Consider the following 48,638-nt stretch of genomic DNA (forward strand, 5'->3'; position numbering starts at 1 on the left):
ATCCCATTGGCACGAATTTCAATTCCGGGAACACATGATAGTGGTACGTTCAAATTACAAAATCCAATTAAGCAAGTATGGGGAATGACGCAAGAATATGATTTTCGTTACCAAATGGATCATGGAGCTCGTATCTTTGATATAAGAGGACGTTTAACAGATGATAATACGATAGTACTTCATCATGGACCTTTATATCTTTATGTAACACTGCATGAATTCATAAACGAAGCGAAACAATTTTTACAAGATAACCCAAGTGAAACGATTATTATGTCTTTAAAAAAAGAGTATGAGGATATGAAAGGAGCAGAAGGTTCCTTTAGTAATACGTTTGAAAAAAATTATTTTGTTGATCCTATCTTTTTAAAAACAGAAGGAAATATAAAACTTGGAGATGCTCGTGGGAAAATTGTGTTGTTAAAAAGGTATAGTAGTAATGAAACAGGAGGATATAATAATTTTTATTGGCCAGATAATGAGACATTTACGACAACTGTAAATCAAAATGTAAATGTAACAGTGCAAGATAAATATAAAGTGAGTTATGATGAGAAAGTAAAATCTATTAAAGATACGATCAATGAAACGATGAACAATAGTGAGGATTTAAATCATCTATATATTAATTTTACAAGCTTGTCTTCTGGTGGTACAGCATGGAATAGTCCATATTACTACGCTTCTTATATAAATCCTGAAATTGCAAACTATATAAAACAAAAGAATCCTGCAAGAGTAGGCTGGATAATGCAAGACTACATAAATGAAAAGTGGTCACCATTATTGTATCAAGAAGTTATAAGAGCGAATAAGTCATTAATAAAAGAATAAAGATGATGAGAGTAAGAAGCGATAACATACGTCGATTCTTATTGAAAATACAGTATATCTTGTAAACGGAACAATTATCGAGTTATTTCAATAGATGTTTCATTATGAAAAGATTAAACTGTTAAGTTGGATTAATTTCAAGTGAAAAATGCGTATAATTAACAATAAAAAAGCAACTGATCCTAAGTGATTAGTTGCTTTTTTATTGTTAAAGTGGATGACCAAAAAAATACAAAAGTGGTTGGTCCGTTTTTTATAAACATCTATTAAGATAAGAGAAGAAAGGTAGTATGTTATCAACATTTTAAAGGGGAAGTTCATTATTAAAATAGATTGTCTGTAGAGAGGTGAAAATACAATGATTTTTGCAATTTCACTAGTCGTTATTATTGTAATTGGATCGCTGTTTGGGACCGTGCTAGTTGCACGAAATGTGGAGGAGAATTACGGCAAGTCTACAAAGAGAAATGTGAAAAATTTATCAACTATTTATATTCTTCTTCTTTTCGTACTACTAGTTGGGGTAACGTGGTATGCGGTAGTGATTTAATCGTTTTGAAAGAAAAAGGTTAATATTGTATATGATGGAGGAGTATGATTTTGATAAAAAATGAACGCCACGTTTTAATTGTTTTTCCACATCCAGATGATGAGTCATATTGCGTGGCAGGTACGATTTTAGCTTATGCACAGCGAAATGTTCCGCTTACTTATGTTTGCTTAACATTAGGTGAAATGGGAAGAGCGATGGGAAATCCTCCTTTTGCAACACGTAAATCATTATATGCGATAAGAGAGAAGGAACTAAAGAAGGCTACAAATATTTTAGGGATTAAAGATGTACGTATGATGGGATACCGTGATAAAACTCTTGAATTTGAAACTCCTGAAGAGTTAAGACGTGTCATACAAAACTGTGTGGAAGAATTGAATCCTTCATTGGTCATTTCTTTTTATCCGGGATATGCAGTTCATCCAGATCATGATGCAACAGGAGAAGCGGTAGCCGAGGCGTTAGCTAATATTACAGAAAATAAAAGACCAACATTTTATGCGGTAGCTTTTTCAAATAATCATGAAGCAGAAATAGGCCCCCCGCATTTTAAAAATGAAGTAAAAGAATATGTTCCAAAAAAGCTCGAGGCATTGCGAGCGCATGCATCACAGTTTGCGACGAAAGTAACTGAACTAAAAAGTGAGTATGAAGATGGTGTACCAGAAACAGTTAAATGGTTAGAAGAAGAACCGTTTTGGATATATCCATTTCAGGATAAGAAAATGTGACTGATTTATACTATTATTAATTAACTAAGGGATAGTTCGTTTTAAGAGGGGGACAACAGGATGGAATGGAAACCAAATCGTGCAGATAAGACGCCTGTATATAAACAAATAGCGGATTATATTGAAAGGGGGATTTCTTCAGGTGAGTTTCCTTCTGACAGTAAGTTACCTTCTGAGCGTATGTTAGCGAAAGAATTACAGGTAAACCGAAGTACAATAGTAGCTGCATATGAAGAATTAAAATCACTTGGAGTAGTAGAACGGCAAAAAGGAAGCGGGACACGGGTGAATACAGACATATGGGGTGTTTCACATAAACGAATACCAAACTGGGGTAGGTACGTTGAGGATGGATCGTTTTTACCTAATGTACCACTCGTTCAACAAATTAGAACGGAAACACAAAAAGACGACTTAATTAATTTAGCGAGCGGTGAATTGTCACCAGAATTGATTCCGAGCGATAGATTCCGAACGATTTTGTCGGAGAAAACATTTATGGAAAACCTCGGTTATGACCATCCACTTGGGAATGAAATGTTGAGAAAAACAATTGCAGCACATGTTCAGCAATATAAACAAATTGAAGCAGATTCGAATTCTATCCTTATTACATCTGGCGCACAGCAGGCGCTTAACCTTATCGTGCAATGCTTATTAAAACCAGGAGACGCGATTGCAATTGAAGATCCGTCGTATTGCTTTTCATTGCCGATGTTTAAATCTGCTGGCTTAAAAATATTCCATCTACCTGTTGATCAGCATGGCATGAATCCAGATGACTTAATTGATTTGCATAAAAAGCATCGTATTCGCATGGTATTTTTGAATCCAGATTATCAAAATCCAACGGGAACTGTGCTGTCATTAGCAAGACGTAAAAAGATATTGGAACTGTCTTCTGAATTTGGGATACCGATTGTAGAAGATGACCCATATAGTTTAACGTCATTTAATGGAGAAGTGAATCCTACATTAAAATCAATGGATCAAAACGGGAATGTTCTTTATATAAGTTCATTATCAAAAATTGTTGCATCAGGATTACGTATTGGCTGGATAATTGGCCCTACGCGTGTAATAGAACGTTTAGCGGATGCAAAACAGCAAGTTGATTTTGGCCATAGTGTATTTACGCAGTGGGTGGCAAATCAATTTTTAGAATCAGAAGATTTTCATGCACATATTACAATGCTCCGTAGACAATTGAAAGAAAGAAGAGATGTGTTAATTAGAAAGCTTGAAGAAATATTAGGGGACCAGGTTGAATTTTTTGTTCCAGAGGGTGGAATACATTTATGGTGCAAAGTGCAAGGAACGTTTGATGAATATCATTTATTAGGTGAATCTATACGAAATGGTGTAGCGTTTGTCCCGGGAAGTGTTTTAGGTACTAAAAATGAATATATTCGTTTTACTTTCGGTAGAGTAGATGTCGAACAAATTCAACTGGGAATTACGAGGTTTGCGGAAACGTTACATGAGATCTCATAATAGTGGTGCTTAATATTGAAATGGGGGAAAGAAATGAAGTGCGTGGCGCTTTTACTGCAAGTAGGCGTGCTATATGTATTTAGCTTAGTTGGTACGTGGATTCAGGGGGTATTCCATCTATGACTTCTAGTTTTGTAGTTGTTGCAGGAATAACAGGTGCTATGATCGGACCGGCAGTACTTAAATTTTTCCGAATAACAAGTACGATTGGAAAAGGAGTAGGGATGGGCTGCGCATCACATATTATCGGTGTGAGTCGTCTCGTGAAGGAAGGCGAGAAAGAAGCGACAATCGGTTCGGTGACGATGATTGTAACTGGAATACTTATTAGTATATTCATACCGTATGGAACGAAATTTATATTTTAAATTATAATGGAGATGATGAAAATGACAACATGGTTTATAGTTACATTATTTATTTTTGGAGCTATTAAAGTAATTGTTTCTAGTATGCCAACTTCTGTTGTAGAATCAATTATTAGTAGATTTGAATTACATCAAAAACTTGAGGAAGAGAATACCTCTATATCGATAGATGGAAAGAATATAGAGGGAGAAATGAAACGACAAGTTATTCATGAATTTAATGAAGCTTTATTTTTAGATAAACATTATTTCCCACCACATGGTGAAGGAACACCACTTGTTATTGATACGAAGAAAGGGAATAAAGAGATTAGATTTTCTCTATATAGTCATGAGGAACATGTTGATGTAATCAAGCAATATAAGAAGAAAATCGTTGCTTATCGTTTACGTTCAAAAAGGCTTCAAAATCCTACATCATTAGCAATAACTGAAGATTATGCTTAGGAAGAGATCTATAATGGTCTCTTTATTTTTGTATGAAATGATATACTTTCCAAATAAAAGAAAAGAAAATCATATAGCCGAATAAAGAATATGTATGATTCCAATCTATACTATGAATAAAGAAACCGAAACTTTCAGCAACCTGTTCAAAAATGCTAGCACAAATACCTATTGAAATAATATGTAGACTTCTAGAAATTGTAGATAATGTTTTGGAAATTTGTATAAAAACAGTTGTTAAAATCGGTAGTACAAACAAAGTAAAGCCAATGTTAACTGAAAAAATGGATGAGAATGGTCTAACGGGAAAGGAATAGATTTGGTTCGCAACAAAGAAAGCATCTAAGCAAGTTCCGATAATAGAAGAGAGTAGGATTGTAACTGCTAATGCTAGAAAATCATTCTTCTTCTCGAAGGAGGACGTTTTTCTTTGCAAGAATGGCAAGTTCAATTTTTTCGAGTGTTTTACAGTAGTCTTCTGTAATTTGTCCATTTATATTTTCCTCCCTATCTACTAAGTAATTTACAACTTGCCAGTCCGTAAACCAATCTTCATTGTCAACTTCTTCATGCTTCATATCTCGCCATGCATAGATGAGTGCAGGACTGTATATACGATAAGCACCACTACGCAACTGGCATTTCTTTATTCGACGCTTATAAAACTCACGGGAAAAAGATTCATTGACACTTGAAAATAAATGAGGCCAGTAATCTTTCCTTGATCCTGTATGCGGATGGTGCTGGGCCCAGCTTATTATTTGAGATAAAACATGTGTGTCTCGAAATAATAATGAATACAACCTTTTTCCAATTAAGATTCGTTCGTGTAAGGAAGTGAAATGTTTCATTGTATCACCCAATAGTAATACTTTGTGTTTCTTATCATTTTCGTAGAATGGGAAAATAATATGATTAAATTGAAAGAAATCAAAGAGTTTAAATCCAATACTATTAAGTACAGTCTTTTTAAATTGTATATTTTGAATCACTCTTTTTTCTAAGTAGTTTTGTTCATTAATAATAGTTGCAATGGCTAATGTTCTTTTGTTACCTGTTTTCCAAAAATCGTTCCACATTGTTTCCATAAATGTAGAAACATTTAGGTGAGGGAGAAGGTGAAATAGCTTTTGTGCTCTTTTTACACTTTGTTCATAAAGCAGAAATTGAGGATATACATCTTGGAAAATAAGCCAATTCCCTCTTTCTAAAAAAGAAAAAAATGTGATTTGCTCTTTTTCTGATAAAATTTTCGTATATAAATCGCCCTTCAAATCAGTCATATTCCAACCACCGTTACGTGATACCATATGCCCAAGTAGTGCCCAATGTATTTCTGGATATTGAATGTAAAATTGGTAGTATGCGCGTGTTCTTGTCACATTATTTTTATTTAGCTGTTCTGTTTGTATTTTTATGTTGTTGATGATGATTTGCTCCTCTTTCGTTAATTTATACATCGTGCCCGAATGAATGAGCTTGCTTTTTTGTTTCAATTCATTTTTTACATCGAATAGGGAGAGAGGCAGGGCTTGGGAAGGTCCGTTATATGTATGGTTTGAATTACTTCGGTACATTCCATTACCTCCCTTTTTCATAAAATTAAACAGGATTACTGGCTATGAATCATTCTATTTATTTTATTACGAGTATAAGAAATAAATGAGCGGTGTTTTTTACAAGAATTTAGTTATCATGCAAAAAGTATAAAAAATCTTACTGTTGTAAGGTGAAATAAAAAACAGAAACTATGTTTAATAGTTTCTGTTTTTTATTTTTGTCAATTAAATGTAACAAAAGATGATTATGATTTAAATCAATTGAAAATAATTCAATAAATTTTATGGTGTGGTAGGAGGAAAAGAAATGCTAAATAAAATAATTTTAATTACTGGTGGTACAGGTTCGTGGGGACATGAACTTATAAAACAACTAATAGAAAAATCACCGAAAGAAATTAGGGTTTTTTCAAGAAATGAAACGATTCAGTTTGAAATGCAGCAACAGTTTATAAATGATGATAGATTAAAATTTATTATTGGAGATATTCGTGATAAAGATCAACTAGCATATGCTTGCCAAGGTGTACATTATGTATTTCATCTTGCAGCTTTAAAACATGTTCCAGTATGTGAGTATTATCCTTATGAAGCTATAAAAACCAATATAAATGGTACGCAAAATGTAATTGAAGCATCTATACAGATGCAAGTTGAGAAAGTTATATATGTTTCAACGGATAAAGCAGCTGACCCATCAAATACGTATGGGATGACAAAAGCAATTGGTGAAAAGTTAATGGTTCATGCGAATAGGCAAACGAAGAAAACAAAATTCATTTGTGTCCGTGGTGGAAATGTTTTGGGGACGAGCGGAAGCGTGGTACCACTTTTTAAAAAACAAATCAAAAAATCTTCACAAGTAGGGATTACCGATGCAAATATGACTCGATTTTTCTTAACGATTGAAGATGCTGTTGGATTGTTATTTAAAGCCTTATATCAGGGGAGAGGTGGAGAAATCTTTGTTATGAAAATGCCGGCATGTAAAATAACAGATTTAGCAGAAGTGTTAATTGAAGATTCAAAAAAGGGAAACGTGAAGGTAAAAGAAGTAGGGATAAGACCAGGGGAAAAATTAAGTGAAATGCTTTTATCTGAGGTAGAGAGTAAAACAAGTATAAGTTTTGATCAAAATTATTTTGTGGTACTACCGACTATTCCTATAGAAGGGCTTCAAGAATATTATGCTAGCTATCCGCTTGTGGATGTGAAGAGTTTTAGTTCTCAACAAGACTTACTTGAAAAACATGAGGTGAAACAAATGTTATTAAAAGGAGGGTTTTTACGATGAAAAAAAATGCGAGCCTTTTAATAACTGGTGCAAATGGTTTTACAGGACGCCATGCTTGCCAATATTTTTTAGAGCGGGGCTTTCATGTAATTCCTATGTTTCAAAATCGTGCACATAGAGAAAGCATTGGGAATGGTATTACTTGTAATTTAACTAATAAGAGCGAAGTAATGAGGGTAATGAAACAAATAAAGCCAGATTATGTATTGCATTTAGCAGGAAGGAATTCGGTCATAGAGTCTTGGACAGCTGCTCTTGAATATGTAGAGGTTAATGTAATAGGAACATTATATTTATTAGAAGCAATTAAGCAAGAAGCACCCCATTGTAGAACATTGGTTATAGGATCTGCTTTGCAAGCAGATTGTATGAGCAACATAAAAATTTTAAATCCATATAGTTTAAGTAAAACGATGCAAGTCATTATTGCAGAGGCGTGGAGTGAATTAATGAATTCAAATATTATCATTGCAAAGCCCACGAATTTAATTGGTCCAGGAATATCGAATGGCATTTGTTCGATTCTCGCAAAAAAAATGATAGATATAGAATCAGGTAGAAGTAAAGCTGTTATTGAAGTAAACAGTTTAAAAGATAGTAGGGATTTTTTAGATGTACGTGATGCAGTTAAAGCGTATCATGTGTTATTACGAGATGGGATAAATGGAAAACAATATAATATTGGTTCAGGAGTGAAACGATCTTTATTAGATGTGCTAGAACAATATAAGGAATTAACACGATTGAATTTTTTTATAGATGAAACAGAAAAAAGTGGGAGCGAATCAAATGAGAGTTTAGTAATAGAGGATATAAGAAGGTTAGGGTGGACCCCAGAAATTCAATTTCATCAATCATTAAAAGATGTACTTGAGTATGTGAAGTGCAGTGACATTTGCATTCAATGAAAAATAAAAAGGGTGTAAGAAATATATGAATGGCTATAAAACAATAGATAATCAAAATACGCTAGTTCTTTTAATTGTTGATATGCTGGACTGGAAAAATGAAGAAGAGCATGTTTTGCGTATCTATGAGGCGATAAATAAATGTCGGGCTTATGTGGAAGGAAAAAAGGATGATAGGAAAAATCTAGTAATAGATACGGGAACTAGGCTTGTAATCCAAGTCTTTGCTCAGTATGAATGTAGTGAGTATGGAAATGATTTTTATGATTTCATTAAAGACTTTTTGCAAGATATAGGATTTGAATTAAATGTTTATATAAATAATAGTAAGTTTACTTACATTTAATAGATTAGTATAAAACAAGATTTTTAATGATAAAGGTGGATATAAATTATGAATAAAAAGATTCTCTTTACTGGGGGCGGTACAGCCGGACATGTAATGATTAATATGGTATTGATTCCCAAATTCATGGAAAAAGGATGGGGAGTTGAGTATATTGGATCTCAAAATGGAATTGAAAAACTATTAGTTCAAAATGTTAAATACAATAGTATTTCAACAGGGAAGCTTAGGAGATATTGGGATTGGGAGAACTTTAAAGATCCTTTTAAAATAATAAAAGGTTGCATACAAAGTTATAAATTAATGAAACGGATAAAACCAGATGTTATTTTTTCGGCAGGAGGATTTGTTTCCGTTCCTGTAGTAATAGGAGCGTGGATGAATAAAGTACCCGTAATAATACGTGAACCGGACAGTACGTTAGGATTAGCAAATAAAATAGCATTACCATTTACTACAAAGCTATGCACAACATTTCCTCAGACAGGAGAAAATGTAAGTAATGAGAAAAAGGTTTATGTAGGACCAATTGTAAGAGAAGAAATTGAGAGGGGCAACGTATTGCGGGGAAGAAGCTATTGTAAATTTCAGCAAGATAAACCAGTATTGTTAATTATGGGTGGGAGTCAAGGTGCTCAATGGATAAATGATATGGTAAGGGGAAGTTTGGAAACATTACTATTAAATTTTAATATTGTTCATATGTGCGGTAAAGGGAAGGTTGATTCATCTATTGGCATGGAGGGCTATATACAATTTGAATATATAGGGGAAGAGTTGCCACATATACTAAATATGGCGAGTGTTGTAGTTTCGAGAGCGGGTTCTACTGCTATCTTTGAATTGCTATTCTTGAAGAAACCGATGTTGCTTATCCCGTTAACTAACAGTTCCAGTAGGGGAGATCAAGTTTTAAATGCTGAATATTTTTCTCGACAAGGATATGCAGAAGTTATATTCCAAGACAAAGTAAGTACGAATGCATTCATACATGCAGTAAATAAGTTGAATACAAATAAGGAGAGATACATTCAAAACATGAACGGCTATACGAAAACAAATGATGAGGGGATTCATCAATTAATAGATATAATAAATGAAGTGGTGAAGTAATAGAAATTTAAATAGAAAAAACAAAAGGAAAGAAGGTATCTTCTTTCCTTTTTACTATAGTTGTTCAAATTCATTATTACTTATCCCAATTAACTATGTACTATGGGTGAATCCCACTTTTTAATAGCTCAGTAAATGCATTAATATGAATAGGTTTACTATAATAGTAACCTTGAATAAACTGACATTTGTTTTTCTGAAGGAAAGTTACGTGTTCTTTCGTTTCTACACCTTCAGCAATGACGGACATTCCTAATGTATTTGCTAATGTGATGATTGTTTTAATAATTTCCATTCCATCGTCACATGTTTCAGACATTGTAATAAATTCTCTTGGGATTTTTAACGTATCGATTGGATATAAAGGTAAGTAAGCTAGTGAAGAATAGCCTGTACCAAAGTCGTCGATTGAAATGTGAATCCCTAAACTTTTTAGTGTACGCAATTTTATCAATGTTTCTCGCTCATCCATCATCGCAATTCGCTCTGTTAACTCAAGATCGAGAGAACTTGCTGGTAAACCTGTATTTGCTAATGTAGAAGAAATAGACTTTACAAAATCTTCTTGTTCAAATTCTTTAGCGGATAAGTTTACACCAATTTTTAAATGAGAATAGCCCAGTGTGTGCCAACGTTTCATTTGCTCACAAGCCTGCTCTAATGTCCATTTTCCTATTGGAATAATTTGTAGTGTTTCTTCTGCAATCGGAATAAACTCGTATGGAGAAATAACGCCTAATTCAGGATGATTCCACCTGATTAGAGCTTCTGCACCGATAATTTTATTAGATTCACTATCAACTTGAGGTTGATATAAAAGGAACAATTCTTCATTTTGTATTGCATTTGGTAAATCTTTTTCTAATCGTAATCGTCTTTCAATTTTCTTAGCAATAATATCATCATAAATAGAGACAGAGTTAAGTTCTTTTGCTTTCGCATCATACATGGCGACATTAGCGTTTTTCAGAAGTGTAGCGGTATCAATTCCAGAATATGGATAAATAGCAATACCGATACTAAGTGATAAAGTTAATGTATGCTCGTGTATGACAAACGGTTTTTCTATGCTTTCAAATAATTGGTTACATAACTCGAATAAGGAATCTTCGTCAGTATAATTTTCAATTAAGATAGTAAACTCATCACCACCGATTCTTGACAGGTGAGTATGTGATGGAGGACAGGATTGGAATCGCTTTGCTACTTCTTCTAATATGTAATCTCCTGACGAATGTCCAAGTGTATCGTTAATTGCTTTAAAGCGATCTAAATCTAAGTATAATAATGCGAACTCACTGTCTGTTGTTTTCGCATTTTGGATAACCCTTTTTAATTTCTTATGGAAAAAGGCACGGTTCCCAATTTTCGTTACAGTATCATGGAATGCTAAATATTTTATTTCTTCTTGCTGTTTTTTTAGTGCAGTAATATCTTTCACCATAATATAGCTTCCTGAAATTTGTCCGTCTATCATAATAGGGACGATGGTAACGTATAAAAAATAAGTAAAGCCATCTTTATATTGAGAACTAAGTTGTAAGGATGCCGATTCTTGTTGTTTCACTTTTTCTAATGCAGATGCTAGTTTATGTTTATCTTCTTCTAAAATAATCGAAAAACAAGTTTCACCGAGTAACTCATTCGTTGGTGCTCCCAGTAACATACTTCCAGCTTTATTTACATTTAAGAAGATTCCATTTAAATCAATTGTAAAAATAGGGTCAGGATGATATTCATATAGTGATTTGAATTTTTGTTGTTTTTGAGATAGAGCCTCTGATTTATAAACTAAATCGGAAGTTCGTAAAGTAACTTTTTCTTCTAGTTGAGCATTAAATGCCTGTAAACGTTTTGTTAGGGAATTGTTTTGCAGACGTACAATAGAATGACGAATGAGTACGAAAATAAAAGTCATACAATTTCCTGTAATGAGAGTTGAAGATGCTGTTTGTTCTTTTAATGTAAACCCGATTAGTATCGCAACAGCAAGATAAGGAAATACAACTAAAGCCTTTTTACCTAGTATAGGGTTTACAATGAAATAATTTTTATGGCTATTATGGTCTTCTGAAATAGATCCAGCTATTGCCATAAGTAATATAGGTATTCTATATAAAAGACGTAATAATGTTATCGTTTCAGTCGATAAATGATTATTTAAATAAAAATAAATATAGTTAAAAGTTGCAGAACTTATTAAGACAAAAATAAAGATGTAAATTTTCCGTTTGGAATTAAAAATTGTTGGACGGAAAAAAAGACTAACACCTAGTAGAAGAAATAATAAATCTGCAATTGGATATAGAAATGAAAGGAAAACATCTCCTAGTGAAAGAGAGAATATATGTAAATTTGGTTGATTAAATAAATACCACTCCAATGTGAATATGGAAGTAAGTACGATGCATATATCACAAATAAAGAACGCTTTTTCCCATTTATCGCATTCTTTTAAAATTTTATAACAGAAAGCGATAAGACAGAAAAATAAGAAAAACATGTAAAACACATCAGAAATAGTAAATCGATGTATTGGAATTTCGAAGAAGCTATCCTCATATGTGTATACTATTTTCCCTAATAAAAAGCTCCCAATTGCTATTGTGATACATATCCAAAACGGATTTGAACTAACTTTTTTAGAATATATAGAGTAAATGAGTGATACAAATGTAATGGCTTCAACGATAAGTGAAGCGAAGCGTACGTCCGAATTTGAAAAATGAGTAGGGAACAGATAAAAACATATAAAATAGATGGAATAGCATATTAATGTTCCAATTAATATATATAGTTGTAAATTTTTATTTAATTTCAATAAAATCACCTTCTTTAATTATGCACTTTATTCGTAATATCTATACATAATAATATTATTTAAGAATTGTATCAGATTTCCTTATAAAAATCATGTTTATAAGGAAAGTACTGAAAAGTGTAATACTTCTTGAAGTTAAAAAAGTATTGTTTTTAATAATATGTACTTCATCAAGATGTTAAATGGGAATTGTATATTTAGTCATCCTTTGAATTTTATAGATTTTTTAATAGTTCGCAAGTGAATATGCATAATTGCATGAAGATAATACATTCAATGTTATAAAGTATGAACTAAACTTTTGTATGTATTTATTCTCATACTAATGAGGGATTTCAAAAAGATGTTGCGTATATACAATAATATGTAAGCATGTATAAAATTTTTAGTATGGGAGGAAGAGCATGAAGAACTGGGTAAAGTTTCGAATAGCACGTCCAACTGATCAATTTGAAAAGGTTATAGAATTCTATGAAAAAGGATTAGGCTTAAAACGTATAGGTGAATTCTACAATCATGAAGGTTATGATGGGGTCATGTTTGGACTCCCAAATGAAGAGTATCATTTAGAATTTACAAGACATATAGATGGGAGCCCATGTCCAGCTCCGACAAAAGATAATTTACTCGTATTTTATATGCGTGAGGATGGTGAAATGAAAAAGGTGAGTAAAAGGCTACATGCATTGGGTTATGACGAGGTTGAACCTGAAAACCCATACTGGAAAGACAAAGGGATAACGATAGAGGATCCAGATGGTTGGAGAATTGTCTTGATGAAATTAGAGGAATAATGTGTAATGATGCTTGAAGTTCAAGTAGGAGGAAATACGTAAGAGGGCTTTCTTTTGAGGGGATACACTCATGGAAAGCTCTTTTATTTATAATCTGAAAAATAAAATTTGAAATTATGTTCTGAAAAATTATAAAATAAGAACGTATATTCCTTTTGGTTTGAGAGGAGTGTCTGTAAAGATGAAGAGAACACTAGGGGGGCTTTTTTATGATATGCCGGATTAAGGATGCAGAAATATATTATGAAACCATTGGCGAAGGACAACCAGTCATTATTATACATGGCTGTGCACCTGATCATAGATTAATGAAGAAATGCATGGAATCAGTATTTCAAAAATATAAAGGTCACCAAAGAATATATATTGATTTACCTGGCATGGGGAAATCGAATGCTCCAGATTGGATAAATAGTTCAGATCATATGTTAGAACTGTTACTTGCATGTATTGAAAAAATTATTCCAGCCAAAAACTTTTTATTAGTAGGGGAGTCCTATGGCGGATATTTAGCTCGAGGTATACTCACAAAGCTGTTTGAAAGAGTTAATGGATTACTATTAGTATGTCCTGTAGTTGTAGCGGAGCAAGAAAAAAGGACCTGCCCGAATAAACAGGTAATTGTACAAGATAAGGAGTTTTTAAATAAGCTTACTTCAACTGATAGAGAAGAATTTTGCGAGTTAGCAGTGGTCGCTAATGAATATACATATACGAGATTTAAAGAGGAGATTAAGCCGGGACTAGATATTGCTAATTATGAATTTATTGAAAGATTGCAACAGAATTACTCTCTTACTATGAATTTGCATCATAAGAAATATGAGAAACCCGTTCTTTTATTAGCTGGAAGACAAGATATATCGGTAGGTTATCAAGACAGTATAGGAATTATTGATGATTATCCAAGAGCGACATTAGCAGTGTTAGATATGGCAGGGCATAATTTACAAATTGAACAACCTGAAGTATTCGAGAGTTTAGTAGGCGAGTGGATTAGAAGAACAAATCAACAAAGTATATAAAAGACGAATGAATATTTTCAAGGAGGAATTATGAGTACATATATCTATATGGTTAGACATGGGGAATCACCAAAATTAGAAGGAAATGAAAGAACGCGTGGGTTAACTGAGAAGGGAAGTTTAGATGCTCATAGAGTAACTGATATATTAAAAACAGAGGGAATCGATACTTTCATTTCAAGTCCGTATAAGAGGGCTGTGTTAACGATAGAAAAAGCAGCCAATTTCTATGAAAAAGAAATAGTAATATATGAAAATCTTAAAGAGTGTATGTTTTCCAGTGGAGATCAAGTTATATCAGATAAAGAAGTGTATCCACTTGTAAAGAAGATATTCGCTAATCCGGACTTTGCACGAACCGAAGGAGAGTCATATGCGGATTGCCAAAGAAGAGTAGTGAAAGTGTTAAAAGAAATATTGATGGATTTTCAAGGGCAAAAAATTGTAATTGGCACACATGGGCTTGTAATGACTTTAATGATGAATTACTTTGATAATCAATATGGATTTGAATTTTTAATACATACATCGAAGCCCGACATATATAAGTTGGAGTTTAAAGATGAGCAATTAATGAATGTAGAGAGATTATGGAAAGCGGAATAAAATTGGTTGTATGGATTTTTTTGTGAAAGTTACTTTTATAGTAAAATATTCTTATTTGAATAGAATGAATTTTTATCAACTGTTTTTAGAATGTTAAATCAATAAGTAATTATTCAGTATTTGAATAAATTATGTGGAATTTGATTTAGGGAAACAATTTTAAATGTGACAAAATTCCAAACGATGGATTTATATTCAATTGGAGAAAAAGATGTAGAATTTTGTCTTACGGTCTCCGTTTACTTTTCATTTCATTACATATAGGCTTTGTGGTGTAAAGGGAAAAATCGCCTTTACACAAAATCTATAAGGGGGACATTGTGATGAAGAAGATTAAAAAGTTTGCGGGAGTAGCTTTAGCGGGAACGATTGGATTAAGTGGACTACTGTTTTTAGAACCAAGTGTAAGCGCTGCGGAAGCACAGCAAGTGAAAGAGGAGAATTTCAATACAATTAATGTATCGATGAATCTAAATGAATTATATGTATTAAGTGGCAGAAGCATTGATGTGCTTTCTGGAGATAAAGAAGCAATTCAGCTAAATAAATATACAGTTACTTTTAGTAAACCAGGAAAGTATGTTATTAGGGTAAATGGTTGTATTTATGACGATGTATATACTTTTATTGTGAATGAGTAGTATATATTTTTAAATTGTGAGATGAAAAAGAAACACCCTATTTGCGGTGAGAATCGTAAATAGGGTGAATTTATTTGTATTAAACTGTACTTTAAATATGTTCACTAATTTTCTTTTTGCTATGTAAAAGTGTTTGAAACATCTTAAATGATTGCTGAAAGATTGGACTTTGAATAAAGGTGTATAGAAAAGTTACGATGAAAACAGGACCTCCTAGCATAAAACCGATTACTAGTACAACACATTCTACTATGATTCTAGCACGGCTAATAGATAGTCCTGTTTTGTCGGAAATAGTAAGCATGAATCCATCGCGAGGTCCAGCACCAATCCCAGCCGCAACGTACATGCCTCCACCAATACCTGTAATTGCAATGCCAGCAAATAAAATGAGTAAGTTTATCCATAAATAATTACTAGCGTTTGGAAGCATATTTGATTGTAAGAAAAAGTCCATAATCGGACCGATAAGTAGTGCGTTTAAAAATGTACCCACATTTATATATTTTCGATCTACTAGTAAAGAAATGAGAACGAGACATAATCCACATATGACACTCCACGTACCAATGGTCCATCCGAATTTTTGGTAGAGAGCCATATTTAAAACCTCCCAAGGATGTAAACCGAGAAATTTCACTTTGACTGCAAGAGCATTTCCAAGGCCGAAAAAAATTAATCCCAAGAAAAAAAGAAAATAGCGAAAGAGAGTTAGCCTCATCTTTAATACCTCCTATATTTTATCCCGCATTATCAGGCAGCCTGATTGGTGAAGGCTGATAATCAATGGGGGATGGACCCTCACTGATTAAAGTTTCACATTATAATTATGTATGTTACTTGTTTGAGTCGTGGTGAGCAAATATTATGAATTTTTATTGTTTGTGAAAATGTAATATATATTCATAGCCGAAAAAGTTAAAATATTTCGTCTCAAGGATTATAATAGAGAAAGAAATATAAAAGGGAGTGAATGAATTTGAAACAAGAACTTATTGAAAGATTTACGAGATATGTAAAGATTGATACACAATCAAATGAAGAAAGTCATACAGTACCAACAACACCTGGACAAATTGAATTTGGTAAGTTATTAGTGGAAGAGTTAAAAGAGCTTGGGTTAACAGAAGTGACGATGGATGATAACGGGTATGTAATGGCAACACTTCCTGCTAATACGGATAAGGATGTTCCAGTAATTGGCTTTTTAGCACATTTAGATACGGCAACAGATTTTACAGGGAAAAACGTAAAACCACAAATCCATGAAAACTTTGATGGAAATGCAATTACGTTAAATGAAGAGCTAAATGTTGTGTTAACACCAGAACAGTTCCCAGAGTTACCATCATATAAAGGGCATACCATTATTACAACTGATGGTACGACACTTCTTGGAGCAGATGATAAAGCGGGTCTTACAGAAATTATGGTTGCAATGAAATATTTAATACATAATCCGCAAATTAAACATGGGAAAATTAGAGTTGCATTTACGCCGGATGAAGAAATTGGCCGTGGACCAGCGCATTTTGATGTAGAAGCGTTTGGTGCATCATTTGCTTATACGATGGATGGTGGTCCATTAGGTGGTTTAGAGTATGAAAGCTTTAATGCTGCAGGCGCTAAATTAACGTTTAACGGAACGAATACACATCCTGGAACAGCGAAAAATAAAATGCGTAACGCAACTAAACTTGCGATGGAGTTTAACGGACATTTACCAGTAGAAGAAGCACCGGAGTATACTGAAGGATACGAAGGATTCTACCATTTACTTTCTTTAAATGGTGATGTTGAACAAAGTAAAGCATATTATATTATTCGAGATTTTGATCGTGAAAACTTTGAAGCGCGTAAAAATACCATTGAAAATATTGTGAAACAAATGCAAGAGAAATATGGACAAGATGCAGTTGTTTTAGAAATGAATGATCAATACTATAACATGCTTGAAAAAATTGAACCAGTGAGAGAAATTGTTGATATTGCATATGAGGCAATGAAAAGTTTAAATATCGAACCAAACATTCATCCGATTCGCGGTGGAACAGACGGATCACAATTATCCTATATGGGATTACCAACGCCGAATATTTTCACAGGTGGTGAAAACTATCACGGGAAGTTTGAGTATGTTTCGGTAGATGTTATGGAAAAAGCTGTTCAAGTTATTATAGAAATTGCAAGACGATTCGAAGAACAAGCTTAAACAGGAACCAAGTAGTGCAAATGCGCTACTTGGTTTTTTAGTATAATACTCGCCACAAATAAAAAGTTGCGTAAGATTCCCAGTTAATCCAATTTGCCGCAAAATCTTTTATCTCCTGTTTAGTTGGTTTACTTTCAGAACCTGTTATATATTTAATTGCATTATGCAAGCCAACATCATCAATTGGAAAAGCGGAAGAAAATCGTAAACAGCGCATTAAAACATAGTTGGCAGTCCACGGTCCTATACCATGTATAGCAGTTAATCTTTTTTCAGCTTGTTTCACGTCTTGTATTTGCAGTAAAGATTCTTTTGATAGTTTTCCTTCTGTAATTAGCTTTGCAATACCGATTAAATATTCGCACTTTCTAGTCGTCATTTTTAAGTTTATGAGATCCTCTACATGTAAATTGGCAATCGTTTCAGGAGAAGGGAATATCCAATGTTTTCTATCATTCCACTCTACATAATTTCCAAAGTGTTCGACTAATCGTCTTTTTAGTGTATAAGCATATGTGAGGTTAATTTGCTGACCGATAATTCCCCAGGAAAGTGCTTCAAATAAGTCTGGAATACCTAAAGTACGAAGACCATAAAACTGTTCAATTGGTCTTTGAAGGAGTACATCATGTTTAGCTAATGTATAAAAGGGAGTTAAATCAGTAGTTAAATCAAACCACTCTTTCACATAGTTAGCTACAGCTTTGTGTACCGATTCTTCAGATGTATATAATTCTTCTAAAAAACGTATTTGAATATGTCCATCCGTATTCATACTAATTTCAACTAAAGGATTTACATCGTGAACAGGGATAACTTTATAAATTTTGTTATCTTCAATGTGGAACATACATTCATTGTTAGAACGCGATAGATAGCGTAAATTTTCTTGAAAACTAAATTCTGTTGGAACTGTTAAAGTTAATGAGCTAGTATGTTCTGCTGTCATATACATTTTACCCGCGACTTTTCTACTGTAAGCAATTCTTTCTTCATTTCTAATCCACCTCTAAATCCGGTTAGTTTACCATTCTTTCCAATAACACGGTGGCAAGGAATCGTAATAAGAATGGGGTTAGCGGCAATAGCAGTAGCAACAGCACGTACCGCAGTAGGTTTTTGTATTCTTTCGGCAATTTCTGAATAAGAATATGTCTTCCCATAAGGAATTTCACGTACCGCATTCCAAACAGATAATTGAAAGTCAGTTCCGTAAGCATCGATAGGGAATGTAAAAGTTTCTCGCTTACTTTCTAAATACTGGATAACTTCTTTCATATATGTTTGTAGATAATCTGGATTACAGGTTAATATATGTCGTGGCAATTTTTTTCTAGCCCATGCATTTAATTCTTCTAAGCTTTCGTCTTGAGATCCAATGAAACATAGTCCATTTTCAGTTGCAGCAATATGAAATTGCCAATTCTTATGTGTAAGTAGCATCCAATATATAAATTTATTTTTGTAGGAATTCATTATTGTATCCCTCTTTCATTTCGTTCTTTTTTCGATATTCAGTAGGCGTAAATCCGGTTTTCTTTTTAAATAAAGTTGCAAAATACTCGGGATTTTCTACTCCGATAGCAGTACTAATTTCTTTAATGGATTGATTTGTTTGTAATAGCTGTTCTACCGCTTTAACAATCCGGAATTGTTGTATATATTCTATTGGGCTTATTCCTGTCATTTTTTTGAAAGTACGTTGTAAATGAAATGGGCTACCATGGCACATTTCAGCAAGTATGTCGAGAGTTAATAATTCATCAAAGTGTTTCTCGATATAATCTTTAATTTGTTCTACCCACTCTTCATTAGGTAAAGTGATTCCGTTTGGCTTACAACGTTTGCACGGGCGAAAGTTTTCGCTTAATGCTTGCTCTTCATGATGAAAAATTCGTACATTGTTTCTATTCGGTATTCTTGATTTGCATGACGGCCTGCAAAAGATTCCGGTTGATTTCACAGCATAAAAGAATTTGCTATCATAGGAAGAATCATTATGAATAATTGCTTGCCAATGCTCATTTGTTAACATAACTTCTTCATTGTGCAAAGAACATCACCTCTGAAATTAGTATAACCTGAATAAAGTACGTATGTATGTATTCACAAATGTAAGAGCAAGATTACAAAGGTGAAAGTATGCTTGTTTTTCTATTTTGTGATAGCATGAAATTTGGAAATAAACATCAAGAGGAGGACTATAAGTGAAGTTCATTTCATGGAATGTAAATGGTTTGCGAGCAGTTATCGCAAAAGGTGGATTTTTAGAATATCTTGAGGAATCCAATGCTGATATATTTTGTTTACAAGAGATTAAATTACAAGATGGGCAAATTGATTTAAACCTAGATGGATATTATACATACTGGAATTATGCTGTGAAAAAAGGTTATTCAGGAACGGCTATTTTCACGAAAAAAGAACCGCTTTCTGTTACATACGGTTTAGGCATTGAAGAGCATGATCAAGAAGGACGAGTTATTACTTTAGAGTTCGAAGATTTTTACATGATTACGTTATATACACCAAATTCAAAACGAGGATTAGAGCGCTTAGATTACAGGATGAAATGGGAAGATGATTTCAGGGCTTATATTAAGCAATTAGATGAAAAAAAGCCCGTTATTTTTTGTGGAGATTTAAACGTCGCTCATAAAGAAATCGATTTAAAAAATCCAAAAAGTAATCGTAAAAACGCTGGATTCTCTGATGAGGAACGAGAGAAATTTACACGTATTTTAGAAGAAGGATTTGTTGATACATATCGTTATCTGTATCCTGATAAGGAAGGTGCATATTCGTGGTGGTCGTATCGTATGGGAGCGAGAGGAAAAAATATTGGATGGCGTTTAGATTATTTTGTTGTTTCTGAAAGAATGAAAGACCGAATAACAGAGGCGAAAATTAATAGTGAAGTGATGGGATCAGACCATTGCCCAGTTGAATTACATATAAATTTCTAAAAAAAGAAGTATCTTCCTAACATTAGGTGGATACTTCTTTTTTTATTCAGTTTGTTAAAATTTTTCAAATCTTTCTTGAAATAATTGCATATTAAATATATACTTAGTAACGATAATCATTATCATTGAAAAAGATTATCAATGGGTGAGGTGTAAAAGAATTATAGTTTAGGGGAAGTGAACGAGAATGAGTTCTGGATAGGATTATTAATCTAATGAAATATATATGTAAGACAAGTTTTATATAGTTAAATTTTATTAAAAATTCGAGAGGAGATATATGAAGATGAACAAGAAGTTATTTACATTAGGGATGGTTACAGTTTTAAGTGTAGGGCTAGCGGCATGTAATAGTACGGATAAGACTTCAGGAGAGCAAAAGCAACAGACAAAAGCTACGGAAACGAAAAAAGACGAAAAAAGAAAAATTACATATTTAGGTAAAGAATATACAGTGCCAGCAAAAGTAGATAAAATTGCCACAGCTAGTTTAGAGTCAATGGAAGATGCAGCAGTACTTGGTATTAAGCCAGTCGGTGCTATTACTGTTGGTGGTAAATTACCGAAGTATCTTGAGAAAGATTTAGAGGGTGCGAAATCTGTTGGTGAGAAAATGCAACCGAATTTCGAAACATTACTTCAATTAAAACCAGATGTTATTACATCAAGTACGAAATTCCCAGCAGAAACAGCTGAAAAGTTTACGAAAGTAGCTCCTACATTCCCGGTATCACACGTTTCAACAAATTGGGAAGATAACTTAAAGTTAATGGGAGAATTAACTGGTAAAAAAGATAAAGCAGAAAAAATTATTAAAGATTACAATACAGATGCTGAAAAAGCAAAAGCAAAACTAGGAGATAAGTTAAAAGACAAAAAAGTTCTTGTTATTAGACTAAGAGCAAACGAATTATTTCTGTATCCAGAAGGGGTATACTTCAATCCTGTAATTTATAAAGATCTTGGATTAACTGCTCCAGAACAACTTAAAACTGTAAAAGCACAAGAGAAAATTTCATTTGAAAAACTTGCTGAACTTAACCCGGATTATATTTTCTTACAATATGAGACAACTGAAAATAAAAACCCGAAAGTGCTAGAAGAAATTGAAAGCAATCCAATTTGGCAAAGTATGAATGCTGCGAAAGAAAAGAAAGTATTTGTAAACGTTGTAGACCCAATGGCACAAGGTGGTACAGCTTGGAGTAAAACAGCATTCTTAAAAGAAGCAGTGAAAAATTTATCTAAATAATACAATAAGTAAGGTGCGTTGAATGATATGCAGAAAACAAATGCAGTACCAGTGACTATATTATGTATAGCACCCATACTCATCTTATTTACAGTTATACTTTCTATTTTGTATGGGGCTAAAAGTATTGATGCTGAAACAGTGTGGAACGCATTATTTCATTTTGATTCAAGTGATGTAAATCATAATATTATTATTACTTCACGTTTACCAAGGGTAGTTGCAGCTCTTTTAGTCGGAGCATTTCTAGCCATATCAGGAGCACTTATGCAGGGGATGACAAGAAACTATCTTGCATCCCCTTCTATTATGGGTGTGACAGATGGGGCAGCCTTTGTTATTACACTTTGTATGATTTTTCTTCCGGGCATGTCATCCGTTGGTATGGTTTTATGTTCAATGATTGGTTCTGCACTAGGAGCAGGTATCGTGTTTGGTTTTGGTTCACTCCTCCAAAATGGTTTATCACCAGTTAGGTTAGCAATTATCGGAACAGTTATCGGAACATTTTTAAGTAGTGTATCGGCTGCAATGGCTTCGTATTTTCAAATCTCTCAAAATGTTAGTTTTTGGTTTAATGCAAAGTTAGACCAAGTGGATCCGAATATTATTAAAATTACGATACCGTTTGGGATAATTGGTATAGTTTTAGCACTGTTAGTATCAAAATCTATTACGATTCTTTCTTTAGGAGAAGAAGTGTCTATTAATTTAGGGCAGCGTACAAAACTAGTTAAAGCGATGGCTATTTTATCAGTTATTTTCTTAACAGGAACGGCAGTTGCTTTAGTGGGGAAAGTTGGTTTTGTAGGTTTAATTATTCCGCACATTACCCGCTTTATAATTGGAGTAGATTATAAATGGATATTGCCATGTGCAGGCGTTATTGGTGGGGTTTTCTTAGCGTTATGTGATGTTTTAAGTAGATTTGTAAATTATCCATTTGAAACGCCAATTGGAGTCGTAACATCTTTAATTGGAATTCCTTTCTTCCTTTATTTAATCCGTACAAGAGGAGGAGAGAGACATGCTTAAAAGTTCAAGCCAACGTTTTGGAATGACGATGGGGATTCTTTTATTTTTAATACTATGTGCTATTTATATTAGTTTAACGAATGGTACGTTTGATATTACGATTACAGATGTATGTAAAACACTCTTTAGAATAGATCCAGTACCAGACCATGATTTAGTTATTTTTGAGTTTCGTCTTCCGCGCATTGTAATCGCTGGATTAGTAGGATTAGGCTTAGGTGTTGCAGGTGCTGTAATTCAAGGAATTACGAGAAACGGACTGGCAGACCCAGGTATTTTAGGAGTAAATGCCGGAGCAGGAACAGCAATCGTCATCTTTATGTTTTTCTTTCAAGGACAATTAAAGAGCACAGACTGGGTTTCTATTATGATGATGCCAATGTTTGGTTTAGTCGGCGGATTAGGTGCAGCTATCATCATTTATCTATTTTCTTGGAAAAACGGTAAGTTAGATTCGCAGCGTCTTTTATTAACAGGGATTGCAATTGGATCAGGATTTGGAGCATTTTCTATGTACCTATCACTCAAAATGAAGTCAACTGATTTCGAGATGGCTGCAGTTTGGGTGTCGGGAAGTATATATAATGCAAACTGGAAGTATATTATTGCAATGTTGCCGTGGCTTATCATATTAATTCCGCTTATACAAAAGAAAGCTTATTTATTAGATTTATTTCAATTGGAAGAAACGAGTATTACAAGTTTAGGTGTTTCAGTAGAAAGAGAGAAATCTATTTTACTACTAAGTAGTATCGGACTTGTGAGCGCATGTGTTGCTGTTTCAGGAAGTATTGGTTTCATTGGACTAATGGCACCACATATAGCGAAAAGACTTGTCGGCATTCAGCATAAGCATATCATTCCTACGTGCGGAGTAATCGGAATGCTCCTTGTAATTGCTTCAGACTTTATTGCAAAAACAGTCTTCACACCTGTAGAGTTACCAGTTGGAATCGTTATTTCTATTGTCGGTGTACCGTATTTCTTATATTTACTTTATAAGGCGAAAGCGTAAGAGGAGGAATAAAAGTGAGTATTTTAAGTGCAAAAAATTTAGAAACGAGTTATGAAAAGCTTACAGTGTTTCGCGATTTAAATGTGGAAATACAAGAAGGAAAAGTAACGACAATTATAGGACCAAATGGATGCGGTAAATCCACACTGTTAAAAACAATGGGAAGAATTTTAAAACAAAAGAGCGGTAAAGTCTATTTACAAGGACAGGATTTAAATACAATTCCAACGAAAGAAATTGCGAAGCAGCTAGCTTTACTTCCGCAAACCCCAATTGCGCCAGGAGAGCTGAAAGTAGAAGAATTAATTTCTTATGGACGCTATCCCCATCGAAATAACGTAAATAAGTTAACTTCAAAAGATAAAGAGATGATTGATTGGGCCTTAGATATAACGAAAACATCTGAATTTAGAACGAGACAAATAGCAAATCTATCTGGTGGTCAAAGGCAAAAGGTATGGTTAGCGATGGCTTTAGCACAAGAGACAGAAGTGTTACTACTAGATGAACCAACAACATATCTTGATATGTCTCATCAATTAGATGTATTACAAATTGTGGAGAGGTTAAATAAAGAACATAATTGTACGGTCGTAATGGTACTACACGATATTAACCATGCAGCAAGGTTTTCAGATGAGATTATTGCAATGAAGGAAGGAGAAATCGTTACAACTGGTATTCCAGAAGAAATCATAACAAATGAAGTGTTAAAAGAAGTATTTCATATTGATGCGCGTGTCATGATTGATCCGTATAATGGGTCTCCTGTTTGTTTTGGATACGATAGCGTTGCACTTCAAGAAGAGAAAGTTGAAATATATGTAACGAGTTAAAAAGGGGGATATAAGATGAATACTACGATTGAAAAACAGCAGATTATAACATCTAATACGGAACAGTGGAAAATGTATTCGAAAATAGAAGGTAAGGAATATCAAATTCATATTTCAAAGCCGAGGCAGCCAGCACGAGAGTCAGGCTATCCTGTTATATACGTATTAGATGGCAATGCCTTTTTTCAAACATTCCATGAAGCGGTTAAAATACAATCAGTTAGAGCAGAAAAAACAGGTGTTTCACCAGCTATTATAGTAGGTATTGGTTATCCAATTGAAGGGGCATTTTCAGGTGAAGAGAGATGCTATGATTTTACGCCTAGCGTAATTTCAAAAGATGCGCCTTTAAAACCAGATGGTAAACCGTGGCCTAAAACAGGAGGAGCACATAATTTCTTTACTTTTATTGAAGAAGAATTAAAGCCGCAGATTGAAAAGAATTATGAGATTGATAAAAGAAAACAAACGTTATTTGGGCATTCACTAGGTGGTTTATTTGCTTTACATATACTATTCACAAACGTAAATGCTTTTCAAAATTATTTTATTAGTAGTCCGTCTATTTGGTGGAATAATCAATCTGTTCTTGAAAAAGAAGAGAATTTTATAAATGAATTAAACAGTGCCAAGTTTGAAACGGGAGTGTTCCTTACAGTTGGATCACTAGAACGAGAGCATATGGTTGTAGGGGCAAACGAATTATCAGAGCGCCTTTTCCAAGTGAAACATGATCAGTTTAGATTTACGTTTTATGAAGCTGAAGGGGAGAATCACGCATCTGTTGTGCCGACTTCTTTAAGTAAAGGGTTAAGATTTATTAGTCACGTATAATTTGGAATGATTGTCTAATAAAATGCAAACGAAAGGCTATGGGGAAATTCTCCATAGCCTTTCGTTTGTTCAAGTAGAATTGTCCTTTTTGAAAGTTTTGTTTCAACTTTTCGTCTAAAGAGACAAAAAGTTGTCACAATTCGGTCACAATTAGCATAAACATAAAATAGACGAAATGAACTTATTTCCAAAAAGGCTTAGTTCATTCCATTTATGATTAGTGGAGCTAAAAAGAACGGATTAAAAGTTCACTATATTCTCAAGGAGGTAGATCGTATGAAAACTATTCTTGCTATCGCTGGGCTTATTTGGGTTTTATCACATGGCATTCCAATTTATGAGGGAGAACAAATTCGTAGTGCTCTAAATAAAAATTTTAATGAATATCACGTTATTGATCGGCAAGATAATGTTGTGACAGTTCGTGTAAATGACTGTTTTCATACGGTAACCGTTGAAGGAACTTCAGTAGTGAATGATACAAAAGTATGTGATCAACAATAATTATATATAGGAAGAAAGAAGTCTCAATTTATACGTGTGAATTGAGACTTTTATATTTGTGATTGAAGTTTTTTTCATAAACAATTATTGACATAACGAGTTTATGTTGATAAAATTCAATTCATAAAATATAGATAATTTAATAGATTTTGAATCAGATGAAAATTAAATCTGATTTCTCTTATCCAGAGAGGTGGAGGGACTGTGCCCTGTGAAACCCAGCAACCATCAATTTTTACATTGAAATGGTGCTAATTCCTGCAAAGCAAATGCTTTGAGAGATGAGAGAAAGGGATAGTATCGATATATGCATACAAACCTTTCTGCTCATTCTAAGGGCAGAAAGGTTTTTTTGTTGTTCTCGACTGTGAGTAAAGACTATTCTGAGGGAAAATAGAGCGATTTATACAGTCCGTGTGCAGGAGGAATAACGATGTGAAAATCAATGAACCAATTTGTGCATGTCCTAGTGTTGTTCTAATAAAGTGGATTATTGATTTGTTACAGCGTGAATTAATAAATAAATACATAAAAGAAGAAGGGTGTTTACAACATGAAAAAACTATTACTATCAGGACTTATTACAACAGCAATTTTTGGTTTAACTGCTTGTGGAGGGAAAAGTGAAGATAAGCTTGTTGTCGGTGCTTCTAATGTACCTCATGCAGTTATTTTGGAAAAAGCAAAACCATTACTTGAGAAAAAAGGTGTAGAACTAGAAATTAAAAAATTCCAAGACTACGTATTACCAAATAAATCATTGGCGAATAAAGAATTAGATGTAAATTATTTCCAAGGTATTCCATTCTTAGAGAAAGAAATGAAAGACAAAAAATATGATTTTGAAGTAGCTGGAAAAATACACATTGAACCAATCGGTTTATATTCTCAAAAATATAAAAATCTAAAAGAGCTTCCAGATGGTGCAACAATTATTATGAGTAATGCAATTACTGATCATGGACGTGGTTTAGCAATTTTACAAAAAGAAGGTATTTTAAAAATTAAAGATGGTATAGATCCTGTAAAAGCAACCGTAAAAGATATTGCAGATAATCCGAAAAATTTGAAATTCAAAACAGACATCGAGCCTGGTTTATTAACACAAATGTATAAAAATAAAGAAGGTGATGCTATTTTAATTAATGCTAACTATGCAATTGATGCAAAGTTAAATCCAAGAAAAGATGCAATTGCGCTTGAAGGTAAGGATTCTCCATATGTAAACGTAGTTGTGGTTCGTAAAGGTGATAAAGATAAGAAAGAAATTAAAGCACTTGTAGAAGTATTGCATTCGAAAGAAATTGAAGATTTTATTAATAAGGAATATAACGGTGCAGTTATTCCTGTAAAAGAATAATTTTGAAAACTAAGGAATTGTACTCTTTACAACTACGTATTTTATAACTGATGAAAATTAATTATTTTATTAAGGGCTACTAAGGTAGCCCTTTTATATTTGCAACGAGAAATTGTTAGGGAATGTACATTAATGGAGGCTTTAGTTGAAGAACATAGCACAAAAGTGATTAAACATTTTACTTTATTAAGTTCTGATGGAGAATGTAATGTTTTTTTGAAAAAGGAAAGGGTATCATGAAAATTGAGACTGAGAAGCTAATAAATTGTTAAGAATAAGCTTAGTGCGGAAATATACTCATATGGGGTATCATACATAGATAATTAATGCTATAATTGGTATACTCGTAAAAGCAATTGTTTTATTGGATGAAGAGAAACTTTAAGAAGGTGATAATATGGGTCATAAAGAGCATGAAGCAGTAACACATAGATCAGAAAAAGAAAAAGAACAAATTATAAATAGATTAAAGAGAATTGAAGGACAGGTCCGCGGTATTCAAAATATGATTGAAAATGATCGCTATTGTGTGGATATTTTAGTGCAAATTTCAGCGATTAATGCAGCGATGAAAAAAGTAGGAATGGGTGTATTAAAAAACCATACAAGTCATTGTGTTTCAGGCGCTATTAAAGATGGCAATGGTGACGAAGCGATTGAAGAATTAATGACTGTATTTGAACGTTTTTCAAAAGCGTAAAACAAGCTAGTATGTAACTGGCTTGTTTTTTTGTTTACTTTCATATAAGGTTTCGGGGTATTGATGTGAAAAAGTGTATGTAAAATAAACTTTTAGAAAATAATTGAAAAATCATGATACAAAACCATTGATTACCTTAGGGGGGTATGGTAAGATGTAGTTGTGATTAAGAAACAATGAAGAAACAAGAGGAGGATTTTAAATGGAACAGTTAACATTAAAAGTTGAAGGTATGTCTTGTGGACATTGTGTAAATGCTATCGAAAGCAGTGTGAAAGAGCTAAGCGGTGTTGAACAAGTGAAAGTTCAATTAGCAGAAGGAACTGTTGAAGTTACTATCGACTCATCAGTTGTAACGTTAAAAGATATCGTTGCTGTAATTGAAGATCAAGGATACGATGTTCAATAATTATTTTTAGATATGGAAATAAATCGTACTTTATAGGAAGTACGATTTATTTTGCTAATAATTATACCTCATAAGGGTATATAGAGGTGAGAGACATGAATGAACAGAAAGAGGTCAATCTTCAAATATCAGGAATGACATGTGCCGCATGTGCGAATAGAATTGAAAAAGGCCTGAAAAAAGTAGAAGGTGTTCATGATGCAAATGTAAATTTTGCACTTGAAAAAACAAAAATAATGTATGATCCTCAAAAAACAAATCCGCAACAATTTAAGGAAAAAGTTGAATCGTTAGGATATGGAATTGTAAGTGATAAGGCTGAGTTTACTGTTTCAGGGATGACATGCGCAGCATGTGCGAATAGAGTAGAAAAGCGTTTAAATAAGTTAGAAGGTGTGAACGGAGCGACAGTAAATTTCGCTTTGGAATCGGCTACAGTAGATTTTAATCCTGATGAAATTAATGTAAATGAAATGAAGAGTGCGATTACGAAATTAGGATATAAATTAGAAGTGAAATCAGATGAGCAGGATGGATCAACTGATCATCGCTTACAGGAAATTGAGCGACAGAAAAAGAAATTTATCATTTCGTTTATTTTATCATTCCCGTTATTGTGGGCAATGGTAAGTCATTTCTCATTTACATCGTTTATTTATTTACCTGATGTGCTTATGAACCCTTGGGTGCAGCTAGCTCTTGCAACGCCAGTTCAATTTATCATTGGTGGACAGTTTTATGTTGGGGCTTATAAAGCGTTACGTAATAAAAGCGCCAATATGGATGTTCTCGTGGCACTTGGAACGTCTGCGGCATATTTCTACAGTGTGTATTTAAGTATTAGGTCGATTGGTTCTTCGGAACATATGACAGACTTGTATTTTGAAACGAGTGCAGTACTGATTACACTAATTATTTTAGGTAAATTATTTGAAGCGAAAGCAAAGGGACGTTCATCAGAAGCAATTAAAAAGTTGATGGGTTTACAAGCAAAGACAGCTACAGTTGTGCGAGATGGAACAGAAATGAAAATATTAATTGAAGAAGTAGTAGCTGGTGATATCGTTTATGTAAAGCCTGGTGAAAAAATTCCGGTAGATGGGGAAATTGTAGAAGGAAAGTCAGCAATAGATGAATCGATGTTAACAGGTGAAAGCATTCCAGTTGATAAAACAATTGGGGATGTAGTAATCGGTTCTACAATGAATAAAAATGGATTTTTGAAAGTGAAAGCAACTAAGGTAGGAAGAGATACTGCATTAGCTCAAATTATTAAGGTAGTAGAAGAGGCTCAAGGTTCAAAAGCTCCTATTCAAAGGGTAGCAGATCAAATTTCAGGTATTTTCGTACCTGTTGTAGTTGTGATTGCTATTATAACATTTGCAGTGTGGATGATATTTGTTACACCAGGTGATTTTGGTGGAGCACTTGAGAAAATGATAGCCGTACTTGTTATCGCTTGTCCGTGTGCATTAGGTCTTGCAACACCTACGTCTATTATGGCGGGATCAGGAAGGTCGGCTGAGTATGGCATTTTATTTAAAGGTGGAGAGCATTTAGAAGCAACGCATCGATTAGATACAGTTATTCTAGATAAAACAGGTACTGTGACAAATGGGAAACCGGTGTTAACAGATGTAATGGTAGCAGATGGATTCCATGAAGCAGAAATACTACGTTTAGTAGGTGCGGCAGAAAAAAATTCTGAACACCCACTTGCAGAAGCAATTGTAGAAGGAATTAAAGAAAAGAAAATTGATATCCCAAGCTCAGAAACGTTTGAAGCGATTCCGGGATTCGGTATCGAATCCGTTGTAGAAGGGAAACAATTATTAATTGGTACACGTCGATTAATGAAGAAATTCGATATTAATATTGAAGAAGTTTCTAAATCGATGGAAGCGCTAGAACGAGAAGGAAAAACAGCGATGCTTATTGCGATCAATAAAGAATATGCTGGTATAGTGGCCGTTGCAGATACTGTAAAAGATACTTCAAAAGTAGCAATCGCAAGACTTAAGAAAATGGGTCTAGACGTTGTTATGATTACAGGAGATAATACACAAACTGCTCAGGCAATTGCGGGGCAAGTTGGTATTGATCACGTAATTGCAGAAGTATTACCAGAAGGAAAAGCAGAAGAAGTGAAAAAACTGCAAGTGCAAGGTAAGAAAGTAGCAATGGTTGGAGATGGAATAAATGATGCTCCTGCACTTGCTACAGCGGATATCGGTATGGCAATTGGAACAGGTACGGATGTAGCGATGGAAGCGGCAGATATTACGTTAATCCGTGGTGATTTAAATAGTATTGCTGATGCAATTTTTATGAGTAAGATGACGATAAGAAATATTAAGCAAAATTTATTCTGGGCACTAGCTTATAACGGCTTAGGAATCCCGATTGCAGCGTTCGGTTTCTTAGCGCCTTGGGTTGCAGGAGCTGCTATGGCATTTAGTTCTGTATCGGTCGTATTAAATGCATTACGATTGCAAAGAGTGAAATTAAAAAAATAAAAATCTATAGAGTAATTGCATAGGCTTTTAGACAAAAACAATACTTTGAAAAAGTATTGTTTTTGTCTATATAGAAAGAAAAAAGATATAATAAAGAAGAAATATTGAATACTAGATGGTAGACAAGTTAAATGATAGTTTAGTAAGGAGGTTCATATATGTTAAAAGATACGATCATTAGAACATTCCATAAAGAGGATTTAGAACAAGTCTTACAGTTGTTCTATGAAACAGTTCATACAATTAATGCAAAAGATTATAACGTATTACAGCTACAGGCATGGGCACCAGAGCGACTAGATAGAGAAAGTTGGTTACATTCTTTAGAAAAGAATATTAGTTATGTAGCGGATCATAACGGTGTGATAGTGGGATTTGGCGATTATAATAATGATCATTACGTAGATCGTTTATTTACACATAAAGAGTATCAAGGGAAAAGGATAGCTTCATACATACTACAGAAGTTAGAAAAAGAAGCAGTGAACTTGGGGCATAGGGAAATATATACAGAAGCGAGTATTACAGCAAAATCTTTCTTTGAAAGGAAAGGTTTTATTTGCATAAAGGAACAAAAGAAACAGCATAACGGTCAGATTTTTATTAATTATGTAATGAAAAAAATAGCCCTCTCGTAAACGAGAAGGCTATTTTTCATTATTTTACAGCTTCTTTTAGTTCTTTACCAGCTTTGAAAGCAGGTACTTTAGAAGCTGCGATTTGCATTTCTTCACCAGTTTGTGGATTACGACCTGTACGAGCAGCTCTTTCGCGAACTTCGAATGTACCGAATCCGATAAGTTGTACTTTTTCACCAGCAGCTAAAGTGTTAGTGATTGATTCTACTACAGTTTGTACAACTACAGTAGCTTCTTTTTGAGAAATCTCAGCGTTTTGTGCTACGTTTTTAATTAATTCTGTTTTGTTCATGTTTTTCACCTCATATGTAAATAATGCTATTTAAGTTGTTATTATAACGTATAAAGCATTCGAGAACAAGTGTACGTACATATATTCGTAAAAAAAATGGAATTTGTAATATTTTTTAGATACGTCTATATAGACGGTTCATTTAAGCGGATACAGATTTTTTCTTTAATTCGGTTTGCTCTTTATTGGAAGGTAGTGTCTTATCATAAGATATGAAATAAGGTAATGCTACAAATAACATACCTCCTACTAAGTTTCCGAAGAAAACAAAAATGAAGTTTGGAAAATATTCAATCCAAGTTAAATGACCAGCAAAAATTGCAGCTGGAATGACAAACATATTAGCTACAACGTGTTGAAATCCAATCGCAACAAAAGTCATAACTGGGAACCAAATGCCGATAATCTTTCCGATAAATTCTTTACTTCCCATACTAAGCCAAACAGCTAAACAAACGAGCCAATTACATCCGATTGCAGAAATAAAGGCTTGTAGTGGTGTATCTTGAAGTTTAGCTTGCGCAATAGCAACTGTTTTCGCTAAAAAAGCGCCCTCTGTTAATCCGACGATATGACCGAAAAAATAAGCAACGAATACAGCACCTATGAAGTTGCTAAACGTAACAATAATTAAATTTCGTATGAAATGAAATAAATTAATTTTCTTTTGGAGCCAAGCCATAGAAACTGTCATCATGTTACCAGTTACTAGTTCACCGCCTGCAAGAATAACGAGTATAAGACCGATAGGGAATACAGCGGCACCTAGAAAGCTAGTAAATGATCCCCAAGACTTTGGCATTGTTCCAATAACATGAATATCGAGTAAATACCCTAATGCTATGAAAGCACCACCAAAAAAGCCGAGAATTAACATAGGGAGTAATGATAAATACGCTTTTTTTCTTCCGGAATTCGCAGCAAGCTCCGTAATTTCTTCTGGTGTAAATACAGACATGAATAATCTCTCCTTAATAAAATGATGAAATAAATAGATGGAACATTTCTAAGAATCTATGTATTATAAAAACATGTTATGACTTCTGTATAAATTTGTCAAAGTGAGTAGGGTGAAATTGGATATAACTACATTGTTTATGTTGTCACACTAATGTAACAATAAGGCTTTAAAGTACTTCTAGAGGTGAGAACATGAATACACATCATGTAAAAAAAGAACAAAAGAAATCAATCGTCAAGATATTTATAATCAGTTTCATAAGTATAGTAATAATTTTAATAAGTTTGTATTTCTACGCGACAGAAATAGAGAGAAAGCTAGTAACAGTTACGTGGAATGAAATAGAAGCTTCTACCATTCCTAAAGAGTTTAATAATAAGAAGATATTACAATTCTCAGATGTGCATTTAGGGCCGAAATTTACATTGAAACAACTAGAAAATTTGGTAGAGAAGATGAATGCGTTACATCCAGATATAGTAGTGTTTACAGGGGATTTAATAGATAAGTTTGGATCGTATAAAGCCGAAAGAGAAGAGGCAAAAGGTATTTTACAGAAAATACATGCGCCATTAGGGAAATATGCAGTGTTTGGGAATCATGATAGGGGTGGTGGAGGTAGTTTATTTTATAAAAAGTATATGGAGGAAGCTGGTTTCTCTGTGTTAGTAAATGAAGTGCAGAAAATTAAAGCAGAAAATGGCAAATATATTACAATATCAGGTTTGGATGATTTTTTATTAGGGAAGCCGCAAATAGACATTACTTTAAAACAAGTAAGGCAACAAGATTTCAATATGCTCTTAGTACATGAGCCGGATGTTGTAGACAAAGTAGCTCGTTACCCAGTTGATTTTCAAATGTCAGGACATAGTCATGGAGGACAAGTTCAAATTCCTTTTATAGGTCCATTAATTACGACAAAACTAGCTGAAAGTCATGTGGAAGGTATGTATACATTAGAAGGGAAGAATAAGCCGTTACATTTATACGTAAATCGTGGTATTGGGACAACCCGAATGCCTGTTAGATTTTGGAGTGTACCTGAACTTTCAGTATTTGTATTGAAGCAAAATAGTAACTAGACTACTTTAGATTAGTAGGAGGGTTTTCAAAGAAATTCAGAGTGTTGGAAAACCTTTAGAGGTTCCCATCACTCTGAATAAAAAACAACAATAGGTTACATAACCTATTGTTGTTTTTTATTATTTTTGCAAGGGAATCGCATCAAAATATGTTCTGTAGTTATTAGAGAATTCAAAGTTATTTTTTGCATCCCAATTAATAGACCAAGACATTAGGCCGCGGAATGCAGGGTAGCCACTCTGATTTGAAAGCTTATACTTTCCTCCGAAAGGAATTCCTTTAATGATATAATCTAAAGCTTTTTTCATTTCAGTTGGAGAAATATATCCGCCACTTGGAGCGGCCGCTGGTGCTGCAGGAAGTCCAATCATGACTTGATCCGAACGAAGGGCTGGGAAAATGTTATTTGCATTACCACCTACAGGAAAACCATGTAAGAGCATATCTGCCATAGCGACCTCGTAGTCTGCAGTACCTTGATTGTAGTTATTACCATCCATTCCAATTCCGCTACCAGCGTTGTAGTGTTGAACGTGAATGTATGTTAGTTTGTCTTTCACTCCGTAAATAATCGGTAAATATGCACCCCATATGCTTCCATATGCGCTATATCCGCCTTGAACATAAGCTGTTTCAGGAGCCATACTTAATAGAAAATCTGGACCATAATGATCTGAGATTGTCCGAATAGCGGAAATAAGATTTACGATTTGAGGAGTCGTTGGGTTTTTGAAATTAGTGTCATTTCCGTTTAAGTAAATACCTGATTCAAGGTCAATATCTATTCCATCAAAACCGTATTTATCGATTAGAGATTGTATAGAATTAATAAAACGTTGCTTAGCGGCATTGTCAGGAAGTAGAACGACCCCATTTTGTCCACCTATTGAAAGAACTACTTTCTTTCCTTTACTTTTTAAATAAGAAATATCTGATTTGAACTCTGCATCTGTACCGTACACAGGGGCAAATTCAACAGTGGAACGATCACCACCAGTCTCACCGAAGGACACATTGATTACATCCCATTTTGGTGAAACGTCTTTTAATTTAATTATGCCAGTACCGTTATCGAAGTTATGCCAGTATCCAACGAGTAATTTTGATCCTAAATTGTTTGCTGCTTGTGCTTGAAAGGGAGCTAGCGGTAGCAGTAAAAAAATTACTAAAGTACAACAAATGAATTTGAACTTGTTTAACATATTAACACTCCTATACAAAAAAAGTTGTCTAGATGTATAATCTTGTTCATTTAATAATATCTGAAAATTCGTTCTTTCGTAAGGTGACTATAATTTTCTCAACAATTGTGTATGGGAAATTATTAAACCTAATGAAATAATTTTTTGAAGGAAGTCGAATTTCGATTGTTAAATTCAGAATATTTTGATATATTTAAAAGTATAGAACAAGGTTTTTCGCAAAATACTCTTACATAAATTTCAAAATTACGTTTGGAAGGGGATGTACAAGAGTTGGATAAAAATCTTAAGAAAGATCTAAAAATACGCCACATTACAATGATCTCAATTGGCGGCGTAATAGGAGCTGGTTTGTTTGTTGGGAGTGGTGCGGTTGTACATTCAGCAGGGCCAGGTTCTATCGTTTCATATGCATTAGCAGGACTTCTAGTTATTTTCGTTATGAGAATGCTAGGAGAAATGGCAGCTATTAACCCGACAAGTGGTTCATTTGCAACATATGCACGAGAAGCAATTGGTCCATGGGCGGGGTATGCAATTGGGTGGCTATATTGGTTTTTCTGGGTAATTGTTATTGCAATAGAAGCTACAGCAGGTGCTGGTATTATTCAATACTGGATTCCAGAAATCCCGCTTTGGTTATTAAGCCTAATATTAACGATTTTATTAACGTTGACGAATGTTTTTTCAGTAAAATCATTTGGAGAATTTGAATATTGGTTTTCATTTATTAAAGTAATAAGTATTGTTTTGTTCCTTTGTCTTGGACTAGCTGTTATTTTAGGATTTGTACCAGGAACGGAAGCACCTGGCACTTCCAATTTAGTAGGACAAGGAGGATTTATGCCAAACGGTATCAGTTCGGTGCTACTTGGAATCACTGTCGTTATATTTTCATTTATGGGATCTGAGATTGTTGCAGTAGCTGCTGGAGAATCTGCTGAACCTGTAAAAGCAGTCAAAACAGCAACAAATAGTGTAATTTGGCGTATTCTCGTATTTTTTATTGGATCGATCGCTGTAGTTGTTACACTTCTCCCGTGGAATTCAGCAAACATACTAAAAAGTCCGTTTGTAGCGGTACTAGAACATATAGGGATACCAGCGGCAGCACAAATTATGAATTTCATCGTGTTAACAGCCGTACTTTCTTGTTTAAATTCGGGTTTATATACAAATTCAAGAATGCTTTTTTCGATGGCAGAAAGAGGAGATGCTCCAAAGGCATTTTTGAAATTGAACAGTAGTGGTGTTCCAGTTCGGGCAGTTTTATTCGGAACTTTCTTTGCTTACATTGGCGTTGTTTTTAGTTATATATCTCCAGATAAAGTATTTTTATTTTTAGTGAATGCGTCTGGCGGGATTGCTTTACTCGTTTATCTCGTTATAGCAGTTTCACATTTAAAGATACGTAAAAAAATGGGGAAAACCGAACAACAAAATTTGAAAGTTAAAATGTGGTTTTTCCCGTATGCAACGTATGTTACAATTGCCGCTATTATAGCAGTTTTAGTTGCGATGCTTGCAATTGAATCTTTACGTTCGCAGGCACTATTAACGATGCTTGTTACTGTTCTTATAATCATTTCTTATTTTATTTTTAATAGAAAGAAAAATAGTACAGTGTTGAATTCTAAAAGTAAGAATGAGGAATCTGTTCGCTTCTAATTTCTTGTTTTAGAAGAGAGTTATACCCAATCATTGCTAGAAAAGAATCATATATAATCATAGAAACAAGTAATTACTATTGTCATAGTGAATATAAACTTTTTTCTTGACTTTTTATACGAAGGCGAGCAAAATGGTAAAAAAGGAAGGGGGGATGATGATGGAAGAGTACGTATTAGAGCTGTATAACCTGTTATATACGACAGAATGGCAAGATATTGTTTCGTTTCTAGGAATCGTATTTTGCATGAAAATTGTAATCGTATATATGGAAGAGCAAGGTATGTTCTATTCCTTCTCATCCCCGTTCGATATGCAACGCGAGCCGTTGCTAAACTATGCCAATGTGAAATACGAACAAATTCCTTTTGTTATTTTCTTTATGATTCGATTTATAACAGCAATTGTAAAGAAAAAGGAAAGTGACGATGAAGAGTGCCACTCAACTTGTAATATAGCGAACGTTTTTTAAGCTAAATACAAGGAGGAGATTTATATGTGGTTTCGATTTCTTATGATTGGTTTCTTTTCATTAACAGCAATTTCATTAATGGGTTATCAAGTATCTGAAATTTTTCAAGCATATAGCGATACGTTTTTTAACAAAAACTAATCGCGTTGCTATTTCAATAATAAAGCGATAAAATCCTTCTTAAGAAGTTTTATTAAGAAGGATTTTTCTTTGTCTTATCTTGCTGTGTCAAACTATTGTCACATTTACACTGTGAATAGTATGTTAAAATAGTGAGGTTACGTATACATATTTGAAGGAAGAGGGAGTGACCATTTTGGTGGATCAATCAACAAATCAGAAAAGCTATGCTCCTATTGTGATAACGCTTTCTGTAATTGTAAATGCGATTATTTTATTTTTGTTCTTTGGACCTGTTGGCTATGAAGGAGAATTACATTTTGATGTAACAATTTTACCAATGTTAAATGCAATTTTTAATAGCTTTACGTTCGTATTCTTATTAGCAGCTCTATACTCTATTATTAAGAAGAATGTGAAAATGCACCGTGGTTTCATCCTGGCGGCATTTACAACGACGTTGCTATTTTGTGTTTCTTATTTATCGTATCATTACTTAGCGCCAGCAACACATTTTGGCGGAGAAGGATTCATTAAATATGTGTATTTCATCATTTTAATTACACATATTATCCTGGCAGCAATTATTGTACCGCTTGCATTGTTTGCACTTGTATTTGGTTTTACAAATCAATTAACACGTCATCGTAAAATTGTGCGTTGGACGATGCCGATTTGGTTATATGTAAGTTTATCTGGTGTTATTGTTTACTTAATGATCTCACCTTATTATCAATAAAAAATCTCAGCCTGTAGGCTGGGATTTTTTTGTTAGGCAAATACTTTTGTGAAATGAAAAAAATATGGTATACAAAAGTATAGTTACTTTTCATATAGAAGGGATGGTAAAGGGATATGCAAAATTTTGTATTTCGTAATCCAACGAAACTTATTTTCGGTAAAGGGCAATTAGAACAGTTGAAAACTGAAATTCCACAGTTCGGTAAAAAAGTTCTTCTCGTATACGGGGGAGGCAGTATTAAAAGGAACGGTATTTATGATAATGTAATTTCTATTTTAGAAGATATAAATGCAGAAGTATTTGAATTGACAGGCGTTGAACCGAATCCACGTGTATCAACTGTAAAGAAAGGAATTCAACTTTGTAAAGATAACGGTGTTGAATTTATTTTAGCAGTTGGTGGAGGAAGTGTAATTGACTGTACGAAGGCAATTGCTGCTGGTAGTAAGTACGATGGAGATGTATGGGATATTGTAACGAAAAAAGCTTTTGCTAGTGAGGCATTACCATTTGGTACTGTACTTACGCTTGCAGCAACAGGATCTGAAATGAATGCTGGTTCTGTCATTACAAACTGGGAAACGAATGAAAAATATGGCTGGGGTAGTCCAGTTACTTTCCCGCAGTTTTCAATTTTAGATCCAGTTCATACTGCGTCTGTGCCGAAGGATCAAACAATTTACGGTATGGTAGATATTATGTCGCACGTATTAGAGCAATATTTCCACAACGGAACAAATACAGAACTACAAGATCGTTATTGTGAATCTGTTTTAAAAACAGTAATTGAAACGGCTCCTAAGCTTTTAAATGATTTAGGAAATTATGAGCATAGAGAAACCATTTTATATTGCGGTACTATGGCGTTAAACGGCATTTTAGCGATGGGAGTAAAAGGAGACTGGGCCACTCATAATATTGAGCATGCAGTTTCTGCGGTTCATGATATACCACATGGGGGTGGCTTGGCGATTTTATTCCCGAACTGGATGAAGCATGTTGTAGATGAAAATGTAAGTCGTTTTAAACAGTTTGCTATTCGTGTATTCGATGTAGAAACGGATGGAAAGACTGATCGAGAGATTGCGTTAGAAGGGATTGAGGCGTTACGTCAGTTTTGGACTTCAATTGAAGCGCCGGTAACATTAGCTGATTACGCTATTGGAGAAAACGAAATTGATGTAATGTCGGATAAAGCGATGGCTTATGGCGAATTTGGTAACTTTAAAAAATTAAATAAAGACGATGTTTTAAGCATATATAAAGCTTCCCTATAAGTGAAGCGAGTAAAGGAACCCATTTGATATAACAATCAAATGGGTTTCTTTTTTGTTATTTATAACTGCCGATGACTGATTTTGATTATTTATGAATGTTTATGGTTGATTTTTGTGATCGTTTTCATTATACTGTAATCAAAGAAGAGGTGAATAAAATGTTAACTCCTGAACGTCATCAAATGATATTGCAACTTGTAAAAGAGCAGAAGGTTGTTAAATTACAACAATTAGTAGAAAGAACAGAAAGCTCTGAATCAACAATTCGTCGTGATTTAGCGCAATTGGAAAAACAAAGGTTATTAAAAAGAGTCCACGGTGGTGCAGCTGTTTTAACAGGAAAAGGACAGGAGCCGACGATGGTTGAAAAATCATCCAAAAACATTCAAATAAAACAACAAATTGCGAAGTATGCCGCTAGCATTGTTGAACAAGGTGATTGCATTTATTTAGATGCAGGAAGTACGACATTTGAAATGATTCCATTTTTAATAAATAAAGATGTTACTGTCGTTACGAATGGACTTATGCATATTGAAGCTTTAGTTGAAAATAATATTCGTGCATATTTACTAGGCGGAATGATGAAAAGTAGGACGAAAGCTTTAATTGGTGCTATGGCACAGGAAAGTATGCAAAAGTATCGCTTTGATAAATGTTTTTTAGGCGCAAATGGTGTACATGAACAGCTTGGTTTTACAACTCCAGATCCAGAAGAGGCATTATTAAAACAAATGGCATTAACATTAGCGAACGAAGGATATTTCTTAATTGATGAAAGTAAGTTTTCAGAAGTTGCGTTTGCGAAAATTGCCAATGTGGAAGAGGCAAATATTATTACAAACCATTTAGAAATTGATTTAGAAAAATATAAAAGACAAACCAATGTAATTGAGGCTGATAAACAATGATCTATACAGTTACTTTAAATCCATCTATTGATTATGTAGTACAAGTTAATTCCTTTGATTTAGGCACAGTAAATCGAGCAGAGAAAGATATGAAGTTTCCTGGAGGAAAAGGGATTAATGTTTCTCGCGTTCTCCATCGTTTAGGTGTGGAAAATGTAGCGCTTGGATTTACTGGTGGATTCACCGGTCAATTTATTAAAGATGTATTACAGGCGGAAGGTGTAACGACAAACTTCGTCCAAGTAGACGGGGATTCCCGAATTAATGTGAAAATAAAAGGGCAAGAAGAGACAGAATTAAATGGGCAAGGTCCTAATGTGACAAATGAGCAATTTGAACAATTAATGAAACAAATCGAAAGTATGAAGCAGGGAGATTGCGTTGTGCTAGCTGGAAGTGTACCTGCATCTATCCCAACTACCTTTTATGAATCAATTGCAGCGCTCGGAGCTGAAAAAGGTATTCGCGTAGTAGTCGATGCGAGCGGAAGTGCACTGCAGCATGTAATTAAAAATAAGCCATTTTTAATAAAGCCTAATCATCATGAACTTGGTGAGTTATTCGATGTAGAGATTTCAACAGTAGAAGATATTTTACCGTATGGAAGAAAATTAATCGAACAAGGTGTAGAGCATGTGATCGTGTCAATGGCAGGAGATGGAGCTTTATTATTTACAGCAGAAGGTATATATGAAGCAACTGTTCCGAAAGGTGTTGTAATTAACTCGGTTGGGGCAGGAGATTCTCTCGTTGCAGGATTTGTTGGTAAATATGAACAAACAAAAGATATTGAAAAGGCATTTCAATATGGCGTTGCAACAGGGAGTGCAACAGCATTCTCAGCTGATTTATGTGAAAAGGAAAAAGTAGAAGAATTATTGTCGCAAGTAATCGTAGCTAAGCGATAGGGGGAAGCAACATATGAAAATTACAGAACTATTAAAAAGGGATACAGTTATTATGAATTTGACAGCTTCAAATAAAGAAGCTGTCATAGATGAATTAGTTGAGAAATTAAACGGCGCAAATCGTTTAAATAGTAAAGTGGAATTTAAAGAAGCTATTTTAAAGCGGGAGTCACAAAGTACAACTGGAATAGGGGAAGGAATTGCAATCCCTCATGCGAAAACAAAAGCTGTTAAGCAACCAGCGATTTGTTTTGGTAGAAGTGTAAGCGGTATCAATTATGAATCGCTTGACGGGCAACCAGCTCATTTATTTTTTATGATTGCTGCAAGTGAAGGGGCGAATAATACTCATTTAGAAACGTTATCGCGTCTATCTACATTATTAATGGATGAAGGATTCCGTAAGCAATTATTAGAAGCAAAGGATAAAGAGGAACTTCTTCGTTTGTTTGATGAAAAAGAAAATGAAAAAGAAGAAGAGGTTGAAGTTGCAAAACCAGAAGGAAATGAACCGTACGTATTGGCAGTTACGGCTTGTCCAACTGGAATCGCTCACACGTATATGGCTGCAGATAGCTTGAAAGCAAAAGCAGCAGAGCTAGGAATCGCAATTAAAGTTGAAACGAACGGATCAACAGGTATAAAAAACGGTTTAACGAAAGAAGACATTGAACGAGCAACTGCTATTATCGTAGCAGCAGATAAACAAGTAGAAATGAACCGTTTTGCTGGGAAGCATGTCATTCAAGTACCAGTCGCTGATGGGATTAGAAAAACGGAAACACTTCTTAATCGAGCTGTAAAGCAAGATGCACCAATCTTTAAAGGTGTAGAAGAAGATGGAAAGGCAGAAAGGACGGAAAAAGAAAAAGGATTAGGAATTTATAAGCATTTAATGAACGGCGTAAGTAATATGCTTCCATTCGTTGTTGGTGGTGGGATTTTAATCGCATTAGCGTTTTCGTTTGGTGGTATAAAGGCGGAAGGTCCTTTAGCTGAATTGTTCATGTCTATTGGAGGAGGGAAAACGGGGGCGTTTTTATTCCTTGTACCAATTTTAGCTGGATTTATTGCAAGTTCTATTGCTGATCGACCTGGTTTTATGCCTGGTGTTGTAGGTGGATTTTTAGCAGCGCAAGCAAATGCGGGGTTTTTAGGTGGATTAATTGCTGGTTTCTTAGCTGGATATGTTGTTTTAGGGTTGAAAAAATTATTTTCAGGATTACCAGTACAGTTAGAAGGAATTAAACCTGTTTTGTTATATCCAGTCTTTGGATTGTTAATTACAGGAGTTGCTATGCAAAAAGTAGTAAACCCACCAGTAGTAGCGTTAAATGAAATGCTAACAGGATGGTTAAATGGTTTGAACGGTACAAATGCTATATTATTAGGTCTTATTTTAGGCGGCATGATGGCAATTGATATGGGTGGCCCGATTAATAAAGCTGCATTTACTTTTGGTATTGCTGCAATAGAAGCGCAGAACTTTGGCGTACACTCTGCTGTTATGGCTGGTGGTATGGTACCGCCATTAGCGATTGCATTCGCAACTACTGTCTTTAAATCAAAGTTTACTGAAGCAGAACGTAAATCTGGTTTAACAAATTATATTATGGGCGCATCGTTTATTACAGAAGGTGCCATTCCATTTGCTGCGGCAGATCCGGTTCGAGTGATAGTAAGTTGTGTTGTTGGTTCAAGTATTGCGGGTGCATTATCTATGTTATTCCAAATTACATTACCAGCACCGCATGGTGGGTTGTTTGTTATCGCATTAGTAAATAAACCGGTGCTATATATTTTCTCGATATTAGTAGGGGCAGTTGTTTCAGCTCTTATGATGGGGATTTGGAAAAAGAAAATTAAATAACAGATGTAAAGGGGGTAGCTTTTATGAGCTCCTCTTTTTTATTACAAAAAAAGGGGTTAATAATTGGAGAATGATGAATTTTGGTAAAAGATGTAATGAAATATGATTTTTTTGTAACAAAAAAGTAATACTGTAATTTTTTCTGGAAAAAAATTCTGGTGCTTGTATGTGGAAAATATATGAAAACTATTGAAGATTCTATTGAAAATGGGATTCGTTAATATGGAAATTTATGTTACAACTCATTAATCGCATATTACGAATGGTTTGTAATTGTGTGATTTCGAAAAATCCTAAAAATCTGTTGCTATAATGAAAATACGAAAACAAAGCAAATGGAGGCTATTCATGAAAAAATTATTAGGTATAGCAACGGCGGCAGTTTTTGGTCTTGGGATTTTTGCAGGTTCTGCGAAAGCAGAAACGTTTGTAACAACAGACGTATTAAATGTTAGAGAAAACCCAACTGTAGAGTCTAAGCTTGTAGGTAAAATGTTAAGCGGAAATAAATTAGATGTTGTAAATACAGAAAACGGATGGACAAAAATTAAATTAAATGGTCAAGAAGCGTTTGTAAGTGCTGAATTTACAAAAAGTACATATTATGTGACAGCGGGCGTGTTAAATGTTCGCGCTGGAGCGAATACTGACTCAGAAATTCTTGGTAAACTGAATAAAAATGATGTAATCGAAACGACAAATCAAGTTCAAAATGAATGGTTGCAATTTGACTATAATGGAAAAACAGGATATGTTCACGTGCCATTTTTAACAGGGACGGCACCTGTAATTGAAAAGAAAGAAGTTGTAGCGCAAGAAGAAGCGCCAGTAAGAGTAAATACGCCGGTTAAGAATAATAAAGTAGTTAAGAACGAAGAGTCTGTTAAGAATGTAGAATCAAATAAACCTGTGGTAAAACAGCAGTCAACTACGAAACAAGTTGCGAAATCTACTCAAACAAGTGCACCTGCTGGTGGACGTGAAATAACAGTAGAAGCGACAGCGTATACAGCGCATCCAGGTGAGAATGGTACGTATGGTGGTCGTGTATTAACTGCAATGGGGCATGATTTAACAGCGAATCCAAATATGAAAGTAATTGCTGTTGATCCTAAAGTAATTCCACTTGGGTCAAAAGTATGGGTAGAAGGATACGGAGAAGCGATTGCTGGAGATACTGGTGGTGCGATTAAAGGAAATCGTATTGATGTTTTAGTAGGTTCAGATGGTAGTGCGAGTAACTGGGGGCGCAAATCTGTAAAAGTAAAAGTTATAGAGTAGTGTATATGTATTAATATAAAAGGCGGTTGCTTGAAAGTGTGTAAGCAATCGCCTTTTATGAATCATTGAAAAGGATAAATCGTTTTACCTGTAATGATTTTATATGCACTGCAAAATTGATTTTGTATATACTCTGTATTTTTATTTTCAGAATGTAATGTGGTTTCTTGGAGAGTAGAATGAAAAGAACGTAGCAAACAATTTAAAGCGAAGTATAATTCTTCTTGTGAACAATTTTGTTCCTTTGTAGCAGTAGCTAAAATGAGGTCTTTTGTTAAAGATGAAAAATTGATGGCAGATTGTTCCATAGTCAACGCATCCCCTCAAAGGTATTTTTACTCATGTATATGCGGAATTGGACAAACTATGCTCTTTTTTATTTATAATTTCATGTACCGAAATGAAAGAACTTGCAATCATGCCGTTAAAATTGGTAAGATTGGATATAATCAATAGATGGAGTACATTACATAAAGAGAGTTGAATGATATGGGAGAAGTGCAACGTGAAAAAGTTGCTGTCATCATTGGACCAACTGCTGTTGGGAAGACGAAGTTAAGTATTAATCTTGCCAAAGCGTTGAATGGTGAAATTATAAGTGGAGATTCCATGCAGATTTATCGTACGATGGATATTGGAACCGCAAAGGTGACAAAAGAAGAGATGGACGGAATTCCACATTATATGATTGATATAAAAAATCCGGAAGAATCATTTTCTGTTGCTGAATTTCAAGAACGTGTTCGTAAGCATATTCGAGAGATTACAGAACGTGGTAAATTGCCAATTATCGTTGGTGGAACAGGTCTGTATATACAATCCGTTTTATTCGATTATCAGTTTACGGATGATGCTGGTGATACTATATACCGTGAACAAATGGAAAAGTTAGCAGTGGAACATGGTGTGGAGTATGTACATAAAAAATTAGAAGAAGTAGACCCAGAAAGTGCTGAGCGTATTCACGCGAATAATGTCCGCCGTGTCATTAGAGCTTTAGAAATTTTCCACACGACGGGTGAAAAAATGAGTAATCAACTTGAAAAACAAGAAAACGAGTTATTATACGATGTTTCCTTGATTGGCTTGACAATGGATCGAGAAATGCTATACGATCGCATTAACTTACGAGTTGATATAATGATGGACCAAGGTTTATTAGAAGAAGTAGAAGGATTGTATAATAGCGGGATACGAGAGTGTCAATCTATTCAAGCGATTGGGTATAAAGAGTTATACGATTATTTTGAGAATCGTGTCTCTTTAGAAGAAGCGGTATCACAATTAAAGACAAATTCACGTCGTTATGCAAAACGTCAATTAACGTGGTTCCGTAATAAGATGGATGTCACGTGGTTTGATGTTACAGACGGTGAAAAAACGTCAGAAATTTTACGATACATAGAAGGAAAGCTACAACTAAAGTCGAATAATAGTAAGTAGAGAAAAAGAGGAGGATTCGACATGAAGCAATCAATCAATATTCAAGATCAATTTTTAAATCAACTCCGTAAAGAGAATACGTTTGTTACGCTGTACTTATTAAATGGTTTCCAGCTTCGTGGATTAATTAAAGGATTTGATAATTTTACAGTCCTACTGGAAACAGAAGGTAAGCAACAGCTTATTTATAAACATGCAATTTCTACATTTGTACCACAAAAAAATGTTTCAATTGAATTAGAGTAGTAATGAATTATTGTACATAACAAAAAAAGAGCGAATTTGAAGTGACCCCTAAAAGTTAGACACGGTTATTTCATTAGGCAGCTTGATAAAAGTGAGTCCGGTATTGTACCGGGCTCATTTTTAATTTTGCCTTAATCCGTTTCGTATTATAATAATCTATATATTTTTCTAATTCTATTTTAAAGTGCTCTACATTTTCAAATTCTTTTATGTAGAGGAACTCCGACTTCATAATCCCAAAGAAATTTTCTATTACTGCGTTGTCGTAACAGTTGCCTTTTCGAGACATACTCTGGACGATAGCTCTTGATTCAAGTGTACGGACGTATTGTCTCATTTGATAATGCCATCCTTGATCCGAATGCATTAATAGTTGATGATTTTCAGGTAAACGTTTTAATGCATTCTCTAACATCTCTGAAACAAGTGAATATGTCGGTCTAGAACCAATTGTATAGGTAATAATTTCACCATTATACAAGTCTAATACAGGTGATACATACAGTTTCTCTCCAAACAATTTAAACTCTGTGATGTCCGTTACCCATTTTTGATTTGGGGCATCTGTGTAAAAATTACGCTCTAAAATATTAGGTGCAATTCTACCGACTTTTCCTTTATAGGATTTATATTTCTTCATACGCACAACACACTTTAATCCAAGTTCTTTCATAATGCGTTGAACCTTCTTGTGATTCACTTTCTGACCACGATTCGTTAATTCATCACGAATGCGACGATAACCATAACGACCTTCATTTTCCTCATAAATCGCTTTAATCTCAGCTTTCAAATCGGCATCTACATCTGGACGATGCATTTTCTTTACTAAATCATAATACGTGTTTCGTGGAATATTAGCTAGCTCCGCAAGTGCCTTCACCGAATATTTATGCCTTAATTCATAGACTACTTGCGCTTTGTCTTGTCTCGTGATTTTTCCTTGTTTTGAACTAAGGCATTCAACTTTTTTAAGTACTCATTTTCCATTTCAAGCTGTTTAATACGTGCTTCAAGTGCCTCGACTGACCCGTCAGCTAAAGCTTGTTTTAATTGTTTATTTGAATCTTTTTTCATGGATGGACGCCCCTTTTTCTTAGATTGAAGGGCATCAATTCCTTGTGTTTCGAGCTGTTTTTTCCAAACAGAAATCGTTGAAGGGGCAGGAATATTAAAGATAGCTGCCGTCTCAAATAAGGACATACCGTTTTCAATCATAAAGTTTAGTACGTCTAGTTTAAATTGTTGTGTGTAATTTGTACATCGTTTTAGAAAAGCTTCCACACCATTCTGTTTATATTGGTTTACCCAATTCAAAATGATTGTGTCACTTATACCGAGCGATCTACTCATTTCTCGATAACTTTCATTCCCGTTCAAATAACGTAGAACGATTTGTATTTTTTCATCAGCTGTAAATTTAGCCATAGAAAAACTGCACCTCCAATTGTTAGACTGTGTCTAACAATTGGGGTGCAGTTCAATTTCTCGCTCTTTTTTTATTTGCCATAAACAATACATAGTGAATTTAAGCGATTCTAAATACAGTAAGGCGAATGTTAGTGTTGCCTGTTTCAGGAATTGTAATTTCGCTAAGAGTAGATTTAACAGAAATGTTTGAGCCGGCAGTTAATGTTTCGATCGTAGTGAATGAAAGTGAGTCGCCTATTAGATTTGAAGAGAAGTTGTCAGTTGCGACTGCTCCATTTATTGAAATTCCTACTCCGAGTGGGGCACATCCTGGTGCAGTTGTAGAAATCGATACGCTAATGACATAAATACCAGCGTTGATAACAGTAACTGTATCTGTGCCATTGAAGATAATGTTGTTTACGTTAATTGCAGTATTAAAAATGAAGTTGTTAAATTGGAGTACTGTTTGTTGAATGTTGTTTGTAACAACAATTGTTGCTACAGGGAAGCTAGGTCCAGTAGGCCCGGTAGGTCCAGTAACTCCTATACCAGTAGCGCCCGTTGGTCCTTGGATACCTTGAGGTCCAGTAGCACCCGTGTTACCTTGAACACCCTGAGGTCCAGTAGCGCCAGTAGCCCCAGCAGGACCTTGAACACCCTGAGGTCCAGTAGCGCCAGTAGCCCCAGCAGGACCTTGAATACCTTGAGGTCCAGTAGCGCCAGTAGCCCCAGCAGGACCTTGAGCACCCTGAGGTCCAGTAGCACCCGTGTTACCTTGAGGTCCTTGAGGTCCAGTAGGCCCCTGAGGTCCGCCAGAAGGTCCGGTAGGTCCAGTAACTCCTATACCAGTAGCACCTGTTGGTCCTTGGATACCTTGAGGTCCAGTAGCGCCAGTAGCCCCAGCAGGACCTTGAGCACCTTGAGGTCCAGTAGCA

The 48,638-nt window shown here is 34.4% G+C and carries 50 protein-coding genes, 2 pseudogenes and 1 riboswitch (1 of these 53 running past the window's edge); of the genes and pseudogenes, 39 read left to right on the top strand and 13 right to left on the bottom strand.

Annotated features, from left to right (window positions below; all coding sequences use genetic code 11):
- The 7 genes and pseudogenes from ACZ76X_RS13980 to ACZ76X_RS14010 form a co-directional block, all read left to right on the top strand.
- Positions 1-834: the 3' portion of a phosphatidylinositol-specific phospholipase C gene (locus ACZ76X_RS13980; protein ID WP_479850708.1), read on the top strand. Its footprint begins 153 nt before the window's first position; the window shows 834 of its 987 coding nt (coding positions 154-987); its start codon lies beyond the left edge, outside the window; its stop codon occupies positions 832-834.
- A 358-nt stretch (positions 835-1,192) separates the two neighbouring features.
- Positions 1,193-1,384 carry a hypothetical protein gene (locus ACZ76X_RS13985; protein ID WP_000575326.1) on the top strand — a complete coding sequence of 64 codons (192 nt, stop codon included), beginning with the start codon at positions 1,193-1,195 and terminating at the stop codon, positions 1,382-1,384.
- Between the two features lie 53 nt (positions 1,385-1,437).
- Positions 1,438-2,118, top strand: coding sequence for a bacillithiol biosynthesis deacetylase BshB2 (gene bshB2, locus ACZ76X_RS13990; protein WP_479850747.1), 681 nt, complete (start codon positions 1,438-1,440; stop codon positions 2,116-2,118).
- A 60-nt stretch (positions 2,119-2,178) separates the two neighbouring features.
- On the top strand, positions 2,179-3,612 hold the full coding sequence (gene pdxR, locus ACZ76X_RS13995) for a MocR-like pyridoxine biosynthesis transcription factor PdxR (protein ID WP_479850709.1): 1,434 nt from the start codon (positions 2,179-2,181) through the stop codon (positions 3,610-3,612).
- Between the two features lie 33 nt (positions 3,613-3,645).
- Positions 3,646-3,732: pseudogene (locus ACZ76X_RS14000) on the top strand (holin); the annotation flags it as partial.
- Positions 3,717-3,980: pseudogene (locus tag ACZ76X_RS14005) on the top strand (LrgB family protein); the annotation flags it as partial. The pseudogenes ACZ76X_RS14000 and ACZ76X_RS14005, both read left to right, overlap by 16 nt.
- A gap of 21 nt (positions 3,981-4,001) precedes the next feature.
- A complete protein-coding gene (locus ACZ76X_RS14010; protein ID WP_479850710.1) occupies positions 4,002-4,427 on the top strand; it encodes a YfmQ family protein in 426 nt (141 codons plus the stop codon).
- 22 nt (positions 4,428-4,449) lie between these two features.
- Here the strand turns inward: ACZ76X_RS14010 and ACZ76X_RS14015 are convergent, their stop codons facing one another.
- Together ACZ76X_RS14015 and ACZ76X_RS14020 are read right to left on the bottom strand one after the other, a co-directional pair.
- On the bottom strand, positions 4,450-4,920 hold the full coding sequence (locus ACZ76X_RS14015; RefSeq protein WP_479850711.1) for a CBO0543 family protein: 471 nt from the start codon (positions 4,918-4,920) through the stop codon (positions 4,450-4,452).
- Positions 4,826-6,004: a DUF2515 domain-containing protein gene (locus ACZ76X_RS14020; RefSeq protein ID WP_479850712.1), complete on the bottom strand. Its 1,179-nt coding sequence runs from the start codon at positions 6,002-6,004 to the stop codon at positions 4,826-4,828. Before ACZ76X_RS14020 ends, ACZ76X_RS14015 begins: the two co-directional genes overlap by 95 nt.
- Positions 6,005-6,293: 289 nt before the next feature.
- Between ACZ76X_RS14020 and ACZ76X_RS14025 the strand changes: the two genes are divergently transcribed.
- Genes ACZ76X_RS14025 through ACZ76X_RS14040 form a run of 4 tightly spaced genes read left to right on the top strand, consistent with a single transcriptional unit; the run spans position 6,294 to position 9,647 of the window.
- Complete coding sequence (locus tag ACZ76X_RS14025; RefSeq protein WP_479850713.1) at positions 6,294-7,280, top strand: UDP-N-acetylglucosamine 4,6-dehydratase family protein; 987 nt, start codon at positions 6,294-6,296, stop codon at positions 7,278-7,280.
- Positions 7,277-8,188, top strand: coding sequence for an SDR family oxidoreductase (locus tag ACZ76X_RS14030; protein ID WP_479850714.1), 912 nt, complete (start codon positions 7,277-7,279; stop codon positions 8,186-8,188). Before ACZ76X_RS14025 ends, ACZ76X_RS14030 begins: the two co-directional genes overlap by 4 nt.
- 25 nt (positions 8,189-8,213) lie before the next feature.
- Positions 8,214-8,534: a DUF6572 domain-containing protein gene (locus tag ACZ76X_RS14035; protein WP_479850715.1), complete on the top strand. Its 321-nt coding sequence runs from the start codon at positions 8,214-8,216 to the stop codon at positions 8,532-8,534.
- A 48-nt stretch (positions 8,535-8,582) separates the two neighbouring features.
- Entirely contained in the window at positions 8,583-9,647 is a 1,065-nt protein-coding gene (locus ACZ76X_RS14040; RefSeq protein WP_048530399.1) for an undecaprenyldiphospho-muramoylpentapeptide beta-N-acetylglucosaminyltransferase, read from the top strand.
- Between the two features lie 100 nt (positions 9,648-9,747).
- Here the strand turns inward: ACZ76X_RS14040 and ACZ76X_RS14045 are convergent, their stop codons facing one another.
- Entirely contained in the window at positions 9,748-12,468 is a 2,721-nt protein-coding gene (locus tag ACZ76X_RS14045; protein WP_479850716.1) for a putative bifunctional diguanylate cyclase/phosphodiesterase, read from the bottom strand.
- Positions 12,469-12,872: 404 nt separating this feature from the next.
- Here ACZ76X_RS14045 and ACZ76X_RS14050 point away from each other — a divergent pair, with 404 nt between their 5' ends.
- The 4 genes from ACZ76X_RS14050 (at position 12,873) to ACZ76X_RS14065 (ending at position 15,534) form a co-directional block, all read left to right on the top strand.
- The gene (locus tag ACZ76X_RS14050; RefSeq protein WP_479850717.1) at positions 12,873-13,262 is read left to right on the top strand and encodes a VOC family protein; all 390 of its coding nucleotides are present in this window, start codon (positions 12,873-12,875) and stop codon (positions 13,260-13,262) included.
- A gap of 209 nt (positions 13,263-13,471) precedes the next feature.
- Entirely contained in the window at positions 13,472-14,287 is an 816-nt protein-coding gene (locus tag ACZ76X_RS14055) for an alpha/beta fold hydrolase (RefSeq protein WP_479850718.1), read from the top strand.
- Positions 14,288-14,317: 30 nt separating this feature from the next.
- Positions 14,318-14,893 carry a histidine phosphatase family protein gene (locus ACZ76X_RS14060; RefSeq protein WP_479850719.1) on the top strand — a complete coding sequence of 192 codons (576 nt, stop codon included), beginning with the start codon at positions 14,318-14,320 and terminating at the stop codon, positions 14,891-14,893.
- 323 nt (positions 14,894-15,216) lie between these two features.
- The gene (locus ACZ76X_RS14065; RefSeq protein WP_479850720.1) at positions 15,217-15,534 is read left to right on the top strand and encodes a hypothetical protein; all 318 of its coding nucleotides are present in this window, start codon (positions 15,217-15,219) and stop codon (positions 15,532-15,534) included.
- Between the two features lie 91 nt (positions 15,535-15,625).
- Here the strand turns inward: ACZ76X_RS14065 and ACZ76X_RS14070 are convergent, their stop codons facing one another.
- On the bottom strand, positions 15,626-16,255 hold the full coding sequence (locus tag ACZ76X_RS14070; protein WP_479850721.1) for a YczE/YyaS/YitT family protein: 630 nt from the start codon (positions 16,253-16,255) through the stop codon (positions 15,626-15,628).
- Between the two features lie 258 nt (positions 16,256-16,513).
- Here ACZ76X_RS14070 and pepT point away from each other — a divergent pair, with 258 nt between their 5' ends.
- Positions 16,514-17,746 carry a peptidase T gene (gene pepT / locus ACZ76X_RS14075; protein WP_479850722.1) on the top strand — a complete coding sequence of 411 codons (1,233 nt, stop codon included), beginning with the start codon at positions 16,514-16,516 and terminating at the stop codon, positions 17,744-17,746.
- Between the two features lie 37 nt (positions 17,747-17,783).
- On the opposite strand, the gene ACZ76X_RS14080 is transcribed toward pepT, so the two are convergent.
- From ACZ76X_RS14080 to ACZ76X_RS14090, 3 genes are read right to left on the bottom strand one after another with little or no spacing between them, the layout of a single operon-like run.
- Positions 17,784-18,695: a DNA-3-methyladenine glycosylase family protein gene (locus ACZ76X_RS14080; RefSeq protein ID WP_479850723.1), complete on the bottom strand. Its 912-nt coding sequence runs from the start codon at positions 18,693-18,695 to the stop codon at positions 17,784-17,786.
- Entirely contained in the window at positions 18,692-19,222 is a 531-nt protein-coding gene (locus tag ACZ76X_RS14085; protein ID WP_479850724.1) for a methylated-DNA--[protein]-cysteine S-methyltransferase, read from the bottom strand. The genes ACZ76X_RS14080 and ACZ76X_RS14085 overlap by 4 nt, the downstream gene beginning before the upstream one ends.
- The gene (locus tag ACZ76X_RS14090; protein WP_479850725.1) at positions 19,203-19,799 is read right to left on the bottom strand and encodes a bifunctional transcriptional activator/DNA repair enzyme AdaA; all 597 of its coding nucleotides are present in this window, start codon (positions 19,797-19,799) and stop codon (positions 19,203-19,205) included. The genes ACZ76X_RS14085 and ACZ76X_RS14090 overlap by 20 nt, the downstream gene beginning before the upstream one ends.
- Positions 19,800-19,953: 154 nt before the next feature.
- On the opposite strand from ACZ76X_RS14090, the gene ACZ76X_RS14095 reads away from it, so the two are divergent.
- The 12 genes from ACZ76X_RS14095 to ACZ76X_RS14150 all read left to right on the top strand — a co-directional run bounded on the left by ACZ76X_RS14095 (position 19,954) and on the right by ACZ76X_RS14150 (position 31,811).
- A complete protein-coding gene (locus ACZ76X_RS14095; protein ID WP_479850726.1) occupies positions 19,954-20,712 on the top strand; it encodes an exodeoxyribonuclease III in 759 nt (252 codons plus the stop codon).
- A 286-nt stretch (positions 20,713-20,998) separates the two neighbouring features.
- A complete protein-coding gene (locus ACZ76X_RS14100) occupies positions 20,999-21,964 on the top strand; it encodes an iron-hydroxamate ABC transporter substrate-binding protein (protein ID WP_306188239.1) in 966 nt (321 codons plus the stop codon).
- 27 nt (positions 21,965-21,991) lie between these two features.
- Positions 21,992-22,999, top strand: coding sequence for a FecCD family ABC transporter permease (locus ACZ76X_RS14105; RefSeq protein WP_479850727.1), 1,008 nt, complete (start codon positions 21,992-21,994; stop codon positions 22,997-22,999).
- Positions 22,992-24,014, top strand: a complete 1,023-nt coding sequence (locus ACZ76X_RS14110; RefSeq protein ID WP_479850728.1) for a FecCD family ABC transporter permease — start codon at positions 22,992-22,994, stop codon at positions 24,012-24,014. Before ACZ76X_RS14105 ends, ACZ76X_RS14110 begins: the two co-directional genes overlap by 8 nt.
- A gap of 14 nt (positions 24,015-24,028) precedes the next feature.
- Entirely contained in the window at positions 24,029-24,850 is an 822-nt protein-coding gene (locus tag ACZ76X_RS14115) for an ABC transporter ATP-binding protein (protein WP_098667953.1), read from the top strand.
- A 15-nt stretch (positions 24,851-24,865) separates the two neighbouring features.
- Positions 24,866-25,684, top strand: a complete 819-nt coding sequence (locus ACZ76X_RS14120; protein WP_202283091.1) for an alpha/beta hydrolase — start codon at positions 24,866-24,868, stop codon at positions 25,682-25,684.
- 276 nt (positions 25,685-25,960) lie between these two features.
- Complete coding sequence (locus ACZ76X_RS14125) at positions 25,961-26,188, top strand: hypothetical protein (protein ID WP_000849106.1); 228 nt, start codon at positions 25,961-25,963, stop codon at positions 26,186-26,188.
- Between the two features lie 178 nt (positions 26,189-26,366).
- Positions 26,367-26,476, top strand: a riboswitch (SAM riboswitch).
- A gap of 265 nt (positions 26,477-26,741) precedes the next feature.
- Positions 26,742-27,548: a methionine ABC transporter substrate-binding lipoprotein MetQ gene (metQ, locus tag ACZ76X_RS14130; protein WP_479850729.1), complete on the top strand. Its 807-nt coding sequence runs from the start codon at positions 26,742-26,744 to the stop codon at positions 27,546-27,548.
- Between the two features lie 397 nt (positions 27,549-27,945).
- Positions 27,946-28,248 carry a metal-sensing transcriptional repressor gene (locus tag ACZ76X_RS14135; protein ID WP_000509876.1) on the top strand — a complete coding sequence of 101 codons (303 nt, stop codon included), beginning with the start codon at positions 27,946-27,948 and terminating at the stop codon, positions 28,246-28,248.
- A 202-nt stretch (positions 28,249-28,450) separates the two neighbouring features.
- Complete coding sequence (copZ, locus tag ACZ76X_RS14140) at positions 28,451-28,657, top strand: copper chaperone CopZ (RefSeq protein WP_098667950.1); 207 nt, start codon at positions 28,451-28,453, stop codon at positions 28,655-28,657.
- A gap of 95 nt (positions 28,658-28,752) precedes the next feature.
- Positions 28,753-31,173: a heavy metal translocating P-type ATPase gene (locus tag ACZ76X_RS14145; RefSeq protein ID WP_479850730.1), complete on the top strand. Its 2,421-nt coding sequence runs from the start codon at positions 28,753-28,755 to the stop codon at positions 31,171-31,173.
- A 158-nt stretch (positions 31,174-31,331) separates the two neighbouring features.
- Positions 31,332-31,811 carry a GNAT family N-acetyltransferase gene (locus ACZ76X_RS14150; protein ID WP_202283094.1) on the top strand — a complete coding sequence of 160 codons (480 nt, stop codon included), beginning with the start codon at positions 31,332-31,334 and terminating at the stop codon, positions 31,809-31,811.
- 19 nt (positions 31,812-31,830) lie between these two features.
- Here the strand turns inward: ACZ76X_RS14150 and ACZ76X_RS14155 are convergent, their stop codons facing one another.
- The gene (locus ACZ76X_RS14155; RefSeq protein WP_001043904.1) at positions 31,831-32,103 is read right to left on the bottom strand and encodes an HU family DNA-binding protein; all 273 of its coding nucleotides are present in this window, start codon (positions 32,101-32,103) and stop codon (positions 31,831-31,833) included.
- A 142-nt stretch (positions 32,104-32,245) separates the two neighbouring features.
- Entirely contained in the window at positions 32,246-33,061 is an 816-nt protein-coding gene (locus ACZ76X_RS14160; protein ID WP_202283095.1) for a formate/nitrite transporter family protein, read from the bottom strand.
- A 194-nt stretch (positions 33,062-33,255) separates the two neighbouring features.
- On the opposite strand from ACZ76X_RS14160, the gene ACZ76X_RS14165 reads away from it, so the two are divergent.
- Complete coding sequence (locus ACZ76X_RS14165) at positions 33,256-34,149, top strand: metallophosphoesterase (RefSeq protein ID WP_479850731.1); 894 nt, start codon at positions 33,256-33,258, stop codon at positions 34,147-34,149.
- 120 nt (positions 34,150-34,269) lie between these two features.
- On the opposite strand, the gene ACZ76X_RS14170 is transcribed toward ACZ76X_RS14165, so the two are convergent.
- Positions 34,270-35,352, bottom strand: a complete 1,083-nt coding sequence (locus ACZ76X_RS14170) for a chitinase (RefSeq protein ID WP_479850732.1) — start codon at positions 35,350-35,352, stop codon at positions 34,270-34,272.
- 273 nt (positions 35,353-35,625) lie between these two features.
- Here ACZ76X_RS14170 and gabP point away from each other — a divergent pair, with 273 nt between their 5' ends.
- The 8 genes from gabP to entD all read left to right on the top strand — a co-directional run bounded on the left by gabP (position 35,626) and on the right by entD (position 44,601).
- On the top strand, positions 35,626-37,020 hold the full coding sequence (gene gabP / locus ACZ76X_RS14175; protein WP_479850733.1) for a GABA permease: 1,395 nt from the start codon (positions 35,626-35,628) through the stop codon (positions 37,018-37,020).
- Positions 37,021-37,153: 133 nt separating this feature from the next.
- A complete protein-coding gene (locus ACZ76X_RS14180; RefSeq protein ID WP_479850734.1) occupies positions 37,154-37,492 on the top strand; it encodes a hypothetical protein in 339 nt (112 codons plus the stop codon).
- Between the two features lie 316 nt (positions 37,493-37,808).
- Positions 37,809-38,351, top strand: a complete 543-nt coding sequence (locus ACZ76X_RS14185; RefSeq protein ID WP_000228314.1) for a DUF420 domain-containing protein — start codon at positions 37,809-37,811, stop codon at positions 38,349-38,351.
- A gap of 116 nt (positions 38,352-38,467) precedes the next feature.
- The gene (locus tag ACZ76X_RS14190; RefSeq protein WP_479850735.1) at positions 38,468-39,631 is read left to right on the top strand and encodes an iron-containing alcohol dehydrogenase; all 1,164 of its coding nucleotides are present in this window, start codon (positions 38,468-38,470) and stop codon (positions 39,629-39,631) included.
- Positions 39,632-39,789: 158 nt separating this feature from the next.
- Positions 39,790-40,542, top strand: coding sequence for a DeoR/GlpR family DNA-binding transcription regulator (locus tag ACZ76X_RS14195; protein WP_000957277.1), 753 nt, complete (start codon positions 39,790-39,792; stop codon positions 40,540-40,542).
- Entirely contained in the window at positions 40,539-41,450 is a 912-nt protein-coding gene (gene pfkB / locus ACZ76X_RS14200) for a 1-phosphofructokinase (RefSeq protein WP_306188270.1), read from the top strand. Before ACZ76X_RS14195 ends, pfkB begins: the two co-directional genes overlap by 4 nt.
- Before the next feature lie 13 nt (positions 41,451-41,463).
- Positions 41,464-43,320, top strand: coding sequence for a PTS fructose transporter subunit IIABC (locus ACZ76X_RS14205; protein ID WP_479850736.1), 1,857 nt, complete (start codon positions 41,464-41,466; stop codon positions 43,318-43,320).
- Between the two features lie 348 nt (positions 43,321-43,668).
- Positions 43,669-44,601, top strand: coding sequence for a cell wall-binding protein EntD (gene entD, locus ACZ76X_RS14210; protein WP_479850737.1), 933 nt, complete (start codon positions 43,669-43,671; stop codon positions 44,599-44,601).
- Between the two features lie 62 nt (positions 44,602-44,663).
- Here the strand turns inward: entD and ACZ76X_RS14215 are convergent, their stop codons facing one another.
- Positions 44,664-44,909: a hypothetical protein gene (locus ACZ76X_RS14215; protein ID WP_263703431.1), complete on the bottom strand. Its 246-nt coding sequence runs from the start codon at positions 44,907-44,909 to the stop codon at positions 44,664-44,666.
- Between the two features lie 181 nt (positions 44,910-45,090).
- Between ACZ76X_RS14215 and miaA the strand changes: the two genes are divergently transcribed.
- Both miaA and hfq read left to right on the top strand, forming a co-directional pair.
- Positions 45,091-46,044, top strand: coding sequence for a tRNA (adenosine(37)-N6)-dimethylallyltransferase MiaA (gene miaA, locus ACZ76X_RS14220; protein WP_479850738.1), 954 nt, complete (start codon positions 45,091-45,093; stop codon positions 46,042-46,044).
- A 21-nt stretch (positions 46,045-46,065) separates the two neighbouring features.
- Entirely contained in the window at positions 46,066-46,290 is a 225-nt protein-coding gene (hfq, locus tag ACZ76X_RS14225) for an RNA chaperone Hfq (RefSeq protein ID WP_000813896.1), read from the top strand.
- Between the two features lie 73 nt (positions 46,291-46,363).
- On the opposite strand, the gene ACZ76X_RS14230 is transcribed toward hfq, so the two are convergent.
- Positions 46,364-47,718, bottom strand: a protein-coding gene (locus ACZ76X_RS14230) for an IS3 family transposase (protein ID WP_479850739.1) whose coding sequence is annotated in 2 segments (ribosomal slippage) — positions 46,364-47,265 and positions 47,265-47,718 — 1,356 coding nt in all. Because the reading frame shifts where the segments join, the coding sequence is not laid out codon by codon here.
- A 100-nt stretch (positions 47,719-47,818) separates the two neighbouring features.
- On the bottom strand, positions 47,819-48,638 hold an 820-nt coding region (locus ACZ76X_RS14235; protein ID WP_479850740.1), incomplete at its 5' end, for a Gly-Xaa-Xaa repeat protein.

The sequence above is a fragment of the Bacillus sp. BC05(2025) genome (genome assembly GCF_056725905.1).

Bases quoted from the DNA above. Each gene is read 5' to 3' on its own strand.
- ACZ76X_RS13985 (WP_000575326.1), top strand. From the start codon at position 1,193: ATGATTTTTGCAATTTCACTAGTCGTTATTATTGTAATTGGATCGCTG.
- pdxR (WP_479850709.1), top strand. From the start codon at position 2,179: ATGGAATGGAAACCAAATCGTGCAGATAAGACGCCTGTATATAAACAA.
- ACZ76X_RS14010 (WP_479850710.1), top strand. From the start codon at position 4,002: ATGACAACATGGTTTATAGTTACATTATTTATTTTTGGAGCTATTAAA.
- ACZ76X_RS14015 (WP_479850711.1), bottom strand. From the start codon at position 4,920: ATGGACAAATTACAGAAGACTACTGTAAAACACTCGAAAAAATTGAAC.
- ACZ76X_RS14020 (WP_479850712.1), bottom strand. From the start codon at position 6,004: ATGTACCGAAGTAATTCAAACCATACATATAACGGACCTTCCCAAGCC.
- ACZ76X_RS14025 (WP_479850713.1), top strand. From the start codon at position 6,294: ATGCTAAATAAAATAATTTTAATTACTGGTGGTACAGGTTCGTGGGGA.
- ACZ76X_RS14030 (WP_479850714.1), top strand. From the start codon at position 7,277: ATGAAAAAAAATGCGAGCCTTTTAATAACTGGTGCAAATGGTTTTACA.
- ACZ76X_RS14035 (WP_479850715.1), top strand. From the start codon at position 8,214: ATGAATGGCTATAAAACAATAGATAATCAAAATACGCTAGTTCTTTTA.
- ACZ76X_RS14040 (WP_048530399.1), top strand. From the start codon at position 8,583: ATGAATAAAAAGATTCTCTTTACTGGGGGCGGTACAGCCGGACATGTA.
- ACZ76X_RS14050 (WP_479850717.1), top strand. From the start codon at position 12,873: ATGAAGAACTGGGTAAAGTTTCGAATAGCACGTCCAACTGATCAATTT.
- ACZ76X_RS14055 (WP_479850718.1), top strand. From the start codon at position 13,472: ATGATATGCCGGATTAAGGATGCAGAAATATATTATGAAACCATTGGC.
- ACZ76X_RS14060 (WP_479850719.1), top strand. From the start codon at position 14,318: ATGAGTACATATATCTATATGGTTAGACATGGGGAATCACCAAAATTA.
- ACZ76X_RS14065 (WP_479850720.1), top strand. From the start codon at position 15,217: ATGAAGAAGATTAAAAAGTTTGCGGGAGTAGCTTTAGCGGGAACGATT.
- ACZ76X_RS14070 (WP_479850721.1), bottom strand. From the start codon at position 16,255: ATGAGGCTAACTCTCTTTCGCTATTTTCTTTTTTTCTTGGGATTAATT.
- ACZ76X_RS14080 (WP_479850723.1), bottom strand. From the start codon at position 18,695: ATGACAGCAGAACATACTAGCTCATTAACTTTAACAGTTCCAACAGAA.
- ACZ76X_RS14085 (WP_479850724.1), bottom strand. From the start codon at position 19,222: ATGAATTCCTACAAAAATAAATTTATATATTGGATGCTACTTACACAT.
- ACZ76X_RS14100 (WP_306188239.1), top strand. From the start codon at position 20,999: ATGAACAAGAAGTTATTTACATTAGGGATGGTTACAGTTTTAAGTGTA.
- ACZ76X_RS14105 (WP_479850727.1), top strand. From the start codon at position 21,992: ATGCAGAAAACAAATGCAGTACCAGTGACTATATTATGTATAGCACCC.
- ACZ76X_RS14110 (WP_479850728.1), top strand. From the start codon at position 22,992: ATGCTTAAAAGTTCAAGCCAACGTTTTGGAATGACGATGGGGATTCTT.
- ACZ76X_RS14120 (WP_202283091.1), top strand. From the start codon at position 24,866: ATGAATACTACGATTGAAAAACAGCAGATTATAACATCTAATACGGAA.
- ACZ76X_RS14125 (WP_000849106.1), top strand. From the start codon at position 25,961: ATGAAAACTATTCTTGCTATCGCTGGGCTTATTTGGGTTTTATCACAT.
- metQ (WP_479850729.1), top strand. From the start codon at position 26,742: ATGAAAAAACTATTACTATCAGGACTTATTACAACAGCAATTTTTGGT.
- ACZ76X_RS14135 (WP_000509876.1), top strand. From the start codon at position 27,946: ATGGGTCATAAAGAGCATGAAGCAGTAACACATAGATCAGAAAAAGAA.
- copZ (WP_098667950.1), top strand. From the start codon at position 28,451: ATGGAACAGTTAACATTAAAAGTTGAAGGTATGTCTTGTGGACATTGT.
- ACZ76X_RS14145 (WP_479850730.1), top strand. From the start codon at position 28,753: ATGAATGAACAGAAAGAGGTCAATCTTCAAATATCAGGAATGACATGT.
- ACZ76X_RS14150 (WP_202283094.1), top strand. From the start codon at position 31,332: ATGTTAAAAGATACGATCATTAGAACATTCCATAAAGAGGATTTAGAA.
- ACZ76X_RS14155 (WP_001043904.1), bottom strand. From the start codon at position 32,103: ATGAACAAAACAGAATTAATTAAAAACGTAGCACAAAACGCTGAGATT.
- ACZ76X_RS14160 (WP_202283095.1), bottom strand. From the start codon at position 33,061: ATGTCTGTATTTACACCAGAAGAAATTACGGAGCTTGCTGCGAATTCC.
- ACZ76X_RS14165 (WP_479850731.1), top strand. From the start codon at position 33,256: ATGAATACACATCATGTAAAAAAAGAACAAAAGAAATCAATCGTCAAG.
- ACZ76X_RS14170 (WP_479850732.1), bottom strand. From the start codon at position 35,352: ATGTTAAACAAGTTCAAATTCATTTGTTGTACTTTAGTAATTTTTTTA.
- ACZ76X_RS14180 (WP_479850734.1), top strand. From the start codon at position 37,154: ATGGTAAAAAAGGAAGGGGGGATGATGATGGAAGAGTACGTATTAGAG.
- ACZ76X_RS14190 (WP_479850735.1), top strand. From the start codon at position 38,468: ATGCAAAATTTTGTATTTCGTAATCCAACGAAACTTATTTTCGGTAAA.
- ACZ76X_RS14195 (WP_000957277.1), top strand. From the start codon at position 39,790: ATGTTAACTCCTGAACGTCATCAAATGATATTGCAACTTGTAAAAGAG.
- pfkB (WP_306188270.1), top strand. From the start codon at position 40,539: ATGATCTATACAGTTACTTTAAATCCATCTATTGATTATGTAGTACAA.
- ACZ76X_RS14205 (WP_479850736.1), top strand. From the start codon at position 41,464: ATGAAAATTACAGAACTATTAAAAAGGGATACAGTTATTATGAATTTG.
- entD (WP_479850737.1), top strand. From the start codon at position 43,669: ATGAAAAAATTATTAGGTATAGCAACGGCGGCAGTTTTTGGTCTTGGG.
- ACZ76X_RS14215 (WP_263703431.1), bottom strand. From the start codon at position 44,909: ATGGAACAATCTGCCATCAATTTTTCATCTTTAACAAAAGACCTCATT.
- miaA (WP_479850738.1), top strand. From the start codon at position 45,091: ATGGGAGAAGTGCAACGTGAAAAAGTTGCTGTCATCATTGGACCAACT.
- hfq (WP_000813896.1), top strand. From the start codon at position 46,066: ATGAAGCAATCAATCAATATTCAAGATCAATTTTTAAATCAACTCCGT.